The organism is Providencia sp. LY12 (assembly GCF_057621555.1).
This window is the reverse complement of sequence record NZ_CM172594.1, coordinates 230,686-288,356: the sequence shown is the minus strand read 5'-3', so window position 1 is coordinate 288,356 and position 57,671 is coordinate 230,686. Positions and strand designations below refer to the sequence as shown.

Sequence of the window (57,671 nt, the reverse complement as noted above, 5' to 3'; positions counted from 1 at the left end):
CACATAAGGTGATTAGGAGAACCCCTGCCCATGCTAATTGCTGCCATTCAGAGAACGGACTCATTGCAAATTTGAAGATAGTCACTGGTAAGTTAGCAATTGGCTCATTCATGTCGGTGCTCCAGAATTGGTTCGAGAGTGACGTAAACAGCAGCGGTGCGGTTTCCCCCGCAATACGCGCGATAGCCAGCAAAATACCGGTAATAATCCCAGATACAGATGCTTTTAATGTAATGGATAAAATCATTTTCCATTTTGGTGTACCCAGTGCATATGCCGCTTCACGCAGGCTATCAGGCACGAGCTTCAACATGTTCTCAGTGGTACGAATAACAATTGGGATTTGCAGTAATGCAAGTGCAATTACCCCCGCCCAACCCGAGAAATGCTGCATTTGAGCCACCACAATGGTGTAAACAAACAGACCAACCACAATTGAAGGCGCAGATAACAGAATGTCGTTAATAAAACGCGTCACCGAAGCTAACCACGATTTGCGACCATATTCCGCTAAGTAGATACCCGCTAAAATCCCTAATGGAGTCCCGATAACAGTCGCCCACAAGATAAGCAATCCACTTCCCACAATGGCGTTCGCCAAACCACCGCCTTCTGTATTTGGCGGCGGAGTCATTTCAGTAAACAGATTGAGGGACATGCCATCAATCCCTTTGGTTACCGTGGAGAATAAAATCCACACTAGCCAGAACAGACCAAACGCCATCGTCAGCATGGAGACTAATAATGCCATTCTGTTGACTTGACGACGCCATGCTTGGCGGCGTGCGCGTTCTTTTTGATTCACTACAACAGGTTCATAATTCGACATAATTAGCGTCCCTCATTCTTAGCAAGGCGCATTACCATCAGCTTGGAAATCGCCAGAACAATGAAGGTAATCACAAACAGAATTAAACCAAGTTCCATCAGCGCTGCGGTGTGTAAACCACTTTCCGCTTCAGCAAATTCGTTCGCCAGCGCAGAGGTAATACTGTTACCCGGCATAAACAGTGAAGGGCTATCGAGCTGGTAAGTGTTACCAATGACGAATGTCACCGCCATGGTTTCTCCCAATGCACGACCTAGCCCCAGCATCACCCCGCCAATCACCCCATTACGGGTATAAGGCAGAACGATGTTCCAAATCACTTCCCATGTGGTACAGCCAATTCCGTAGGCTGACTCTTTCATCATCACAGGAGTTTGTTCAAACACATCGCGCATTACCGAGGCGATGTAAGGAATGATCATAATGGCAAGGATAATACCTGCCGCAAGAATACCGATACCAAACGCAGGGCCTGAGAAAAGTTCGCCAACAATTGGAATGCTCGACATGACATTACCAACCGGTTCTTGGAAGTATTCTGCAAATAATGGAGCGAAGACAAACAGCCCCCACATACCGTAAACAATACTTGGGATAGCCGCGAGAAGCTCAATCGCAATACCTAATGGACGTTTTAACCAGTTAGGCGCTAGCTCTGTTAAGAATAGTGCGATACCAAAACTCACTGGCACGGCGATAATCAGAGCGATTAATGATGTAACGATGGTGCCGTAGATAGGCACTAATGCACCAAACTGTTCTGCTGGCGCATCCCACTCTTTGTTCCACAAAAACGAAAATCCGAATTTCTGCATACTTGGCCAAGATGCGAAAATCAGGGAAATAATAATGCCACCAAGCATGAGGAGAGTGATTAGCGCTGCTATTTTGACTAATGCACTAAAAATCACGTCGCCCGATTTACTAGGGGCTTTGAATGCCGTTATTTTTTCGGCCATGCGCTTTGTTCTCATTCCATGCCTACTTTTCAGTAGGACTTACGTTACTACGGTGAATAAGCGGGAGCTATTCCTCAGCCCCCGCTTACCCTTTTCCAACCCGAGGGGCACTTAGAACAGTGCTTTACCTTGGCTATCTTTTACTTCTGTTTTCCATGCTGCACGTACTGCGGTCACAACTTCTTGAGGTAACACAGCATAATCTAATGCTTCTGCTTGTTTACCACCTTTGTCGTAAGCCCAGTTGAAGAAATCAAGAACCGCTTTACCTTTCTCAGCATCCGCTTGTTGATTGTGAACTAAGATGAATGTGGTAGAGGTAATTGGCCATGCGTTAGCGCCTTCACGGTTAGTCAGGTCTTGTGCAAATGATTTAGACCAATCTACTTTTTTCGCTGCTGCGCTGAAGCTTTCACCTGTTGGTGAAACTGGCTGGCCATCTGCAGAAACCAGCTTAGTATACGCAAGATTATTCTGTTTTGCGTAAGCATATTCTACATAACCGATAGAGCCTGGCAGACGTTGAACAAAGGCTGCAACGCCGTCGTTACCTTTACCGCCTACGCTATTTTTCGGCCAGTTAACCGTTGAACCTGCACCCACTTCATCTTTCCAGTTTGAGCTAACTTTTGCTAAGTAGCTTGTGAAGACGAATGTGGTACCAGAACCATCAGAGCGGCGAACTACAGCGATGTTTTGGTCAGGTAATTTTACGTTTGGATTCAGTTTTGCGATGGCTGGGTCATTCCATTTTGCAATTTTGCCTAAGTAGATGTCGCCCAGAGTTTTACCATCAAGAACCAGTTGATTAGATTCGATGCCTTTAACGTTTACCGCTAAAACCACACCACCAATCACGGTTGGGAATTGGAATAAGCCGTCTTCTTTGAGTTTTTCATCAGTCAATGGCGCATCAGACGCACCGAAATCAACTGTTTTTGCATTAATCTGTTTTACACCACCAGAAGAACCGATCCCCTGATAGTTAATTTTATTACCTGTTTCTTTCTGATAAGTATCTGCCCACTTCGCATAAACAGGAGCAGGGAATGTCGCGCCAGCTCCGGTCAGGCTGGTAGCAGCAAAAGAAGACATTGCAGTCAGAGATAAGGTTGCTGCCATTACGCTTGCTAGTGTGGTACGCATCATTTTCATAATCCCTCCGGGGATGTAAGAAATAATCAAGTATTAAATTATTGGGTGTATGTCACGGTAGGGAAAATAGGACAATTGAGTTACGGCAATATGTCAGCTTTATGACAGTTTTATGACATTTGCAGATTTTATCGACATGATTAAGTGTAGCAGAATGGTACAAAAATGATTATTTACTTATTTTTCAACAAACTAAATAAGAACAGCGAATGTGACAGCTTAGCGTTTGGAATATGACATATTGTCATAAATGAAAAAATTTATTTCTCTTTCTATCTTTCTTTCTATCTTTCTATCTTTCTATCTTTCTATCTACACAGTATATCTCTAAGTATTTCAGCTTGTAGGTAGGCGACAAGCAAAGATATCTCAGGGAGCATACATTAGTATGTGACCTGAGTAGCTGAGCGTAGTCAACACCCCTACAAGTTGAAATACGACGAGATATTTAGTCTTCGCGTTCTTTGAGAGGGAGCAAGGCTCGAATAGCAAACCCGCCACGCTCACTTTTATGGATCTCAATATTCCCTTCGTGAGCATCTATAATCCTGCGAATTATCGCGAGCCCCAGCCCTGTACCTTTGTTGCTACGGGCTTTTTCACCCTGTACGAACGGCTGGAATAGGCGTTGAATGTCTTCTTCTTTGATCCCCGCGCCATCATCTTCAACTTGGAACCAAACATAATCTTCATTTTTACCACTGCTGACTTTGATCCAGCCATTTCCGTAGCGATAAGCGTTGACTATCATGTTGGTAATCGCGCGTTTGATAGCAAGATGGTTACCGTTGAACATCACTGGTCCTGAGACTAAATTGGTTTCAATTTCTCCCACGACGTTGGTTTCAGCAACAACAGCTTCGTTGAGGATAGCGTTGAGGTCGCAGAACTCCATATCCATCTCTTGCCCTGTTTTCAGGTAAGACATGAATTGGCCGATTATTGCGTCGCACTCTTCAATATCTTTGTTGATAGATTCAGCGAGATAGCCATCTTCTGGTCCCATCATTTCCGTTGCGAGACGAATTCGCGTCAGTGGCGTTCGAAGGTCATGGCTGACCCCTGCCATTAATACAGTGCGGTCATTTTCGAGGGATTTTATCCCTGCCGCCATATGGTTGAACGAGCGAATAGCCGCGCGAACCTCTGTGGCACCTTTCTCTTGCATCGGCGGCATAACATGCCCCTTACCGACCTCACCCGCGTGATATTCCAGCTCTAATAATGGCTTGTTTTGATAGCGAATATAGAGCCAAACCCCCGCAAAAATCGTGAGAAAGACCGTGAGTGTATAGCGGAAAACTTGAGAAAACTGATTTTGGCCGATTTCGGTGAGTGGAACGCGCACCCAAATATCTGGTGCTAGGTAGGATGTTAACCACAATATCGGATACTCACGCCCAAGCTCCAGATGCACGCTGGCCTTGCCACCCAAGTATTCCGACATGTTTTCACTTAGAAAATCATACTCTTTTGCCCAGTTTAATCCCTCTTCCATCGCCGCTGAATGGGCGTAAAAGGTAATACCGAGCTCATTGTAGATTTTTTTACGTAATGCGGGTGAAACTCGCACTGAGGTTCCATCTTGTAGAACCATTTTCTCTGTCATCAATGTACGTACTTCATAGGCAAGCACTTTATTGAACTGCTGTAAGCTTGGCATCACAACAAAATTCAATACAACCATGTAGCTGGTCACAAGGCTTGCGAACAGGAGTGCGACAAACAAAAATAACGAGCGAGAAAATGTACTACGTCGTGAGAACCTCAGTCGCTTCATGCTTTACTTCCATCTGGAACAAATACGTATCCTAAGCCCCAAACGGTTTGAATGTAACGTGGGTGCGCAGGATCTTCTTCAATCATACGGCGTAAACGTGAAATTTGAACGTCGATAGAACGTTCCATCGCACTGTATTCACGACCTCGAGCCAAACTCATCAGCTTGTCACGAGATAATGGTTCGCGTGGATAAGAAACTAATACTTTCAACACCGCAAACTCACCACTGGTTAATGGCATATTTTCTTCGCCTTGGAACATTTCACGGGTTCCGAGGTTCAATTTAAATTTACCAAAAGTGATGACGGCATCATCTTGCGATGGTGCACCCGGTAACTCGTTCGCTTGGCGACGCAGCACCGCACGAATACGCGCTAACAGTTCACGAGGGTTAAACGGTTTAGGGATATAGTCATCCGCACCAATTTCTAAGCCCACAATACGGTCAACTTCTTCGCCTTTCGCGGTAACCATAATGATTGGAATTGGGTTATTTTGACTACGTAAACGACGGCAAATAGATAAGCCATCTTCCCCAGGAAGCATTAAGTCCAATACGATTAAATGAATAGATTCCCGTGTTAGGATCCTGTCCATCTGTTCAGCATTCGCTGCACTTCTTACCTGAAAACCCTGCTCGGTGAGGTAACGTTCAAGCAGAGCACGTAAACGCATATCATCATCGACGACGAGAACTTTATAACTTTCCTGCATTTATAGCCCCCAAAGTGTGGAATTTTAGAATTATTCTGCTGATGAAAGTAACAAAAATAATATTCATGCCATTAATTTACCATTAACACTAACTTTAATGAATCATTTTACTCGTTAACTGATTAATGGTTTATAGCTAATCTCTAGCACAAAATACGTGACTTTTCCGCCCGGCGTTGTAACGACCACTTCATCATCAACCTGCTTGCCAATTAATGCGCGAGCTACTGGTGAATCGATAGAAATCCACTGCTTAGCAGGATCAAATTCATCAGCCCCCACTAACCGGAAAATTCTGATATTTTCATTATCATCTTCAAGCTTAACCCATGCGCCAAAAAACACACGCCCCTCTTGTCGAGGATCGGGTTCAACAATTCTAAGCTGATCCAATCTTTTGGATAGAAAACGAATACGGCGGTCTATTTCCCGCAGCCGTTTTTTACCGTAAATATATTCTGCGTTTTCGGAACGATCGCCCTGGGCTGCGGCTTCAGAGACGGACTGCGTCACTCGAGGGCGCTCTTCTTTCCAAAGATATTTAAGTTCTTTGTCTAAAGCATCCCATCCTTCACGGGTAATTAAAAGGCTCTTATTCATCTCATTAAAGGTATATAAATCGGATAATTATAATATTTTATAAAATATAATCTGCGACTTGCCTACCACTAGACAAAAATTCTGTCTGGCAATTCTGTCTACCAGCAAGTATAACTGTGCAGTCTATTTTCACTGTTCTTTGAGTAGGTATTTAAACACGACATGAATGAAACTCTAAGCCAAATTATTGCGGCCGAACTACAAGCCCAACCAAAACAGGTGTTTTCAGCCATTACATTATTGGATGAAGGCAATACCGTCCCATTTATCGCCCGCTACCGTAAAGAGGTTACGGGGGGATTGGATGACACTCAGCTACGTCAGCTAGAGAGCCGTTTAGGGTATTTGAGAGAGTTAAACGACCGTAAGCAAACCATTCTAAAATCCATTGATGAACAAGGTAAGCTTACTCCAGAACTCGCTTCTGCTATCAATACAACGCTGAATAAAACCGAACTCGAAGATCTTTACCTCCCTTACAAACCAAAGCGCCGTACTCGTGGGCAAATTGCTATCGAAGCGGGCTTAGAACCCTTAGCGGATACGCTGTGGAACGATCCAAGCCAGTCACCGGATACACTTGCACAAAGCTATGTTGACGCAGATAAAGGCGTTGCGGATACCAAAGCCGCTTTAGATGGTGCTCGCTACATTTTAATGGAGCGTTTCGCCGAAGATGCTACCTTATTAGCGAAAGTTCGCGACTATATTTGGAAGAATGCGCACATTGTTTCTGTTGTTGCTGATGGCAAACAGACTGAGGGTGTAAAATTTAGCGACTATTTTGATCACCATGAACCCGTTGCTCAAGTTCCTTCACACCGCGCTTTGGCCATGTTCCGTGGTCGCAATGAAGGTGTTTTGCAGTTATCCCTCAACTGCGACCCTCAGTTTGAAGAGCCGCCAAAAGAGAGTTATTGCGAAGAAATTATTACTCGCCATTTAGATGTTCGTTTGAACAATGCCCCCGCTGACCAATGGCGTAAAGCCGTCATTAGTTGGACTTGGCGAGTCAAAGTGTTACTGCACCTAGAAACCGAGATCATGAGCGCCCTGCGCGAGAAAGCGGAAGAAGAAGCAATTAACGTATTCGCCCGTAACCTCAGTGATTTATTGATGGCAGCTCCTGCGGGTATGCGTGCCACGATGGGTCTCGATCCGGGTTTACGTACAGGTGTCAAAGTCGCGGTCGTTGATGCGACGGGTAAAGTCATGGCGACAGATACCATTTACCCGCACACAGGCCAAGCTGCCAAAGCGGCTGCTATCGTTGCCGCATTATGCCAGAAATACCACGTTGAGCTGGTCGCGATTGGTAACGGAACTGCATCACGAGAAACCGAACGCTTCTTTGCTGAAGTACAAAAACAGTTCCCTGACGTCACAGCGCAAAAAGTCATTGTCAGTGAAGCTGGCGCCTCTGTTTATTCCGCTTCTGAGCTGGCAGCATTAGAATTCCCTGATTTAGACGTATCTCTGCGTGGCGCGGTTTCTATTGCTCGTCGCTTACAAGACCCGCTGGCTGAACTGGTAAAAATCGACCCGAAATCTATTGGTGTCGGCCAATATCAGCATGATGTCAGCCAAACTCAGTTAGCCCGTAAGTTAGATGCAGTCGTTGAAGACTGCGTAAACTCCGTCGGCGTCGATTTAAATACCGCTTCCGTGGCACTACTTACCCGTGTTGCTGGCTTGAGCAAAATGATCGCGCAAAATGTTGTTGATTGGCGTGATGCTAACGGTCAATTCAATGACAGAAAACAGTTACTCAAGGTCGCTCGCTTAGGTCCGAAAGCCTTTGAACAGTGTGCGGGTTTCTTGCGTATCACCAATGGGGATAACCCATTGGATGCCTCAACGGTTCACCCGGAAGCCTACCCAATCGTTGAAAAAATCCTTGAAGCTGTACGTCAGCCACTCAAAGAGATCATGGGCAATTCACAGGTATTAAATGGCTTAAGCCCACGTGAATTTACCACCGAACAGTTTGGGGTTCCTACCGTCACAGACATCATCAAAGAGCTGGAAAAACCGGGTCGTGACCCACGCCCTGAGTTTAAAACGGCAACCTTTGCTGACGGCGTCGAAACGATGAATGACTTAACACCGGGAATGATCTTAGAAGGTGCAGTGACTAACGTCACTAATTTCGGGGCATTTGTGGATATTGGTGTTCATCAAGATGGTCTAGTACATATTTCTTCCCTTTCAAACAGCTATGTTGAAGATCCTCACAAAGTCGTCAAAACGGGTGACATTGTGAAAGTCAAAGTGCTGGATGTGGATATTGCTCGTAAGCGTATTGCGCTCACTATGCGCTTAGATGAACAAGCGGGTGAAGGTAGCAGCGCACCTCGCAGTGCGGCTCCAGCGCAAGATAGAAATACCCGCAAAGCCCCTGCTTCACGAGGGAATGCGCGAGGAAATTCATCATCTAGCTCTGCGTCTAGCAACAGTGCGATGAGTGATGCACTGGCCGCTGCTTTTGGTAAAAAGCGCTAAGATATGATGCCCTTGCTGTTTTATCGGTAAGGGCATTTATTAAAATGTATTTAATCATTTCTCCGTACTTAATTTAAACATATTCCATTTTTCTTATAGAAATAAATTAAATAACTAATTCAATTTATTATCTGCATTTTGTCTTATTTAATTATATTAATTAACAATACTAACATCTGCCTTTTCGTTTTAAAAAACTCCGCCAACTAAATCCCTTTTTGATCCACATCATTTAATATTGCCCGAAAAAGAGGCTAAATATAATCATGGTAGATGATTATGATTCTCATTGTTAATTAGATTTAATTTTATCTTCCATTCTATTTCTTTTAAAGATAACCACTTTTATAATAATAATTATCAATATTATTCTTAATAACACTCTCTGTAATTTAACATCGCAGTTTTCATGTTAAATCAACAGAATAAACCGTAATTGGAAGGTACTATGTCCATACTTCCTCAATGCAGTTATAAAATACTTGGCTTTTCACCAGAGATAAGTCCGGCCTATCGCCAAAAATTACTTTCCCTCGGTCTGCTTCCAGGCTCAGTGTTCAAAGTTGTGCGCGTAGCGCCGTTTGGTGATCCCGTGCAAATTGAAACTCATCGCGTCAGCTTAGTATTACGCAAAAAAGATTTAGCTCTGATTAACTTAGATGAAGCTCAAGCGAACTAATTATTTTTGGATTAATTCCAATAAAGATTTTCATTTTCACGACTGGCATACACTATGAAACCATTAACTATCGGCCTTATTGGCAACCCTAACGCAGGTAAAACAACCTTGTTTAACCAGTTAACAGGGTCACGTCAGCGCGTCGGTAACTGGGCAGGAGTGACCGTCGAACGTAAAGTTGGACGCTTCCACACACCTGAACACAAGATTGAACTCGTTGATTTACCAGGTACTTATTCCCTTACAACTATCTCAGAGCAAACCTCCCTCGATGAGCAAATCGCCTGCTACTTTATTTTAAGTGGCGAAGCCGACATGTTGATCAACGTGGTGGATGCCTCAAACCTCGAGCGCAATTTATATCTGACATTACAGCTTGTTGAACTAGGTGTTCCCTGCATCGTCGCACTGAACATGCTGGATATTGCCAAAAGCCAACATATCGATATTGATGTTAAACAGCTCGAAAAACAGCTCGGTTGCCCTGTTATCCCAATGGTCTCTACCCGTGCAACTGGCCTTGAACAGCTCAAACAAGCGATTGATAGCCATCCTCAAAATAGCCAACAAGCCCTAGTGCAATATCCGCCACAACTGTTACAAACAGTGGATATGCTTTCAGAGCAAATTTCTGCTCAGCAATTTAGTCAGCAGCAGCGCCGTTGGTTAGCTCTCCAGATTTTAGAAGGCGATATTTATAGCCGCCAACGAGCTGATATCTCTGAGCAAGTATTTGCTGAAACTCGCCTTAGACTTAAAGATACCTTGCAAGAAGAACCCGAGTTGCTCATTGCGGACGCTCGCTATCAATCCATTGCCTCAATTTGTGACGCCGCGATTAATAACAGTGCCGCTGAGCCGAATAAACTCACTCAAGCGCTGGATAAATTTATCTTGAACCGCTGGCTTGGCGTGCCAATTTTCTTGTTCGTGATGTATCTAATGTTCGTCCTTGCGATCAATATCGGTGGTGCTTTACAACCGTTCTTTGAAGGTGCCTCTGAAGCTATCTTTATTCATGGTATTCAATGGATTGGAGCAACAGCAAACTTCCCTGATTGGTTGACCGTTTTCCTTGCTCAAGGTGTTGGCGGTGGTATCAATACCGTTCTGCCTCTGGTGCCACAAATCGGCATGATGTATCTGTTTTTATCTATCTTGGAAGACTCAGGCTATATGGCTCGAGCGGCTTTCGTTATGGACAGACTGATGCAAGCTCTTGGTTTACCGGGTAAATCTTTTGTTCCATTAATTGTTGGCTTCGGTTGTAACGTACCTTCTATCATGGGAGCAAGAACCTTAGATGCACCTCGTGAACGCTTGATCACTGTGCTTATGGCACCGTTTATGTCCTGCGGTGCTCGCTTAGCTATCTTCGCAGTATTTGCAGCGGCATTCTTTGGTAAAAACGGCGCAAGCGTCGTGTTCTCCCTCTACATTCTCGGTATTGTCGTGGCAATCCTAACAGGCCTGCTACTGAAACATACCCTGATGCGCGGTGAAGCGTCCCCGTTTGTGATGGAACTGCCGGTATACCATGTACCTCATGCAAAAACATTGCTTATCCAAACTTGGCAACGTTTAAAAGGCTTCGTGATCCGTGCGGGTAAAGTCATTGTGGTAGCAAGTATTTTTATCGGTGCACTAAACAGCTTTTCGTTATCCGGCAAGCCTGTGGACAACATCAATGACTCTGCGCTGGCCTCCGTCAGTAAAGTGATCACCCCAGTATTACAGCCTATCGGCGTGCACAATGATAACTGGCAAGCGACAGTTGGTTTGATCACTGGTGCAATGGCTAAAGAAGTGGTGGTTGGGACTTTAAATACCCTGTACACCGCCGAAGCAATTACCAGCGAACCTTTCGATGCCGAATCGTTTGACCTGCTCGATGAGTTAGGTGCAGCAGTCACGGATACATGGGATAGCTTAAAAGAGACATTCTCCATCAGTGCATTATCCAACCCAATCGAAGCAAGTATGGGTGATGCCGAAATGGCAACAGGCTCCATGGGTACCATGGCAGCGAAATTTGGTTCAGATATCGCCGCTTATAGCTACCTAATCTTTGTGCTGCTGTATGTGCCTTGTGTGTCAGTCATGGGAGCAATCGCCCGTGAAACCAACAAAAGCTGGATGACATTCTCTATTCTGTGGGGATTAAACGTGGCTTATAGCCTCGCCGCGCTGTTCTATCAAACAGCCACATTTAGCGAACATCCACAAAACAGCTTGATCACCATTGGCGCTGTGCTGCTGTTTAATATTGTCCTCATCACCGCTCTACGCCGCGTGCGCAGCCGCGTGACGTTTAATATTAAATCCAAAACAGCGCAACAGTGTTCAGGTTGTTCTAACAACAGTTGCCACTAAGGAAAATACGATGGCCAGCTTGCTACAAGTCCGAGATTTAATTGCATTATATGGGCAAGCTGACATTGCGCTTCTGAGTTCTCAACTAAACGCCCCTGCTGCACTGGTGAATGCCATGGCTGAAAAGCTGGTCAGTATGGGGAAAATTGAAAAAGTCGATGTGAGCGCGTGCCTTACGGGTACCAGTTGTAAAGGATGCCCCGAGAGTCACGATTGCTCACATTTTGTCTATAAGATTAAATAGTTATTTTCATTTCAGCGAATTAGCTTCTAATCCACTGATTTAGCTCAATGATTTCGCAAACTGAACCAATGTTTCACAAAACTCATCGGGATGAGAAATAAACGGCGCATGAGCGCTATTACGCATCACAACGGATAATGAATTGGGATACAACTCATCTAATTTCCCTGCGATTTTACGCGGGACCAAGCCATCTAAATAACCATAAACGCGTAAGAAAGGCACTTGTAAATGGGTGAGTTCCTCTCGTAAATCTTCAATACGTAAAGATTCCAGCCCCATATTCAAGGCTTCAACCGATGGCATTGGCAACGCCAATACCACAGATTTCAATGTACGCGCATCCTCACGGGCGCTTTCAGTTCCCAATGTTTGCAGTGCCAGAAAACGCTCAACGGTACGCTGGAAATTTTCAGCCAGCATCTGCTCAAAATTAAGTAAGACTTCGGGCTTGATACCTTGCCACTCATCATGAGCCCCAAAGCAAGGGGAAGATGCCACGGTGATTAAGGCTTTTACCTCATTAGGGTGATCAAGCGCGATACGGCTTGCTACTAACCCACCTAAAGACCACCCCAGCCAAATCGCATTTTTAGGTGCTTGTTCCCACACAACATTGGCCATTGATTGAATGGTCATCGGAGTGAAATCGTGACTACGCCCATAACCCGGTAAATCAACTAAATGGATGCGAAATTGCGAAGCCAGTCGAGGAATAATTGTTTGCCAGACTTCGGCATTCAGTCCCCATCCGTGCAGTAACACAATATCTTGTTTTCCTTCACCCACTGTCTGCCAATATAACGTCGCCATGGTTACACTCTCTTCAATGTTATTTTCATTCTGATTTTTCAATCTAGGACTCGCCTATGCTAGCAATGGAAGGGGTCTGTTGGCTATGCCGGCAGTTATTAAAAATTCCCCAGCAAGGAATATGCAGCTTTTGTATCAAAAACTTACCGCCAATGCCGAAGGTTTGTCCACAATGCGCTCTTCCTTGTGAATATCACCAATTTCCTTGCGGGCGCTGCCTTGTACAGCCACCGCCTTGGCAAAGGTTGATTACCGTAACGCCATATCAAGCGCCATTACGCCAGCTTATCCATCAATATAAATTTCGTTATCAACCCCAGTTAGCTATCCCCCTGACGCGGATATTTTTACTTTATTGGCTGAATGGATATCGCCAACAGCAATGGAAAAAACCCGACTTATTGATAACCATACCTCCCCACCCTCGACGATGTTGGCGTCGAGGATTTGATCACATGGCATTAATTGGTGGTAATTTAACCACATGGTTAAATATTGCCTATTCGCAAAATTCATTATTGCGCTCTCGTGATACACTGGCGCAAGTTTCATTAACACGTAAGCAGCGCCGCAATAACCTAAAAGAGGCATTTACCCTTGAAACTTCGGTTTCAGGTCTACACATAGCTATTATTGATGATGTGATTACAACTGGCTCAACCATGCATGCCGCCGCTCAATTGTTGATTTGTGCGGGAGCGCATACTGTTGACGCGTGGTCACTCTGTCGCACCTTGTAGGATGGGTGTAAATGGGCGTATTATAACCAACTAAAGCAGTCAACTATTATTGAGCAAGAGATTATGATTAATATTACAGAAGCAGCACAGACTCACTTCTCCAAGTTATTGGAAAGCCAAGAGTCAGGAACCCAAATTCGAGTATTTGTCATTAACCCAGGCACACCAACCGCTGAGTGTGGTGTTTCTTATTGCCCTCCTGGTGCCGTAGAAGCCACCGATAAAGAGCTGAAGTTTGAAAAACTCTCTGCTTATGTTGATGAAATTAGCGCTCCATTCTTAGAAGATGCTGAGATTGATTTCGTCACTGACCAATTAGGCTCTCAGTTAACCTTAAAAGCACCGAACGCGAAAATGCGTAAAGTGTCTGAAGATGCGCCATTAATTGAGCGTGTTGAATACGTTTTACAATCACAAATTAACCCACAGTTAGCGAGCCATGGCGGTCGTGTTTCCTTAATGGAAATCACCGAAGATGGTTTTGCTATTCTGCAATTCGGCGGCGGCTGTAACGGTTGTTCCATGGTCGATGTGACGCTGAAAGAAGGTATCGAAAAAGAATTACTGAAAATGTTCGAAGGTGAATTAAAAGGTGTTAAAGACCTGACTGAGCACCAACGCGGCGAGCACTCTTTCTACTAATAGATTCTGCTCACACGCATTTTCTACTGAGTATCGGAGCATCCTCAGCACGCCTGTGGATGCTCTTTCATGACATTTCCCCTAATTTTCCGGTATTTTATGGACCATTTTGAGACACTAACACCCGAACAAGCTTATCAGCACTGGCTAGATGGCACTGCTATCCTTGTCGATGTTCGCGATCCCCAAAGTTTTCGTGCTGGTCACGCGACAGGCGCTTACCACTTAACCAATGAATCACTTCACCCGTTTGTCGAAAAAACAGATTACGAACAAACGATTATGGTGATGTGCTACCACGGTCACAGCAGCCAAGGTGCGGCGCAATACTTAATTAATATTGGTTTTGAATCTGTATATAGCATTAATGGCGGATTTGAGGCATGGTCACGGGAATACCCACAAGCCATAACGGCGCTCTAAACGAGACAACGTATTTATGATCCACATTATCTCTTTTGAAAACCCACGGATGGCTCAAGCGTTTGTCGATTATATGGCTGGACAAAATATCCAACTACAACTCCATCCTTCCAACGACCAACAACATTATGAACTTTGGCTCGCCGATGAGCAGCATACTGAGCAAGTACGCCAAGAGTTAGAAACCTTTTTGCGTAACCCTAATGATCCTCGTTACCTCGAAGCCAGCTGGCAAACGGGTCGCACAGATGCCCAATTTCAGTATCGAAACTATCTGACATTCAGTTATTTAAAACAGCAATCAGGCCCATTAACTATCGCCGTTATTTTGCTGTCTATCGCGGTCTATCTTTGGGTCACCCTGACAGATCCCCGTGTCGTTCTATACTATCTAGGTTGGCCTATTGGTGATCAGCAAAGTGAATTGTGGCGTTGGATAAGCCCAGCGTTCGTTCACTTTTCTATTTCGCACATCGGTTTCAACCTTGCACTCTGGTGGTTCCTTGCCGGGCAAGTTGAGAAAAAAATGGGTACAGGAAAACTGTTCACCATTTTATTAGTTTCCGCATTATTCAGTAACTGGGGTCAATCCCTATTCAGTGAAAACAACTTCGGCGGCTTATCGGGTGTCGTTTATGCACTGGTTAGCTATGTTTGGATCACTGGCGAACGTCGCCCAGAAATCGGTATCGGCATCCCTCGCGGGCTCATGGTATTCTCGATTATCTGGTTATTTTTCGGTTACTTTGACCTGCTTGGTATGGACATTGCTAATGCCGCACATACTTCAGGGTTAATTATCGGATTATTGATGGGAATATGGGATAATAGGCTCAGTTTTAAACACCAAGGTTCCAAATAGAACATTTTATAATTAGAGGCTAATGCTGTGAAACAAACCCAGAGACATGATGCAATTGTTGAACTTGTGCGTCTTCAGGGATATGTCAGTACTGAAGAACTTGTCGAACAGTTTGAGGTTAGCCCTCAGACCATTCGCCGAGACCTCAATGATCTTGCTGAACAAAATAAAATCCTACGACACCATGGTGGCGCAGCCTTGCCTTCGAGTTCCGTCAATACCGCTTACAATGACCGCAAAACTATGTGGTCTGAAGAAAAAGCGCGTATTGCTCAACGTGTGGCAAGCCAAATTCCTGACGGCGCGACCCTATTTATTGATATTGGCACAACCCCTGAGGCTGTTGCTCACGCATTGGTTAATCATAAAAACCTGCGAGTAGTGACCAACAACTTGAACGTCGCAACATTGCTCATGGCAAAAGAGGATTTTCGTTTGATCCTTGCAGGCGGTGAAGTTCGTTCTCGCGATGGCGGAATTGTCGGTGAAGCTACCCTCGACTTTATCTCTCAGTTTAGGCTGGATTACGGCATCCTGGGGATCAGCGGGATTGATATGGACGGCTCATTGCTTGAGTTTGATTATCATGAAGTGCGCACCAAGCGCGCGATTATCGAAAATTCTCGTCATGTCATGTTGGTTACCGACCACTCCAAATTTGGTCGAAATGCGATGGTAAATTTAGGCAATATGAACCTAATCAATACCTTGTTTACCACCCAAGCGCCTCCAGCCAGTATCCTAAAGGTTATCGAACAGCATAACGTTCAATTAGAGCTCTGCTAGCCCCCTGGCTTTAACCTCCCAATGATGGTAGCTTGCCTACCATCAATTCTTATTTTTTCCTTTCTTTTCATTCTGTTGTCATCCCTTTGTCATATTGCCAACTTATTAAACAGATTAAATTTATACACAAAATGTTATTAGCATCACGCGCTTGTTATTTTTATGGATTACAGGTTGGCAGACGTACAAAATTTGATTACAATCAAATGAGCGAAAACGAACATTATAGAAAATGGTTCGAACATCTCAGGGGGATGCATGGAAACGAAAGACTTGATTGTAATTGGCGGCGGAATCAACGGCGCTGGTATTGCGGCTGATGCTGCTGGGCGTGGATTATCTGTACTGCTGCTTGAATCTCAAGACTTAGCGAGTGCAACTTCATCTGCAAGTTCGAAACTAATCCACGGTGGTTTACGCTACCTCGAACATTATGAATTTAGACTGGTGAGTGAAGCACTTGCAGAGCGTGAAGTCTTATTGCGACTGGCTCCGCATATCGCATTCCCAATGCGCTTCCGTCTACCTCATCAGCCTCACTTACGCCCAGCTTGGATGATCCGTATCGGTCTGTTCCTGTACGATCACTTAGGTAAACGCGTTAGTCTGCCAAGCAGCAAGAGCTTAAAATTCAACCAGAATTCTGTCTTAAAACCTGAACTAACCAAAGGTTTCGAATACTCAGATTGTTGGGTTGATGATGCGCGTTTAGTGGTATTGAACGCTCAAGAAGTAGTCCGTAAAAACGGTGAAGTTCGCACTCGCACTAAAGTGACTCGCGCATACCGTGAAAATGGCCTTTGGGTGGTTGAAGCTCAAGACTTACGTACTGGCGAAACTCATACTTGGAAAGCCAAAGGTCTGGTCAACGCTACAGGACCTTGGGTTAAAGAGTTCTTCGATGACGGCTTAAAACTGAAATCCCCTTATGGTATTCGTCTGATCAAAGGCAGCCATATCGTGGTTCCACGCGCTCACGATGAACCACAAGCATATATCCTGCAAAACGAAGATAACCGAATTGTCTTTGTGATCCCTTGGATGGATGAATTCTCAATTATTGGTACCACCGATGTTGAGTACAAAGGGGATCCAAAAGATGTGAAAATTGACGAAAACGAAGTTAATTATCTGCTGAAAGTGTATAACGACCACTTCAAAAAACAGCTGACTAAACAAGATATTGTGTGGGATTACTCTGGTGTTCGCCCTCTGTGTGATGACGAGTCAGACTCTCCACAAGCTATCACTCGTGACTACACTTTAGATATTCACGATGAAGAGGGTAAAGCGCCATTACTGTCAGTCTTCGGTGGTAAATTAACGACTTACCGTAAACTGGCTGAAGCAGCTGTGGGTAAATTAGCGGCGTACTACCCTAACGCTAGCGGTCCATGGACTAAAAATGGTCAGTTACCGGGTGGCGATATCGAAGGTTGTGACCGCGATGGTTACGCACGCGTATTAACCCAGCATTACCCATGGCTCCCAGAAGGCTTAGCACTGCGTTATGCAAGAACTTACGGCAGCAACAGTAAGTTGATTTTAGCAGGTGCAAACTCACTGTCTGATTTAGGTGAAGCATTTGCCGCAAACGTCTATGAAGCCGAATTACGCTACTTAGTCGAAAATGAGTGGGTTGTAGAATTAGACGATGCAATTTGGCGTCGTACCAAATTGGGCATGTGGCTGAACGACGCTGAGAAACAGCACATTGCACAATGGCTTGCAGAGCACACTAAAGTGGCTGTGACAGAATAATCTCGCAAGAGATACGCAGTAAGATAGAATCGTAAAAAACTCGTTGTTGTACCAAAAGCGCCTATCTGTGCCCACAGACTGGCGCTTTTACTTTATTATCTTTCTAAGAATTTGATGTTGTCATCAATTCTGGATTGGATCTGTTTCAATGTCGTGGACGTAATTCTATTAGGATAATGTTCATTTGCGATATCGCTAAATTTGCGAGCAACATGGCATAGGCGTGATATCGTCTCATTAGCTTCTTGCGCAGTGATATCCGCATCATCAGCCAATGCTAGCAAATGCCTCTTTCCAATTTTTAGCGCTTCACCCATCACATCCATTTGATGATACCCTCCAGGCCCTTCACAGAACGTCACATCATAGGCAGGCGCCAAAGCCCATTGACCCGACTGAGACAGGGTGTAAGCGAAATTCTTTGGGTGGTCATCACGATTATTAAAGATGACGTTAAAGGCCACACGTTCAAATGCAGATTTTTTCTCTCTAATATCATTCGTGCATTTATGTGTTGCACGAAGAAAACTAAGATAATCAATGCTGCCTGGAATTGCAAAATCTGCTCCAGTCAAAGCCGCTAAACTTTGAACAGGAATTTTGAAGCCGCCCTGCCTATCAAAACGTTCAGATGCAAATGCAGCTAGCCCATTTTTTAAATTAAACAGCAATGTGTTTGGGGTTGGGATACCGCAACGTCGTAAACATTCCGAATAGACCATTTCAATAGCGCAAACTTCAGGATGCTCATGTTTTGCAGGGAATTTAACTAGCCAAGCCTCAAGATTTGGCGCAGCAACGGTGGTAAAAATATTCGATTTTGGGTCTCGGTAAACAAGCGCTTTTGGTCTAGCACCTTGAGGTGAACCCCCAATTTGCAATAGTTGCTGTAAAAACTGCTCGCCTTCACCATTTAAAACATCTTGTACTTCTTCCGCTAATTGGTCGAGAGGAATATTAATTTGCTCATCAAGAAGCTCCGTGGCAACAGGCTCAAATGACATTGCCCCAATTGCATTATGCCCAACATACACTAAGCGTTCTAATGCACCGATACGAGCCACATTCAGGCCTCTTCGTCGAAATAATCTGTCCATCAACAACATTCCCCAGCCATCAGGTAATGAATCATAGACAGGTCCAGGTAAACCTAATTGATGAGCAGGAAAATCAGTGCGAAGTTGAGTCTCTTTCAGTGGCAGGAGCAGAGGTGAAAGTTCAAGTCCTCTGCGCTTAGCGGCATCGGAGTATTCAAATGCAATAAGTGGGCGACCTGTAATTGCGGTACTAGAAATCAAAGCCCCCCATAACCAATGCTCCCCCCAGCCATTATAATAAACATCAACTTGCTTCAGCATTTCACTTATCCTTTTTCACGCGCTGACGGTTTTTGCTTTCATCATAACGAACAATATCATCGATGCTGTTTAAATTTGGCATAAACAATCCTTCAAGCTCTTTACTGCGCCCAAGCACCATCGCAATACGGATCATGTTCTCAAAACTAACATTTCTCCCTGCCTCTAGGTTTGAAACTGTATTCGCACTCACACCCGCACGTTCCGCGACATCTGCCTGCGTCATTTTTAATGTCAGTCGCTCTAAACGTAATCTTTCACAGAGTTTTTTGACAATTTCACTCGGTTTACTCAAGCTTAAATCCAACATATTGCGCCTTAAGTTAAAATATTACCAATAACACACAATATTATGGATTTAGAAGTCGGTTACTGCAAGTTTACTTTTCATACAACCCATGCTTGCTTCCACCTCGCAATCCTGTTTATAATTCACTCGCAATTTTGCCCCTTCTAAAGTGAGCCTTTCCGACGATGAACTAAGTACTGCCAGAAAATATCCACAATGCCTTGTTTAAGGTCATTATTTTTCTGTTCTTGGCAGACACAGTTTTCATCGCTTCTTTTTCGAAATATGCTTTTTAAAAGAAAATGCTTCGAAAAATGATCGTGCGAAAGATAGCGTAACGTTGTCTGCCCCTCTATTTGGAGGTCTCTATGACAATAGCTAACCCAGCTCTCGCGTGCCATTTTTCACAATTAACCATCGAGTTCGACCAATCCGCGCTCTTTCCGCCATTGAGTGGTAGCTTATTTAGCCAAAAAAATGCGCTGATTGGTCACAATGGTCGTGGAAAATCCGTATTAATGCGATTACTTGCCCGACAACTCACTCCCACTCACGGCAAAGTTGATTGGCATTTACCAATAATTCATGTGGATCAACTCAATCGCTTAACGGGCGACACCCTTGCTCAAGCGCTAGGCATTGATACGCTTTGGCAAGCCTTTTCACGCATTGAACAAGGTCACGGCACCATGACCGATTTCGAGCTAACGGAAGATAATTGGCATCTGCCCGCAACATGGGAAATGTTGTTAGCATCTGCACAGCTAACGGCATCCATGGATGCCCCTATTGAACAACTGAGCGGCGGGGAACGCACTCGCTTAGCGCTATGTCGTGCATTTTTACATCCTGACCACTTTCTTTTGCTCGACGAACCCGACAACCATCTTGATCAGCAAGGGCGCCAATGGCTGAGTGAAAAACTCAGTCAGCACAAAGCCGGCTGTTTAGTCATCAGCCATAACCGACATCTTCTTGAAAAGATGGATGCTATTTTTGAATTAACCGATAAAGGCTTAGTGGAATACGGCGGAAATTACACCCTATATGATGAGCAGAAAACCTTTGCTATCAATGCTATCGAAGCAGAAGGTGAACTGCTCGAAAAACAGATTCGCCAAGAGAAAAAACAGCAGCAAGCCAACCTACAAAAAGCCGCTCAACGACGTAAGCAAGGCGAAAATATTCGCTATGGCGGTTCTCAATCCTTACTGTTGCTCGATATGCAGAAAAACAGAGCCGAAAAAAGACAATCCAATGTGGCAGAGCGTCACCAGCGAGTATTAGGCGAATTACAACATCAACATCAGCAAAATCAAGACAAAGTCAGCCATATTCAACCGCAAAAAATGGTACTCAATTACCAAAGCGAAGGTGGGAAAATGCGCATTTTTGTCTCCCAATTAAAGCTACCTTATGGGCAAATTGCTCCACTCTCGTTCACTGCCTATAGCGGTGAGCATTGGCATATTCAAGGACGCAATGGCTCGGGGAAATCCACCTTATTGAAAGTGTTGGCAAATAAGTTGCAGGCACTTTCTGGGGAATCCCGCATTAGCGGTGCTTTTTGCTATTTAGACCAACATCTGAATCTTTTGGATAAATCGTTACCAGTTGCCGAAGCTCTCTATCAATATCAACCAGCAATTTCCGTAGAGCACTGGAGAACTCAATTGGGTATGTTGCGTATTCGAGGAGATAAATCGTTACTACCATTGTGCCAGCTTAGTGGTGGTGAGCAGCTCAAAGCGACGCTCCTAGCTCTGACGCATAGCCCTTATCCTCCCGCTGTTTTACTGCTCGATGAGCCAGACAATCACTTAGATTTAGATTCAAAACAGCTATTGGAAGGGCTATTACGGGATTACCAAGGGACACTATTATTGGTTTCTCACGATGAAGCATTCGTGGAACAGTGCAATATTACCCATGATTTACAACTAGGTGGTTAATAAAGGTTAGATAGTTAACTGTGCGGGCTGTGCTTCGCAGCCCTTTCTTTAATTCACAAAGGTATTTTTAACGCGGGCGGAAACCAGAAAATAAGGAACCCAAATCAAGCAATAAAAACTGCCATTAAAAAAGCTAGTAATGTAGCTATAGTCGATTTCGAGGTGAAACGCGACGGGAAAAGCGATGCGCGAGGCGCCAATTACCGCAACATAAAGCATCATCGTAATGATAAACAGCCACTTAACCATAGACTTCTTTTTAAACACCGCAATTAACGATCCCACCATTAATGCGATAATTACCCCAAGGCTGAGCTGTACAGCATAAAAACCAGAGGCAAACCCTGACATATAAAAGTCCGATGCTGGATTCGTTGCCAATGACCAAGCACCTTGAACCTCGGCAATATCATTCACCATCATTTTGATCAAATTCCCCAGCATATACAGCTGACCTAACAGAGGTAGAATAAACCACCCACCAATCCCTTGGAGGGATTTTTGAGGTTTAGTATGACTCTGTGCAGGTATTTGAGCCGCGGGTAATGATTCGGGATTAGATGATAAATTCACATCCATAGTGATAACCTTTTTTATTCTTTACGTTCTTTGAGTTTTTCTTCGATAAATGCTTTCAGTACCAACGCCTGATTATGTTGCGTATCTTTGGCGCTATATAACAGCGTGATATCTCCTTGCTGCGCCTTCGCAAATACGGCATGCCATGCTTCATTTTGCTGAAGTTCTTGCTGATATTTCGTCACAAACTGCTCAAACTGGTCAGTATGTTGATGAAACCATTTGCGCAATTCATTGGAGGGCGCAACCGCTTTGTTCCATTCATCACACTGCAAATCCACCTTTTTGATCCCTCGAGGCCACAGCCTATCCACCAGGATGCGATAGCCATCCTGAGGACTACAAGGGTCATAGACTCGTTTACAGTAAATCATTAGCAGGCTCCACGGTCATTGGGGTTCACTAATTAATAAAAGTATTGCGAACACGCACAGAGACAAAAAAGTAAGGCACCCAAACGAAACAACCAAATAATCCTCGTATCAATTCACGAATATCATTGGAATCTATTTCGAGGTCTAACAATTGATTGGCAAGCACCAAATCAAAAACCATCACAGCCAATGAAAAAATTTGAAAAAAGGCATACACCTTAATAATTAATTTTTTCTTAGTGAAAAAGAGATAACAAAGATACAAGACTGTACCGTAAATAATCGCGTTACCAACCATTTCAAAATATATCACTTCTTTGAATAGCGGAATGAAATAGTCTGAACCCGGTGACGTCAATTCACTCCAATATTCAATCACTTCTTGATTATGATGCCAAAGTCTAAACGGCATAAATAGTGCCGAAAAAATCACCCCAAGTAATGGGAGAATCAACCATCCACCGATGCCATTTAATTCAGGCTTAGGTTTTGGTACAGGAGGCATTTCATTATTTACTGCGTTCACCTTCACATCCTTGATTTAATTTATGCAGTTAATCTGCTCATCGATTTGCGCAAGAATTTGCTGAATAGATATGAGCAAGCTAAATTAGCACATGATTATCTGAGTCACCTTTTTGCTAAGCTAACATACTCTAACGGCTAAAAATGTAGCGTTTGACGTTTTTTGTCAAAATTTAACCAAAAATGAGCATAAATCAGAAGAAGACGAACTATGGCATCAACACAATCTGTTTCTATATCACTGCCACCTTATTATCGTATTGATGATTTTTTTGCTTTTCACTTGCGAGATCCGCAAAATATCGCTGAGATTGTTGAAAAAAACACCTTGCGCAAAGGGATTATCTGGCAGGAACGTGCTGCGCAAATTCGCCTATCCATTAACGACCAAGCCACTGACAATAAACAAGCAATATTGCAGCTTGATGTTGATAATGCAGAAACTTCGCCTTCCTTAAATGAGCTACACACGCTTGCGATTCATTTACTCGGATTGAATCAACCCGTTGAGCAATTTGAAGAAAAATACCTTACTCACCCCATACTCGGTAAACTGATTGTGCCACAGCGAGGCGTGCGAGTGTATCAATCAGCCACGACTTTTGAAGCGCTCGTATGGGCCATTATCGGTCAACAAATTAGTGTTCTTGCTGCCATCGCCATCCGACGACGTTTTATTCAAGCTGTTGGGCAACTGCACTCATCAGGAATTTGGTGCTTTCCTACCGTCGCCTCAGTCATCAATGTGGACGATGAAATTTTACGGCAAACGGGTTTTTCTCTTGGAAAAATCATCGCCTTACGCGGGCTTTGTGACGCTATTCAAGCGGGTGAATTAGACTTAGACAACGCCGTTACCCCCGAAAATGTCCATGATGTCACCGAAAAATTGCTGGCCATCAAAGGCATTGGGCCTTGGACTGTCAGCTATGGTCTCCTGCGGGGATTTAATTACCTAGATGGCTCCCTACATGGGGATGTTGCCGTGCGGCGCAATCTACAAACTTTATTAGCTCAAGATGCGCAACCATCAGCGAAAGAAACCCAGCAATGGCTAGCCCAATTTGCACCGTGGCGAGCACTGGTTGCAGCTCACCTTTGGCGCAGCCAATCTGCTGCGGGTTATTAAACAAAAATCCCCAATCCAGTACACCGAATTGGGGATTTATTTATGATACTAATTTTAGGGTGCTACTCGATTAGATAACAATTAACGCAACCAGTTGGTTTTCACCAATTGCACCACTTCATCACCGCGACCGCTCATAATTGCCTTCAGCATATATAAGCTAAAGCCTTTGGCTTCTTGCGCTTCAATTTCCGGAGGCATTGAAAGCTCTTGCTTCGCCGTCAATACATCCACAACAACTGGACCATCATGGGCAAAAGCTTCTTTCAGCGCACCGTCCAAATCTTCACTTTTCTCAACACGAATGCCTTTGATACCTGCCGCATTGGCAATCGCGGCAAAGTTTGGATTCTGTAAATCGGTACCCGCAGTCATAAAGCCTGCAACCTTCATTTCCATCGCCACAAAGCCCAACACGCCGTTGTTATGAATGATGATTTTCACTGGTAATTTCATCTGCGACAACGAAATAAAGTCACCCATCAACATACTGAAACCGCCATCACCACACATCGCAACCACTTGGCGATTTTTATCAACAGCTTGCGCACCAATCGCTTGCGGCATTGCGTTGGCCATCGAGCCGTGGTTAAACGAACCGATCAGGCGACGTTTACCGTTCATTTTCAAGTAACGCGCAGCCCACACCGTTGGTGTTCCCACATCACAGGTAAAGATAGTGTCGTCGTTCGCCAGTTCGCTCAGCTTAGTGGCTAAATATTGTGGGTGGATCAGCCCTTCATGACCCGGCTTAGCCAAATCATCCAACCCTTTACGCGCCTCGGCATAGTGCTTCAGTGCGCCATCCAAATGTTTGCGATTCTGTTTCGCTGTTAAATGTGGCTGTAAGGCGGTCAATGTCGCCTTAATATCCCCGATTAGCCCCATATCAATATGACAATGGGAGCCTAAGCTTCCGGCATTCAGGTCAATCTGAATAATTTTCGCATCAGTTGGATAGAACGGGCGATACGGGAATTGGGTGCCTAGCAACACAACGGTATCCGCATTCATCATCGCGTGGTAGCCAGATGAGAAACCGATTAACCCCGTCATACCCACGCTATTTGGGTTATTCCACTCAATATGCTCTTTACCACGCAGTGCATGTACCACTGGTGCATTCAAGGTTTCTGCCAGTTTCACCACTTCATCATGAGCGCCAGCACAGCCATTACCGCAGAACAACGTGATGTTTTCTGACTGATTCAATGCTTCTGCTAGTTTTTCAATTTCAGGACGCTGAGGCATGATCAAAGGTGCTTGTGGCTGATACCACTCTTCTTTCGCCGATTCTGGTGCATCTTTCAGGGCGATATCACCCGGAATAACGACAACGGAAACACCTTTATTCAGGATCGCTTTACGCATCGCAATACCCAGAACTTGTTGAATTTGCTCAGGGTTAGTCACCATTTCACAATAGTGACTACATTCACGGAACAGTTCTGTTGGGTGGGTTTCTTGGAAGTAATTACTACCGATTTCACTCGATGGGATATGCGCAGCAATGGCTAATACAGGTACACGGTTACGATGGCAATCATACAACCCGTTGATTAAGTGCATGTTGCCAGGTCCACAAGAACCCGCGCACACCGCTAATTCACCCGTTAGTTGCGCTTCTGCGCCCGCGGCAAATGCAGCCACTTCTTCATGACGGGTGCCTAACCACTCAATAGCCCCTTGCTTACGTAAACTATCCGTTAAACCGTTTAATGAGTCCCCAGTGACTCCCCAGATGCGCTTAACACCTGCGTTATCCAGTACTTTCGCAATATAGGATGCAATACTCTGTTTTTTCATAATGGCACTCTTTTTAAGTCGGATTAAATTCAATGTATTCTTGTTAACAATGACATATTTAACAAGCAGTGCTGATTTTCAAATACGCTTAATAATATGTATTCGATTCTAACTAAATCGATTCCCTATTCCTACCAATGCAGTACATTCAAAAACAGAACAAGATATTCATCCGCGAATATCGAAAGAAGACAGCAATATCAGGACAAATATAAAGTCACAAAAAGACGGTGCCGTTTCAATACGAAATGACCCCTGAATGTGGGAATTATTTTTCGTTACAGATTCACTTTTCATACCCATCAACCGTTTTATAAACCATCTAAAAGCAGATCAGATAAATTCCAATAAAAACAAACAAATACCATTGAAAATTCACCAAAAAGTTTCAGCTAAAATAGTATTAATCTTTCCCTCGATTTTACAAATTACCATTTTTGCGATATTATTATTCAAGAAATGACAATTTAAAGGTGATATTTTTGATATATATTCAGAACTTGGCATTAAATATTAAAGCGCAGTATTCTCAATCTACCCCTGCATTATTGATATAGTTATTTTGCTGTAACATTAAATAGCTTATTCGTTACTCTCCATTCAATTAGTTTAGATACTGCATTTAATTATCCATACTAATTTTCATTATTTGCAGATTGTCCGAGCAAATCGGATCGGGAAACCCACATCTTAAAATTCAAATAAGAGGATGGTTCCATGAAGATCAGAAAGAAAAAAGAAAAACCATTAAATATCAACGACATTACAATTATTGATGATGGAAAATTGAAAAAAGCAATCACAGCGGCTTCGCTGGGTAATGCGATGGAATGGTTCGACTTCGGTGTTTACGGCTTCTTAGCCTATGTACTGGGTCAAGTCTTCTTTCCGGACGCATCACCGAGCGTTCAGATGATTGCGGCGTTAGCCACTTTCTCCGTGCCTTTCTTGGTTAGACCCCTTGGGGGCGTTGTCTTCGGTATTCTCGGAGATAAATACGGCCGACAAAAAGTGTTGTCCATGACCATTATTATTATGGCAATCAGTACCTTCTGTATCGGTCTGATCCCATCATACGAGAGAATTGGTATTTGGGCGCCTATCTTATTACTGCTCGCTAAACTGGCTCAAGGTTTCTCCGTGGGTGGTGAATACTCTGGTGCTGCTATCTTTGTTGCTGAGTATTCCCCAGACCGTAAACGTGGCTTTATGGGCAGCTGGTTAGACTTCGGTTCTATCGCAGGTTTTGTGATGGGTGCGGGTGTCGTCGTGCTGATTTCAAGCCTTGTCGGTGAAGCTAACTTCCACGATTGGGGATGGAGAATTCCGTTCTTCTTAGCCTTACCGCTAGGTATTATCGGTCTCTATTTACGTCATTCATTGGAAGAAACCCCTGCATTCCAGCAACATATTGAAAGTTTAGAGCAGCAAGACAAAGCCAATATCCAGAATCCACCGAAAGTCTCTTTCCGTGAAGTTGCATCTAAATATTGGAAAAGCTTGATGATTTGTGTCGGCTTAGTTATCGCCACTAACGTGACGTACTATATGCTGCTGACCTATATGCCGAGCTATTTGTCCCATAATTTGAACTACTCAACCGACCACGGCGTGTTGATTATTATCGCCATTATGATTGGTATGCTGTTTGTACAGCCAATCATTGGTTTAGCCAGTGACAAAATTGGTCGCCGACCTTTCGTTATCATGGGCAGCGTGGGGTTAATTGTGTTGGCTTACCCCGCATTTATGATGATTAATAGCGGCTCTGTTGGCTTAATTTTTGTCGGATTGTTGATTCTTGCGGTATTACTCAACTGCTTTACAGGGGTGATGGCATCGATTTTACCGGCTATTTTCCCTACCCATATTCGTTATAGCGCATTAGCCATCGCTTTTAATATCTCGGTATTAATTGCGGGTGCAACACCAACAGCGGCGGCATGGTTAGTTGAAGCGACTAATGACTTGTATATGCCTGCATATTATCTGATAGTCATTGCATTAATTGGTCTGTATACCGGTATTAGAATGCCAGAAACAGCTAATAAGCCACTACGTGGTGCAACGCCTGCAGCCTCAGATAAAGCGGAAGCAAAAGAAATTTTGAGTGAGCATTTTGACAATATCGAACAGAAAGTTGAAGATATCGAACAACAAATTGCTGAGCTGGAAAAACAGCGTCAATCGCTAATCAACCAGCACCCAAAATTAGATTAACCCTTAAAAAATAGCGAGGAAAGCGATGTCGGCTTGTCACTTAGTTTGGTTTCGCAACGATCTACGAGTCACCGATAATAAAGCGCTTACCTTTGCTTGTGAGGATCCTACTGCCACTGTGATTGGCGTCTATACTGCGACGCCAGAACAGTGGGCAACTCACAACGTATCACCAAGGCAAATTGCCTTCTTACATCAAAACCTTGTGGAACTACAACACGCTTTAGCGAAACGAGGTATTCCCCTGATTTGCCATACCACTGCGACCTTTGCGGATTCCGTGAAATGGTTGCTGGATTTTGCCCAACAGCAAAATGCCACAGGGTTATATTTCAATCACCAGTACGAGTTAAATGAACGCTTGCGAGATGAACAGTTACGCCAGCAAGCGCAACATCTGAATATTTTCACCTATGATGATGCGCTATTACTTCCGCCAGGTTCAGTGACGACGCAAAAAGGGGATATGTACCAAGTCTATACCCCGTTTCGCCGCGCCTTTTTGAGCCAATTGATGATGAGTGATTTTCGCTCGTTTCCCGTCCCCAAACCACGGGGAGCGGCATTAGCCGTTGAAAATACACTTCCACTTTTTGCTCACCAGCCTGTTGAAATTTCACCGCAATTTATTGCCGGAGAACAAGCTGCATTAGCAAAGTTACGGCAGTTTTGCAGCGAGCACGTACAAGATTACCAACGCGACCGAGATATTCCCGCCATTGATGGTACTAGCCAATTATCCCCCTATTTAGCCCTTGGAGTGCTTTCGCCTCGCCAATGTGTGAATCGCTTATTGGCAGAGAACCCGCAGGTTTTTGACTCCCAAGAAAGTGGCTGTTTTAGCTGGCTAAATGAATTAATTTGGCGAGAATTTTATAGTCATCTATTGGTCGCTTTTCCGCGCCTTTGTCGTCACCAACCGTTTATTGAATGGACGCAGCATATTCAATGGAACCCCGATGATGCTGTATTTTCGGCATGGAAAAACGGGCAAACAGGCTACCCGATAGTAGATGCCGCCATGCGCCAACTCAACCAAACAGGCTGGATGCATAATCGACTACGGATGATTGTAGCGAGTTTTTTAGTCAAGGATTTGCTGGTCGATTGGCGCAAAGGGGAACACTACTTTATGAGCCAGTTAATTGATGGCACTTTGGCGGCGAATAATGGCGGCTGGCAATGGTCAGCGTCAACGGGTGTTGATGCCTCACCGTGGTTCCGTATTTTTAACCCAACCACTCAGGGGAAAAAATTCGACCCACAAGGGACGTTTATCCGCGAGTGGCTCCCCGAACTTCGCGATGTTCCCGAGAAGTTTATTCACGAACCCCACACATGGGCTGAATCTCACCAAGTCTCTCTGAATTATCCAACGCCCATCGTTGACCATAAGCAAGCAAGGTTGATGACGTTAGAAGCGTTTGAGGCAGGGAAGCAGAATAAATAAAATTCATTCCCCCAATCCCCAATTTGATCAATCCTAAATAAAAATTACTGGTTATGATAACCAGACAACAACAATAGGAGGCAATAATGCAGGTGATTTTACAGGTTGATTTCCCATACCAAGGCCCATGGGGTGAAGAGATGGCGACGGCAATGGAAGGATTAGCGCAATCCATTAACCAAGAGCCGGGGTTTATTTGGAAGATTTGGACTGAAAACCAACAGACCCAAAGGGCAGGGGGCATTTACTTATTTGCTAACCAAGCCGATGCGCAAGCGTATCTCGAAATGCACAGTGCGCGGCTCAAATCCTTTGGCGTACCAGAAGTGAGCGGGCAAATTTTTAGTGTGAATACCGCACTCAGCCAACTGAACCAAGCGCAATTTATTCAAAAATAGTTTCAATGGAGAGGGCATTTTTGCCTTCTCTTATCCCGTTAAAATTTACTCAGCAAAATCCAATTCATCGACATCCACAGATTGATGAATAACGCGGGAGATAAAAATAAATGGGGTCTGGGGCATGTAATATATGGAATGTTTTTTAAACTCAAATCGCCTCATCCCTTTACATACCCAATGACACTCTTTACCTATCCATGGCGAACTAGCCAGTAACTCAAACGTTTTTTTTAATTCATTGTGATATTTTTTCGCCTGATTAACACCGAACTGCCGTATTGTGTAACGAGCAATTTGATAAATATCTTCTTCCGCAATTTGAGAAATTTTATACATTTAAATCCTTTTCCGCTCTGGCAAAAATGTCATCCATGCTGCTTTCACTTTCCGGTGAATTCAGTCCATCCAATACCATTTTTCTCACATATTCAAGCCGTTGCTCTCTCTCTTCCATCATACGCAATGCGTCCCTTATCACTTCTGATGTATTGCCATAGCGACCAGACTGGATCATATCGCCAATAAAACGGTTGAAGTGCTCCCCCAATGTCACACTTGTTACTCTCGCCATAAACTCACCTGTCATCGCATTGTATTACTCAGTCATACAACTATAGCAATGAATTTCTGTTGCTTCCAGCCAACGAAAACAGAAAGGGCATTTTGCCCTCTCTGATAACTTTGCCCTCTACCACAGCATCAAAAATCCCCGTGGCGACGCTCCACCAGCGTTAAAATACTGTATAGCGCCACGATATCGTTGTGCTGATTAAACACTTGGACATCCCACTCGATAACCCCATTTGGCTTATCTTCGGCTTTTTTCTGGGCTTTTTTGATCTTTTTCTTGCACGTTAAGCGCACTTGGATGGTATCGCCAATTTTGACTGGCTCGATAAAACGCAAGTTTTCCATCCCATAATTAGCGATAACAGGCCCAACTCCCGCATCCACAAACAGCCCCGCCGCTGCTGATACCACAAAATAACCGTGGGCGATGCGCTCGCCAAACATCGATTGCTCGGCGCCAAGTTTATCCACATGCACATAGAAATTATCCCCGCTGAGACAGGCAAAATTCACAATATCCGCTTCAGTTACTGTGCGTCTCGCGGTCAGTAACGTGTCGCCAATCACTAACTCTTCGAAATATTTACGGAACGGGTGCACCACATCAGCAATAGCCTCAGCGCCGCGCATCCACTGCTTACTAATCGCAGTCAACATGGATGGGCTGCCTTGCAGTGCCGTGCGCTGCATATAATGTTTTACTGCTCGCAAGCCGCCCTGCTCTTCACCGCCCCCGGCACGCCCCGGTCCACCATGTACCAACATTGGCAAAGGTGAGCCGTGCCCTGTGGATTCTTTTGATGCCGCTTCATCCAGAATAAACATCCGCCCATGCGCCCGTGCCGTTGCGCGGATCGCCGTCTGCGCTACTTGGCTATCGGCAGTCACCAGCGAACCGACTAAGCTTCCGCCTCCTAGCGCCGCCAATTGCACCGCTTGATCTAACCCGTCATAACTCATTAATGTCGCCACGGGACCAAACGCTTCGGTTTCGTGTACCGCTTGATGCACAAATGGCTCAGCACAGTACAGCAATGTCGGTGGGAAAAATGCCCCTTTCTCGCTATCGCCACCCACCACCTGCATATTGGCAAAGCTACCGCCACACAGGCGTTCGCAGCCATTGGCGAGCAGATAATTCACTTTGTCCTGCACATCTTGGCGCTGTTCAAGGTTAATCAATGCGCCCATTCGAACCCCTTCCGCGGCAGGGTCACCCACCGTGACATTCGAGATGCGTTTTAGTAGGGCATTTTTCACATTTTCCAACTGAGTTTTAGGAACGATAATGCGGCGAATTGCAGTACATTTTTGCCCTGCCTTCGTCGTCATTTCATTAACCACTTCTTTGATAAACAGTGCAAACTCTGGTTGTTCTGGCTGAACATCCAAACCTAAAATGGCGCAGTTTAATGAGTCCGCTTCCATGGTAAAAGGCACAGATTTTTGATTGATGCGCGGGTGAGATTTGAGTTTTTGTCCAGTGCCTGCTGAGCCTGTAAAGGTCACCACATCTTCAAAATCCAAGTGGTCGAACATATCCCCAACGCCGCCACAAATTAATTGAATCGCCCCTTCGGGAACTAACCCGCTCTCCATCATCAGTTTCACCATTGCGTGAGTCAGTTGGGCGGATGCGGTGGCAGGTTTGATAATAGCAGGCATCCCCGCTAACCACGTTGGCGCTAGTTTTTCTAGCATACCCCAGCACGGAAAGTTGAACGCATTGATGTGCAAAGCCACGCCACGGCGCGATGTTAAAATATGGCGGGCAACAAACTGCCCCTGTTTTGATAGCGGGATCATCTCGTCTTCTGACCACACGGTATCATCCGGCAGCTCACGGCTTGCCAGTCCCGCATAGGAAAATAGGGTACCTATTCCCCCTTCGATATCTACCCAACTGTCTGATTTAGTGGCGCCTGTCTGGGCTGAAATGGCATATAGCGCCTCTTTATGGGCAAGCAAATGTCGAGCAACGGCTTTAAGCATCTCTCCGCGCTGTTGAAACGTTAATTTCCCTAGCGCCTCACCACCGACATCACGCCCGTATTGTAGACTTTGCGCTAATGGCAGCCCTTCAGAGGTCACTGCATAGAGTGCTTCATTGGTTAGTGCATGAAAAATCGGACGACCTTCCCCTGTCCCCGTTGCCCACTTCCCCATAATGTAACTTGTTAAATGTTGCATGTTCCATCTCCAGAAAAACGACAATAAACCATTTTTAGATGTTAAATATGTATCACATAAACAATCATAGATGCCAATCCAAATTTAACAAATAAAACACAAACAGAGTCAATCTGAACATTCACAGCAAGAACCACACAAAAAATGATGATTTCATAATATTGATTTATATGAATATAATGAAATCACTTGTGATGTGAGTCGCAAAAACCCCACAAACAGCATTGATCTTATTGTTAACTATTCCTAGCATTAATGTTAAATAAATGTGTTTCATATTTTTATATTAATTTAATTTTTATGAATCACTTTAACGGAAGATAACAATGAACGAGCAAAATCAAATCCACTTCGATGCCAAAATCGAAGCCGACATCGCTATCGAGCCCAAAGATTGGATGCCCGATGCCTACCGACAAAACCTCATTCGCCAGATTGGGCAGCACGCCCATTCAGAAGTGATTGGCATGCTGCCGGAAGCCAACTGGCTCACTCGCGCCCCAACCCTACGCCGTAAAGCCGTTCTGCTAGCAAAAATTCAAGATGAAGCAGGACACGGTTTATACCTCTATAGCGCCGCAGAAACCTTGGGCTGCACTCGCCAAGACATCTACCAAAAGATGCTCGACGAAAAGATGAAATACTCCTCCATTTTCAACTATCCGACGCTCAATTGGGCGGATGTGGGCGTGATTGGCTGGCTGGTTGATGGTGCGGCGATTGTCAACCAAGTGGCGCTATGCCGCGCTTCTTACGGACCTTACGCCCGTGCGATGGTAAAAATCTGCAAAGAGGAGAGTTTTCATCAACGCCAAGGTTATGAAGCCGTCATGGCACTAGCTGAAGGGACTGATGAGCAAAAAGCCATGTTGCAAGACTCTATCAACCGCTTTTGGTGGCCAGTATTAATGATGTTTGGTCCGAATGATTCTGACTCCCCTCATAGCGCGCAAAGTATGGCGTGGAAAATCAAGCGCTTCAGTAATGACGAGCTGCGCCAGAAATTTGTGGATAACACAGTACCGCAGGTGGAAGCCCTCGGCATGACCATCCCCGACCCTGACCTGCACTGGGATGACGCGCTAGGTCACTACCGTTTTGGTGAGATTGATTGGGAAGAGTTCTACCAAGTGATTAAAGGGCAAGGGATCTGCAACCAAGAACGCCTTGATGCGAAGCGAAAAGGTTGGGAAGAAGGAGCTTGGGTGCGCGAAGGCGCAATGGCTCACAGTCAAAAACAAAAAGCCATTAAATCTGCGGCTTAGCCACCAATAAGGAAAAGACAATGAACAATCAAGATTGGCCACTGTATGAAGTGTTTGTTCGCAGTAAACAAGGTTTAGCCCATCGCCATGTGGGAAGTTTGCACGCCGCCGATGACCAAATGGCGCTGGAAAATGCTCGCGATGCTTACACTCGCCGTAGTGAAGGTTGCTCCATTTGGGTCGTCAAAGCTGCCCATTTGATCGCCTCTCAACCTGATGAAAAAGAGCAATTTTTTGACCCTGCGGACAGCAAGGTTTACCGCCACCCAACTTTTTACACCATCCCTGATGGCATCAAAAACATGTAAGGAGCTTGAAATGACCGAAAAACAGCAGCTCCAACATTATGTGTTACGTCTCGGAGACACCCCACTGATTCTGGCACAGCGCCTATGTGAGTGGTGTGGTCATGCTCCAGAAATCGAAATCGACCTTGCGCTGTCGAACATCGGCTTAGATTTACTGGGACAAGCGCGCAATTTCCTCAGCTATGCCGCTGAACTGAAAGGCGCGGGTTACAACGAAGATAAGCTGGCTTACCTGCGTGATGAGCGTGAATTCAGCAATTTGTTGCTTGTTGAGCAACCCAATGATGGCTTCAACGATACCCTCGTGCGCCAGTTTTTTATCGATGCCTACCATGTGCCGCTTTACAGCGCACTGACCCATAGCCGCGACCCGCAGCTCGCCGCCATTGCCGCAAAATCCCTTAAAGAAGCCCTATACCACCTGCGTTTTAGCCGTGGCTGGATGATTCGATTAGGGGATGGCACCGCACTGAGCCAGCAGAAATTGCAGCAATCTATCAACCGATTATGGCGCTTTACGGGCGAATTGTTCCATGCGGATGAAATTGAAATTACGTTAAGCGAGGCGGGTATTGCCGTTGATCCGCGCACACTGCGCAATGCTTGGCTACAAACTGTGAACGAAATCTTTGAAGAAGCCACTCTCAGCCTACCTGAGCAAGCTGCTTATCGATTAGGTGGCAAACAAGGCAGCCACACTGAGCACCTCGGTTTAATTCTCACGCAGCTGCAATTTGTGCAACGCGCTTACCCCAACAGCCAGTGGTGATAGTGATGGAACAGAGAATGCAACTTCAATCCCCCGATATTCATCAGATCTGGCAGCAGCTTCAGCAGATCCCTGACCCTGAATTGCCGGCTCTGTCTATTACTGATCTTGGTATGGTGCGCCATGTGAAGCCGACCGAACAAGGCTGGCAAATTGGGTTTACCCCAACCTATTCAGGCTGCCCTGCCACCGAATTTTTAATCAATGAAATCAAAATGGTTCTCGATAGCGCGGGTTTCTCACCTGTGGATGTAGAAGTGGTATTAACCCCCGCATGGACGACGGACTGGATGAACCAAGATGCCAAACGGCGCTTACGTGAATTTGGTATTGCCCCCCCACAAGGCACCGCCTGTGAGCATCCTGAACATACGGGGGCAATTTGTTGCCCTCGTTGTGACAGCGAAAAGACGGAAAAAATTAGCGAGTTTGGCTCTACCGCCTGCAAAGCGCTGTATCGCTGCAATGAATGCTTAGAACCGTTTGATTACTTTAAATGTATTTAAGGGCACACTCATGACTGTCTTTCACCGTTTAAGTATTGCCGCTATTGACCGTGACACGCCCGATGCCGTGGCGGTCACTTTTCATATTCCTGAATCTCTGCAAGCGCAGTATCGTTACCGCCCAGGTCAACATTTAACGCTAAAAGCCGCGATTAATGGCGAAAATCTTCGTCGCTGCTACTCCATCTGTAGCGCCCCCAATGAAAACGGGCTAAAAATTGGCGTTAAAGCTATCTACGAAGGGCGATTTTCTAACTTTATCAACCAACAACTGAATGTTGGGGATAGCTTAGAAGTGATGATCCCTCAAGGGCAATTTGGCTACCAACCCGATAGCCAGCAACAAGGACACTATTTAGCCGTGGCGGCAGGCTCCGGTATTACCCCGCTGTTATCCATCATCAAAGCTACGCTGCAAACCGAGCCAAATAGCCGCTTTGTGCTGATTTACGGTAATCGCAATAGCCGCTCAGTGATGTTCAAAGAAGCCATCGCTGACTTAAAAAACCGCTTTGCCACCCGTTTTCAAGTGCTGTATCTGTTTAGCCAAGAGCCACAAGAGAGCGCGTTACTCAGTGGGCGTATTGATGCCCAGCAGCTTAGTGCCTTAGGGAAATCCCTGCTCAATTTTAGCCAATTCGACCGCGCTTTCATTTGTGGTCCAGAGTCCATGATGGATGAGGTTCAAGAAACCTTAATTCATCACGGCATGGCACAAGAGCGCGTACACACTGAGCGCTTTAATACCTCTGGCGCGAAATTCAAACCGACCCTTGCCACCAGCGAAAACCGCCAAGTCACCCTTCAATTAGATGGGCGCACCTTAAATATCAATATGGATGGGCAAGATGACAGCATCCTCGATGCCGCACTGCGCCAAGGCGCTGACCTGCCTTATGCCTGTAAAGGCGGTGTTTGCGCCACTTGCAAATGTAAGTTGCGCTCAGGAGAAGTTGAAATGGGCGTGAACTACAGTCTCGAACCTGACCAAATTGCCGCCGGTTATATCCTCAGTTGCCAAGCATGGCCAAAAGGGGATGGCGTGGTATTGGACTTTGATGTGTAGGGATGAGCAATGGAAAATAATTGGATTTTATCTCAACAACATCACCGCGTTCTAACACTGACGCTTAATCGCCCCGATGTGCGCAACGCGCTGAGCACACCGTGCCTTGAATTACTGGTTAAGCATCTTGAACATGCGCAAACCGACGACAATATCGGCGCTATCGTCATCACCGGCAACCCGCGTTTCTTTGCCGCAGGGGCTGATCTTAAAGAGCTTCAGCAGCAAACCGTTGCCAGCGCCATCACGGATAAACGTCCACAAGTTTGGCGCCGTTTTGCGCAAATCAGCAAACCGATTATTTGTGCCGCCAATGGCTACGCGTTAGGGGCTGGGTTCGAGTTACTGCTCGCCAGCGACATCATTATTGCGGGGGAATCCGCCCGCTTTGGTCTACCGGAAATTACCCTTGGAATGATCCCCGGTGCGGGCGGTACTCAGCGCCTAATTCGCGCAGTGGGCAAATCCCTTGCCATGCAGATGGTACTCACCGGAGAAACCCTCAGTGCTGAGCAAGCCAAACAAGCCGGATTAGTCAGTGAAGTGTGCGTGGACGCACTCACCCTTGAACGCGCTCAAGCCATCGCCAAACGCATTGCAGGACATGCGCCTTTAGCCGTGAATGCCGCCAAAGCTGCGCTAGTAAGCGCCCAAGAAACTCACCTGACCGAAGGCTTAAAACTGGAGCGCCAGTATTTTGCCAGCCTTGCGGGTACGGACGATCGCCAAGAGGGGATCGCCGCCTTTTTCGAAAAACGATCCCCCCAATTTACAGGACGCTAATCATGATAAATGACACCGTGATCACCGAAGAGATGATCCTTACAACGCTGGAAGATGGGGTGCTCACGATTACCTTAAACCGCCCTGACCGTCTAAATAGCTTTAACGATGAGATGCATCGCCAGCTAAGCGCGGCCATTAAAATCGCCGAACGAGACGAAACCGTCCGTTGCTTAGTGATCACCGGCGCGGGTCGTGGATTCTGTGCGGGGCAAGATCTGAACGATCGTAATGTCGCTGTCGGATCCGAAGCCCCTGATCTGGGCTTTTCCGTCGAAACTTACTACAACCCGCTGATCCGCCGTTTAGTCGCATTACCAAAACCGATTATTTGTGCCGTGAACGGCGTTGCCGCAGGCGCGGGGGCGGCGATTGCCCTTGCGGGAGATATTGTCATCGCCGCGAAAAGTGCCAGTTTTATTCAATCATTTTGCCGCCTCGGGCTGGTGCCTGATTCCGGTGGAAGCTGGTTTTTACCGCAATTAGTCGGTCGTGCCCGTGCTATGGGCATGGCGATGCTAGGGGATAAAATTAGCGCAGAGCAAGCATTGCAGTGGGGCATGATTTGGCAAGTCACGGAAAATAACCAACTCGCCACCACCGTCAACAACCTCGCGAAGCACCTTGCAACTCAACCGACCTATGGGTTGGGGCTGATCAAAAAAGCGATTCACAGTGCCGCCACCAATACCCTTGATGAGCAGCTCAATTTAGAGCGAGATTTACAGCGCTTAGGCGGGCGCAGCCATGATTACCGTGAAGGCGTCGATGCGTTTTTAAATAAACGTGAACCGACGTTCCAAGGGAAATAACCATGAAGACTTCACTAAGCTCATCAATACAAAATGTCGCTGTGATTGGTGCAGGTACTATGGGCATTGGAATTGCGCAAGTCGCTGCGAGTGTAGGTCTACAAGTGCACATTTTTGACGTGAACGCCCAAGTGTTGCAGCAATCTTTAACAGCACTCACCACCCGTTTACGCAAACGCGTTGAGCAAGGAAAAGCCGACGCCAAATGCACGGAAGAAACCCTTGATCGCCTCCATGTTGTCGACAGTCTTGCCGCCCTTGCTGACGCCGATTTAGTGATTGAAGCAGTCGCAGAGAAACTTGCCATTAAGCAGGCTATTTTCAGTGAACTTGAAGACATTTGCCGCGAAAATACTATTTTTTCCAGCAACACCTCGTCATTATCTATCACGGCGATTGCCAGCGTACTCAAGCACCCTGAACGTCTGGCTGGATTGCACTTTTTTAACCCTGCCCCCGTGATGAAGTTGGTAGAAGTGATCCGCGGGCTCGAAACCGCGGAAAACGTGATTGAAACCCTAAAAGCCCTGACACTGGCATTCAATAAAATTCCGGTGATTTGCCGCTCCACACCAGGCTTTATTGTTAATCGCGTAGCAAGACCTTTTTATGCAGAAACCTTACGCGCATTGGAAGAGCAAGTGGGCAACCCCGCCACATTAGACAGTGTCGTGCGTGATGCAGGGGGCTTTTCCATGGGTCCTTTGCAGCTCACCGATTTAATCGGGCATGACGTTAATTACGCCGTGACAGAATCCATGTTTCAAGCATTTGGCTATGACCCGCGTTTCCAAACTGCATTTGCGCAATTGGCGCTAGTACAAGCAGGACACTTAGGACGTAAATCGGGTCGCGGGTTTTATGATTACACCGCCGATAATCATGATGATCATAATAAACCCGCATCTCAGGTTGATGTCGTGCCTGCCGTGACACAGCCTCGCCAGCTCGACATCACAGCCTATGGAAATTGGCAAATATTTCCTGAACTTAAGCAACTCTTACAGCAAAACGGGATCTGCCTCGAAGAAGTTGAACAAAAAACGCGCCCGTCACCCTCACTGGTTGTTAACGGAGTTATTATTATGTTAACAAATGGTGAAATGACATCCACCCTTGCGCAAAAACTTGATAAGCCCGTAGTGCAATTTGATTTATCCGCCAACTACGTTGCGGCAACCACTATCGCTATCAGTTGCGCAGTACAAAATAGCCACCAGCAAAACCAAGATGCGATTGCCTTTTTTCAGTCCCTCGGCAAGCAAGTGATTGTGCTGCCGGACTACCCTGCGCTGTTAACCCTACGCACCGTTGCCATGTTGTGTAATGAGGCTTTGGATGTTGTGAATAAGGGTGTCGCAAGCGCCCAAGATACTGATCTGGCGATGCGTTTCGGCGTGAATTACCCAAAAGGGCCATTAGCATGGGGCGCGCAAATCGGTTGGTCGCATATTTTGCATACCCTTGAACATTTAACTGATTTCTATGGGGACACGCGTTATCGCCCCAACCCATTACTCCGCCAGCTTGCCGCCGGTTTTCAGTCACTCTCATTGGAGGCATTGCCATGAATTCACTGCCCAACATTAATTCACTGCCCAACGTCACCCTCGCTCAGCAAGCGGCACATGCTATGTACCGCGATGACACTTGCGCCAAAGCCATGGGAATGGTGATTGAAGATGTGGCCGAAGGCTATGCGCAACTCACCATGGTGGTTACGCCCAACATGTTGAACGGGCACAAAACTTGCCACGGCGGGCAGTTGTTTAGTCTGGCAGATACCGCGTTTGCCTATGCCTGCAACAGCCAAGGTTATGCCGCCGTCGCCTCTATGTGTTCTATCGATTTTTTGCGCCCCGGTTTTGAAGGGGATGTACTGACTGCCACCGCAAAAATGCAGCACCAAGGTAAGCGCAGCGGGTTATATGAAGTCAAGATTATCAACCAAGATGGCAAACCACTGGCGCTGTTTCAAGGTCGTTCCCACCGTTTAGGTCACCGTTTAGTTGGAGAAGCCTCATGAATGACGCGTATATTTGCGATGGTATTCGCACCCCGATTGGTCGCTATGGCGGGGCATTATCCTCACTGCGTCCCGATGACCTTTCTGCCGTCACTCTTAAAGCATTGATGGCACGTAACCCACAACTGGACTGGACCCTGACCGATGACATTATCCTCGGTTGCGCCAACCAAGCGGGGGAAGATAACCGCAACGTCGCGCGAATGGCGGGGCTACTGTCTGGCTTGCCAATTTCAGTCTCCGGCACCACCATCAATCGCCTGTGTGGCTCTGGCTTAGATGCTATCGCTCTTGCCGCTCGCAGTATCAAAGCAGGAGAATCGGGATTGATGATTGCCGGTGGTGTGGAATCCATGAGCCGCGCGCCGTTCGTGATGGGAAAACAAGATTCTGCCTTTTCTCGCCAAGCGCAAATTTTTGATACCACGATTGGCTGGCGGTTTATCAACCCATTAATGGAGCAGCAATTCTCCACCGACTCCATGCCAGAAACCGCCGAAAACGTGGCGCACACCTACAATATCAGCCGCGAAGACCAAGATGCCTTTGCTCTACGCAGCCAACAGCGCACCGAAGCGGCTCGTCTTAAAGGTATCTTTGCCGAAGAGATTGTTCCCGTCACCGTGACATTGCGCAAAGCACAGCAGCAAGTGACGGAAGATGAACACCCGCGTCCTGAAACCACTCACGAACAACTGCAAAAACTGAAAACGCCGTTTCGTGAAAATGGCAGCGTCACTGCGGGCAATGCTTCGGGCGTTAATGATGGTGCCGCCGCCTTGATTATCGCCTCCGAAGCGGTTGCCAAGCAGCAAGGGTTAACCCCACGAGCGCGAGTGATTGCGACAGCCACCTGTGGTGTCGAGCCGCGTTTAATGGGTATCGGCCCTCTGCCTGCCACTCAAAAAGTGTTGAAAATGGCAGGGCTGACTATCGAACAGATGGATGTGATTGAACTTAACGAAGCCTTTGCCGCTCAAGCACTGGCTGTATTACGGGGCTTAGGTCTGCCAGATGACGCCCCACAGGTTAACCCCAATGGTGGGGCTATCTCCTTAGGGCATCCGCTGGGTATGAGCGGGTCTCGCTTGGTGATTTCCGCCATGAATGAACTGCACCGCAAGCAAGGTCGCTACGGGTTATGCACCATGTGCATCGGTGTGGGTCAAGGTATTGCAATGATTATTGAACGCGTCTGAATAACAAAACTGCCTGACTTCCCCTACACCTACTCAGGCAAGTATCAATAATAATAAGGATTGGCAATTATGAGCATGACACAACACGATAATATAGACCCGATCGAGTTTGCTTCCCGCGATGAGATCGAGGCGTTGCAGTTCTCACGAATGAAGTGGACACTCACTCACGCATACGAAAATGTGCCAATGTACCGCAAAAAATTCGATGCAGCGGGCGTACACCCTGACGATTTTAAACAGCTTAGCGACATCGAAAAATTTCCCTATACCACAAAGCAGGATTTACGTGAAAACTACCCATTCGACACTTTTGCCGTGCCAATGGATCAAATTATCCGTATTCACGCCTCTTCCGGTACCACAGGGCGCCCGACGGTTGTCGGTTATACCCAACAAGATATTGATAATTGGGCAGATTTAATCGCTCGTAGCCTGCGCTCTGCGGGTGCCACTCGCGGGGATAAAGTCCACGTTGCTTACGGTTACGGGCTATTTACTGGCGGACTCGGAGCACACTATGGTGCTGAGCGTCTTGGCGCGGCAGTTATTCCCATGTCCGGCGGCCAAACCGAGAAACAAGCGCAGCTGATTGTCGATTTTAAGCCCGATATCATCATGGTAACGCCATCTTACTGCCTTAGTATTATCGACGAACTTGAGAAAATCATGGGCGGAGACGCTAGTAAGTGCTCACTAAGAATTGGCGTCTTTGGAGCAGAACCGTGGACAGAATCCCTCAGAACTGAAATTGAAACTCGCTTGGGGATCAAAGCCTTAGATATTTATGGCTTATCTGAAGTGATGGGACCTGGCGTTGCCATGGAGTGTGCAGACTCCGACGAAAGCGGTCCAACTATCTGGGAAGACCACTTTTACCCTGAAATTATCTGCCCAAATAGCCTAAAAACCCTCGGTCATGGGGAGCATGGTGAGTTAGTGTTCACTACCCTTACAAAAGAAGCCATGCCAGTGATCCGCTATCGAACCCGCGACCTTACTCACCTAAAATCCGGTGGAAACCGCCAGATGCGCAGTATCGGAAAAATCACGGGGCGCTCCGATGACATGATGATTATCCGTGGCGTGAACGTTTTCCCGTCTCAAATTGAAGAGCAAATTATGCAATTCAAAGAGTTATCTCCACACTACCAGCTGGAAATCGGTCGCCAAGGCAACATGGATAACCTCTCTGTTCGTGTTGAGCTCAAACACCCTGAACAACTGACCTTTGATGAACGCTGTAATATCTGCCACAACCTCAAACACCGTATTAAATCCATGGTGGGGATCAGCACCCGCGTAAGCATAGTCAACTGTGGGGATATCCCCCGCTCACAAGGCAAAGCCCAACGAGTGATTGATACACGAATTGCCATTTAATCTCCGAGAATGAGGTGTATTCATAATGAATACGCCTCTCGGCAGGTTTCCTCACAATGCTCACACTCTTTGGTATGAAAACAAGACAACCTTCTGGTTTTTGTCTAAGATTTGCCAAGTACCTGATACATTAATTTTAGGGATAAAAGCATAATGGAAACCAAACTCAGCCAATTTATACACTACGCCATCGAGAGCCAACCTATCAGCGGAACATCGCTTATCAGCTCCCTATATGGGGATGCCCTGCACCACCGTGGGGGCGAGGTTTGGCTAGGTAGCCTGACCAAATTGCTTGAGCCTATGGGTTTTTCCGACCGCTTTGTGCGTACTTCCGTATTTCGTCTACAAAAAGAAAACTGGCTGGATGTCGAGAAAATAGGACGCCGTAGCTATTACCGTATTTCAGAGCGTGGGCAAAATCGCTTTCGTCGAGCGGAAAGCAAGATTTACCTCAGCGAACAACCTGAATGGGATGGAACATGGGATTTATTGCTGCTGGAAAGCGCAGATAAAGATGAAAAGATTCGCCTTAAAAAAGAGTTGGGTTGGCTCGGGTTTGGGCAATTTAATAGCGGCTTGATGGCAGCGCCAAGCCGGACACAAAGCGACATTCCCGCCTTACTGGGGGAGTTAAACGCGGCTGATCAAGTCATTTACTTCCGTGCCGATTATCCCTTCAACCGCTCCGAGAAAAAATTAAAAGAGTTGGTGTTTGATGCCTGGTCTCTCCCTGAAATTTCAGAGCATTATCATCAATTTATCAGCTTATTCCGCCCAGTCGCATTATTACTGAAAGAGCATGGAGAACAGGCGATTTCCCCTGAATTATGCTTCCAGCTACGCCTATTACTGATCCATTTTTATCGCCGCGTGATATTAAAAGACCCGTTGCTGCCCGATGAGCTGCTTCCAGCACAATGGGAAGGACATATTGCGCGCCATTTGTGCACCAATATTTACCAGCGTATCGACCAAGGCGCCACCCAGTACGTTACCGGCTTATGCGAAACCACCGTTGGGGAACTTCCACAACCCTCCAGCGCCTATTATCGACGTTTTGGCGGTATTCTTCGGGAGCTAGCAGCCGCATAATCATTTTGCTAAAGGAACCTTTATGCCATTTTATCAAATTGACGGTATTACCCCTGTAGTCAGCCCTGAAAGTTTTGTTCACCCTACCGCCGTGATCATTGGCGATGTGGTGATTGGAAAACGTGTTTATATTGGACCTAACGCCAGTTTACGTGGGGACTTTGGGCGACTGATTATTAAAGATGGGGCGAATGTGCAGGATAACTGCGTGATGCACGGTTTTCCGCAATTCGATACTATCATTGAAGAAGATGGACATATCGGTCATGGGGCTATTTTGCATGGCTGCCATATTAAACGTAATGCACTGATAGGCATGAACAGCGTGGTGATGGATGGCGCGGTAGTGGGCGAAAATTCTATTGTTGGCGCCTGTGCATTTATCAAAGCGGATGCACAATTCCCCGATAACAGTTTGATTGTTGGAACACCCGCTAAAGTACTGCGTAGCCTGTCAGAGCAAGAAATTGAATGGAAAAGCAAAGGGACACTGGATTACCAAACCTTAGTGACCCGCTACCTCAATACGTTCCAAGAAGTGACGCCGCTGACGGAGGAAGAGCCTAACCGCCCGAAACTGGTCTTTGACGATGTTGTTCCCAAGTCCAGACTGTAAAAAACCATTCTGTAAAAACTATTGTGTAAAAACTACTGTGTAAAAACCTGCCATAAAAAAGCGCGTGCCAATCACTCACGCGCCCTTATTTCCATCAATGACTCGCCGTATTTATGATTTATTAGCTTTGCTGCCAAACGGCGGCTTCGCAAACCACACCGTCACAATCAACGCGATAAACACCCAGCCACATAACCAGAAAATCTCATTCGCCGCGATAATCAGCCCTTGGCTAGTGATCTGCTGAGCAATAAAGCCGGAGGTTTGCTCCGTGGTCATGCCATGCGCCGCCATCCCTTGGTACATATCGAGGGATTCTGGGTTGTAATCCGTAATAAATTCAGTGAGCTGGCTATGATGCACTGCCTCCCTATCACTCCACAGTGTGGTGGTGATCGATGTCCCAATTGAGCCCGCCAACGTACGGAAAAAGTTCGCCAAGCTGGAAGCTGAGGCTAATTTTTCAGGAGGCAGCCCCGACAGCGTCAAGGTGGTCAACGGCATAAAGAAACAGGCTACCGCCATCCCCTGCACCAACTGCGGCCAGACAACCGCATCGAACCCCATGGATGGCTCAAACGTATAGGCTCGCCAGAAGAAGCAAATGGCATAAAACACGAAGCTAAAGGTGACTATCCAGCGAATGTCTAAAAAGTCAGAGAGTTTCGCGACAGGTGCAGAGAACAATACCGGTAAAAGGCCTATTGGTGCGAGCGCTAGCCCCGCCCATGTTGCGGTATAGCCGTACACTTCTTGCAGTAACTGCGGCAATAGTACGATCGCCCCAAAATACGCCATATACGCCAAACTGACCGAAATTGTCCCGATGGTAAAATTGCGGGATTTAAACAGTGATAATTCGACAATTGGGTTTTTGGAGGTCAGTTCCCAAATAACCATAAACACCAGCGCAATCGTGGAAATCACGGCAAGAATCACAATCTCATTGGACGCTAACCAACCGAGCTCTTTCCCTTTATCCAGCAATACCTGCAAGCAGCCAACACCGACAGATAACAACGCTAAACCGATCACATTGAATGGCACTTTAACCACTGTCGATTCCATTCCCTTGAGGATGATCGAGCCAACAATGATCACGAAGATCCCAAGAGGGATATTCATAAAGAAGATCCAGCTCCAATGGAAGTTATCGCTAATATAGCCGCCAAAAATAGGTCCAAAAACAGGGGCTAAAATAATGGTCATCGACCAAAATGCCAATGCCATATTCTGCATTTTAGGCGGATAACACCGCATGATGAGACTTTGCGAGAGCGGAATAACAGGCCCAGCAACCGCCCCTTGTAGCACACGGAATAAAATCAACATGCCAAGGCTATCGGAAAATCCACACAGTAATGAAAACAGCGTAAACAGTGCCGTTGCCCACAGGAAGACTCTTATTTCCCCAAACCGTTTGGCTAGAAAACCGGAAATCGCGATAGAGATGGCGTTCGATACCCCAAACGAGGTGATCACCCACGTCCCTTGAGAGACAGACACCCCAAGATTTCCCGCAATTGTCGGGATAGCCACGTTAGCAATCGTGGAGTCCAACACCTGCATAAATGTTGCCAGAGACAGGGCGATAGTCGCCCAGACGAGTTTAGCCCCTTTTAGCGGTTGAATATCAGCCATGGGACTAATCCGCGTTATCGCTGATAATGGTGTCGATCACCTGATCCACATCGTTTAACTTCAGCACCAAAACATCACTTTCAAACGCAGGGGTAGTGCGTTGAACTTCTGACAACACGGGGCCATTTTGGTCTTTAATATCGATGGTCACATTCATGGATAAACCGATGCGCAGCGGGTATTTCGCCACTTGCTCAGGGTCTAACTCCACACGAACGGGTAGGCGCTGCACCACTTTGATCCAGTTCCCCGTGGCATTTTGCGCAGGTAGCAATGAGAACGCACTTCCCGTCCCCATATCCAGCCCTACCACGGTGCCTTTGTAACTTACATTGCTACCATAAAAGTCACTGTTAATCGTGACTGGCTGACCGATACGCACATTTTCAAGTTGCGTCTCTTTAAAGTTAGCATCGACCCAAACAGGCTGAACCGGCACAATCGCCATTAACGAGCTTTGTGGGCTGACTTGGGAACCCACTTGCACATTACGGCGAGAAACATACCCCGTCATCGGGCTTTTGATTTCTGTCCGCTGTAGATTGATCCACGCACTGCGCACGCTATCGGCCGCTTGTTGCACCGCTGGCTGGTTTTTCAGTGCCGTATTACGCAACAATGCGCGGTTGGCGTTATATTGTTGAATCGAAATATCCAGCGCTGCTTGCGCCAGTTGCACCGCTTCTTGAGAGTGCTGTAAATCCTCTTTTGAAATCGTCCCACTGCGACCTAATGCGGCACGGCGCTGATAATCTTTTTGCGCTTGTGCAAGTGAAACGCGATTTTGTTGGATTTGGGCTTGGTACTGATCTCCATTGATATACAACTCTTTAGTTTTGCGCACCGTAGATGCTAAATCATGTTTGGCCTGTTCATAAGCCAGTTGCGCATTGGTTTTATCTAATACCACCAGCACATCACCTGCTTTCACCAAGTCGGTATTCTCAAAGTTCACTTGAGTGACATTTCCAGTGGTTTGCGCAACGATAGGGATCTGCAAACCCGACACATAGGCATCATCGGTATATTCTTGAAAACGCAGAACCAAAAACCAATACACGCCATAGGCGACAAACAACAAAACAAAAATAACCGTGGCGATGATCATCCACAGTGTTCTTTTATTTTCTTGTTTCGTTTTTTGATGCTCTTCAATTGAATTTGTCGGTTGTTCCATAATAACTCTCAAGGGAAATAGGCTTTATTTTAGCAATAAAGCTATCTTTACGAACTCATCGTGATAATGCAATAGCCAACTGTTTTATATTAACTAAATATCCATTTTAATTTTTATTTTCTGTTTTAAATCAATATTCAACCTTGTTTTTAAATTAGAAAATTTAAATACAATCAAAAAAAGATGAGATTATTTAAAAATAATAAAAAATATTCTAAATAAGATAACTGTGAATAGTTAAATAATAGTTGGCGTTTATTTCTTTCATTCCCAAATAGTCACTCTCTCGTTTTTCAGCCTATTTCCTACCTTTTGTACGGTTTTTTACTCGCTCTCGTTCCCTCGCACAAAATGTTAACCGTGATCAAACTTTGCCCAAAAAATAGCTCGCTAATTATTTATTTCCTATCGGTATCGGTGCTAATATTCGCAAACATTATGATTATCATTATCATTTCGTTTCGCTAGGGAAAAACATGAAAACGCACTATCACTACTCTTTAATCGCTGCAGGTGTTTGCGCAGCGTTGGCTTCATTTAGCGCCACAGCAGAAGAAAATTCAGACAAAATGATCGTTACGGCATCGGGTTATTCCCAGCAATTACGCGATGCTCCTGCCAGTGTTACCGTTATTACCGCCGAGCAGCTACAAAACAAACCTGTGCGCGACTTAGCCGATGCAGTCAAAGATGTTGAAGGTGTCAGCGTCGTCGGAAGCGCCAATAAACAAGATATTAATATTCGCGGGTTATCCGGCGAATACACCCTGATTTTGGTGGATGGTCGTCGTCAAAATAGCCGTGAATCTCGCCCAAATGGTAGCGGCGGCTTTGAAGCGGGCTTTATGCCGCCTGTTGAAGCTATCGAGCGTATCGAGGTGATCCGTGGTCCTATGTCCTCCCTGTATGGCTCTGATGCTATGGGCGGCGTCATTAACATTATCACCAAAAAAGTGACCAATGAATGGCATGGTAGTGTCACTACGGGCGCAATTATTCAAGAAAATAGCGAAAGCGGCGATTCCATGGACGGTAACTTCTACCTGTCTGGTCCGCTGATCAAAGATAAACTTGGTTTACAACTGTATGGCGGCGGGGATTACCGTAAAGAAGATGAAATTACAGATGGCCATCATAAAAAAGATAATAAAAGCTTAACCGCTAAATTAACTTTTACGCCGATGGAAAATCAAACTTTCTTACTTGAAGCAGGTAGAACAACACAAAAGAGAGAAGAAAACCCAGGTAAATCTCTCGCTGAATATGAAATGCGTGGGTCATCTAAACAATTCAATAAAAAAACTGAAATTTATAATAACCGAAACCATGCCGCACTGACTTATAAAGGTGAGTGGGACTTATTCCATACTGAATTAAGTGTGTATCAAGAAAGTACAAAAAGAAAAACTAAAACAGAAATCAAGAACCCAACAACAAAGCTTAATGAATATCATTACGAAGCTCGGACTCCAGAAATTACAAACACTGTCGTTGATGGAAAGGTAGTTGCGTTTCTACCTGATAATATCCTTACTGTTGGTGGACAATTCCAGCACTCAAAATTAAAGGATAGTTCTCTTGTAGCAAAAGATACGATGGTGAAAACACAGATGAGCGTTGATCAATCTGCGCTCTTTATTGAAGATGAATTCACAGCAACAGAGAATTTGATTCTAACTGGTGGGCTACGACTGGATCACCATGAAACTTATGGTAACCACTGGAACCCTCGGGGCTATGCGATTTACCATCTAACCGATGAAATCACTATTAAAGGCGGGGTATCACAAGCATTCCGCGCACCAACATTGCGTGAAGTTAGTAAAGGCTATGGTACATCGACTGAAGGAGGAAACGGTATTATCTATGGCAACCCTGACCTCAAACCAGAGAAAAGCCTTAGTGAAGAAATTGGGATAGCTTATGACCATGAATCAGGGTTCAACGCTAGCCTAACACTTTTCAATACCGACTTTAAAAACAAGCTTACTAGCTATTCACTTAATAAGTCCGATCCTGCTCATTCTAATCTCACGCTTTATACTTATGACAACGTCGGTGAAGCCAACATTAAAGGGGTAGAAGTGGCAACGGGTATCCCTATCGCTCAAGACTGGAAACTCAGCTTAAACTACACCTATACCGATTCAGAACGTAAAAGTAATGACGAAAAATTAGGGAACGGAACTTCCCTCAAAGGCTATCCACTGGATAAAACGCCGAAGCACTTAGCGAATGCGAAGTTAGATTGGCAATATAGCCCAGATCTCAGCTTATACACCCGAGCGCATTATGAAGGCGAGCAAGTGTGGGCAGCCCAACGTAATGGGTCAAAATATCCTCGTTACCGTAGCGCCTATACCACCATGGACGTAGGAGCAACCTATCAACTATTCAAGAACACCAAATTAAACCTTGCGGTATTGAATATTGGTAATGAGAAAGCGTCTAGCATTGAAAAAAAATACGGTAACTGGGATGTTGAAGATGGTCGCCGTTACTGGGCGAATGTCAACGTGACATTCTAATCCCTGATTGCGGGTATGATGCTTATCGCTGATTACCCGCTGATCCTTTTTAGTTCGATGGCAATCCCAATGATAAAAAAACGGTTTATAGCGAGTCTCTTGATGTGTATCGCAAGTATGTGTATCGCAAGCAATACTTGGGCGCGTCCCAACCCGAATATTCCTGAATTCGATGCGCGTGTGGCGGACGTATATACGGTGCAGCATCATGACATGCGCAATGGTCAGCGCGAGCTGCGTATCTACAGCGCCGTTCCACAGCATATTTCAGGAAAACGTCCCGTGCTGTTTATGTTAGACGGGAACGGCCTGTACCCGCTCGCGGTCAATCAGGCTGCGCAGCAATTTTCCCCTGAAAAATTACCGATTATTATTGGTATCGGCTATCCCAGCCCTGAGGCATTCCCCAAGAAAGAACGCACATACGACTACACACCGAAAGTTGCTGGCGACGCATTCCAACACGGTGGTGGTTCGGAATCTCTGTACCAGTTTCTCACCTTCACCATTCGCCCATGGGCTGAGCAGCAGTTCCCGATAGATATCCAGCGTGAAACCTTATTTGGGCACTCATTTGGTGGCTTATTCACCCTGATGGCGTACCAAGACCACCCTGCGGATTTCCAGCATTTTGTCGCGGCAAGCCCGTCATTATGGTGGGGGGAAGGAAAAATGGTGAATTTAGATAAGTTAACGCGCCCATCGAAGGCATCGCCACTAGATATCACCCTCGGAGAGTTAGAAGAGACACCGGATTTAAGCCGTTTAACCGATGAGCAAAAGCTAAATTATCAAACGCGCAAAAGTTGGATTTCCCCGCGTGAAGTGTGTGAAGCCATAAACAGCCCTCAACGGGTTTGTGATTTCACCTTATTTGCGGGCAAAACTCATGGTAGCGTCATTCCTGATGCCATCAAGAAAGCGTTGGAAATTGCCACATCCGAGCCATAAAAAACTCAGTCTCCTGCCCAAAGCACGAAACCGAGTTGTTATTGATGAAAACTGACAAGACGACTTAGCTGCCTGTGGTGGCGCTAACGAGGTAATCCACAATATCTTGTAAGCGTCGCCACTTCATCCACACCTCATCCTTTAATGGCTGTTCGGTATATTCCTCTATCGCCGCAATCAATTCCAACAGCTCTAAAGAATCGATATGCACATCGGCAATCAGCTCTGCATCCATGGAATAGGTTTTGTTGATACCTGAATACTCACGAATTTGCTGAAGATGGCGTTCTAGCCATTGCTGCGCAATATCTTGTTGTGTGGTCATGTCATTACCTTATGGAAAACGTTTGGCGTTATCGTTATACCGCTCGACTTCCGCTTGGTTTGCTCTTAACGCACCACGCTCCGTACCCGTGAAAAGCTCATCGGCTTTCGCGATAGAATCTGCAAACATTTGCTCCGCAGGTACCACTTGTGGCGCCGTTCGCAACCCTTGATAAATTTCTTTATCTGCTTGGCTACGGTTTAGTCCTCCTACTGTCGTTACGACGGGTTTAACTTCACTTTCTGATGCATTACTCGATTTCCAGCCAGATTCAGTTCGAATATAGCGATTCTGGAAACCTGTATTTTTTGGCAATAGCCATTGAATATCCGCAATATGTTTTCGAGGTTGCTCAACTTGCTTGGTGGTTTCTAACTCAATGACTGACTGAGTTTCTTGTTCAATTACTGGAGTAGCTTCTTTCTTAACTGTTTTCTCACTCACTGGCGGCTTACTTTCTAAAAATGGTTTTTCGGCAACTTGCGGTTGATATTGGTTAATGTTCGGGATTTCAAGTGTGGTTTTCACACGTCCCGATGTTTGAACAACAGGTGCAGCTAATTCTATATTCAAGACAGATTTAAATGATGTCGGTAATAATGGCTTTTCATTTTCTTCATCATTGGACTGAATAGAATTGATGCTCGTCGTTTCATAAGGAGAGGTATAATAATTATTTGTTGTATTATACGTAGTATAAGTATTATACATATTTTCATTATGGCTAGTGCTGCTAGGCAATAATGGTGTTGACGGTGTTAAAGGCGTTGATGGAGAGGCTCTGAAATGAGGTCTTCCAGCGTCAACATCATCCCCCACAAAATTTTGTGGATTTGATGCAGATCCTTGATGTGCCGATTCACTTGTATTATTCATATCTTTAGCTGAACGAATGTGCTCAATTTTGCTTTCTAATTCTAAAAATACGTTATGTAACTGAAGCGCTTTATCCGCAAAAGATGTTTCTCCATGCTGCTGATACTCTTGAATATAGCCTTCTATTTTCAGCTGGCTTTGATGTTCTAGCGTGCTCACGAGGCTATCATTCACATTACAGCTATCAACATCGGCTCTATCAAAAACTTCCGCTAACTTATCTTTAATTGCAGGGTTCACATACTTCTCAACAAAACGGTCAGAAATAGTTTTCCATTTGTTATCACCAAGGCTTTTAAATACAGATTCCATCTTTTTATCAAAAGCACGTTCTTCATTATTTAAAGTACGCTTAAGTTTCGAATGTTTATTCCCTTGCGTATTGAGTGATTTAATTAAATCTGCCGCAGACTTCAACAACTCGGGCTCACGATTAATTTCATCCTGCGTTAATAAACTTAAAAGAATTAAACTATTCTCTGGGCGATAATTAATCTCTTGTTGAATCAAATTACCACTTGCACCCGCACAGAGTGCCGATGAAATCATGTCCTCTGATATTTTTGGAAATGTTTTGCTTAGCATTTGATGAATAACCGCAGCTTGTTTACTATGATTAGCTCGGTGTAATTCATTACGATCTCCGACAGCCGAAACCTGATTATTCGTTTCCGAATGCACAGGAAAATTAATTTGACTCCCTGTTGAGTTAACAGCCGTAATTTGTGTGCTAATAGCATTATTGCCTGCTAAAAATGTTGCAGGTAACACTGTTTGCGCTGGGCGTCCAACGCCAGTAGTTAAGTTTATATTAGGCATAAAAACTCCTCATAATTGCTTATGATTAAAATTAAAAATATAGATAACTTAAATTACATATTGATCAGGCTATTATTATTTTGATTTAAGTCTTTAATTAATTGAATTAATAACTGAACTAGTGTTTCAAAATGACTATTATCTTGACGAAAAGTCTCTAATAAACGAGAAACACTGCTGTTAACCGAATTCTTTTGTGCATCAAGAGCAGTTTGTAAGCTTTGAAATGACTGAGACATCATATCACCACCATCCCAATCAACTGGAGATCCTTTAATACTTGAGTAAATTTCTCTGATTGGTTTGAAATCGGGATAAATAAGTATTTCATTTCCGCTTTTTTTAACAACAAACCCTTGCCCTGATAATTTTTTTTCCCAAAAACTAAACTCTACATCCACATTTGATCTAGCTTGAATTGTATATAAAGGAGGGGTTTTAATACCATATTCACTGGAATCTAAAGTTCTAAGGTACTCCCTCATTATATTTTTATCGTTGGTATTTGCATCCGTTTCATTTTTCTTACCCAGGTCTTGACCCCACATTTCACAATATTCAGTTAATAATTCTGCTTCCGTATATGAAGAGGAAGAGTAAAAACTTTCATAATCAGAATATGAAATCCCTGAATATTTTGACATTGCTGAATCAAAAGCTATCAGAAAATCTTTGGGTTTAAATTTTATTTTCCCATCTTTCCCTGCACTGACATGCTCACTCATTTTACCTAACTGCGTATTCACTTCTTGCATATATTCTGTCGAAGCTTTAACGATTTCACCGTAGGTTTTTTGATAATCCCCGTGGATTTCTCCAATTAAGTCTTGTGTTGCCGCAATATGACTACGACCATCTGCAACAGGTTGGGAAATCCGCTGGTACTTATCAGATGAATGTTTCATCGCCATCATCATGGAGCGATATTGATCTTTGACTTTATCAAGGTTGCCCGAAACCGCACTCTCACGAAATTGAGTTTCAATCACTTCAGAACCCAATTGTGCGGCAAGTTGAAGACCTTGTTGGTAGGCATCTAAAGAAGGGTCTAGTGCTAACCCTTCCCCCATAACAAGGGAAGAGTCCTGAACATCTAGATGCTTGGCCGCTGATCCATTGACTGGTGTCTGCGGGTTTAAATGTCTTTGTGTGATGATTTCCATCGTACTTAACCTCTCACCACGCTTTGGAAGGTACGTAATTGACCTTCACGGATCTCGCGCAGGTGCTCATTCATCTGTTTAACCAAATCCATGCTTTTATCAATTTGCTTATCTTTATCCGCAGAGACGCTACGTGCTACATCCGCAACAGATTGCTGCATCATTTTATTCGCTTCTTCCCCTTTGACATTAACCTGATTCGCTGATGTTGCCATTTGCCCTGCGTTGTCAGATAAGCGCCCACCTTGCTCAGCAATCCCCATCTTCGTGCGAGTTTTGTTCATGATACGCTCATGTTCATCGCGCTCAGACAGACCCAGCTTATTGGTACGTTGCGCGGCTTCTGCGCCACGCTGGTTAGCCAGTGCTTGCTGTGCTGGTGTTGCTTGGTCAACTAATTCCACACTCACACCCTCTTTATTTTTCAGTGTCAGTGAACTGTTTTTTGAAGATGAAGACAGTGAATTTGCATTCAGTTCATTTAAACGATCCGCTGCTGAACCATTTTGGTTAGCTTTAACCAAATTGTTTTTAATCGATTGATTCTGTTGATGGAGAGATTTCGCTTGGAAAGCTGCGCCAGCTGTACTAATTGCCAAGGCAGTAAAGAACCCCGTCAATGCACCTGTGAACATCTCTTTACCTTCTTTGATGGTCGATTCCGCTGCCGCTTCCACCATTTTCGCGTTGAGCATTAAAAATTCGGCACTAATTCTACGATCCGAAATGTTCAGCTCTTTAACCACTTTACGAACCAGCTTAATCAGCTCCATCATGATATCGCTGCTAATAATGCCAACAAATTGCTGAGCTTTTGCACCTTCTAATGATTTGGTGGATTTTTTATCCGACTCAATCACGTCCAAATTTTTCGGTGCCCCATCGAAGAAACTACTGCCAATCATCACTTGAATGGCAAGCGCAATTTGCTTGTAATCGGTTTCATCTAGCTGCTGGTTATTGGCCAATACCTGATTAAGCACTTTGCTTTCCGCTGCAAAAACTTTTTCTACTGCTTGTTGCGTTTGCTCTGGCGTGACGCGAATAAAGCCGTATACATCATTCAATAACGCATTCTTCTCTACTCCACTTAGCTCAGATAATGCCTCTTGTATTTGTGTTGCTGTCATCATTGATGCAGGTACAGATAATGTAGGTCTATCGATGGCACTATCAGAGAAATCACCAGAAATATCATTCAACTGAATATTTTGGCGCGCATTATTTATTGTAGAAGACTGTGTTTTAGGCATAAGTGAAAACCCAATGCCATTTTGTTGGATCTGTGCAGGTAAATTTAATGATTGAGCGATAGTTGTCATATAAAAATTCTCCAAAGTTTAAGCGAAGCGAGCCGTTTTCAGCATATCGACTTTATTGTTATTTGATTGGTGAAGAGTGGTCATCATGCCGCTGAACATTTCCTCAAATTGCTCATGGCTTTTAGACATAGATTTGATTAATGAATTAATGAGCTCAGTCAGCATTTGGATGCTTTCATTATTGAGCATCATGCCTGCGAGCATCTCTTTCATATCACGCATCTGAGCTGCGGCTTCTAGACGTAACCCGCCTGAAGTTGCCGCATTAGCAACAGAAAGACCTGCGCCGGTTCCTTTCATACCCACTTCCAAACGCGCCATATTGACGCTTTGCGTTTTTCCTGAAGAAGAGACTTTTTCTACTGTTTTACCAATATCTTTTACGTCATCGAGCTTATCAGCGGCTTTCGCAAGTTTTGTTGTATCACTCACTTTCACCATTTGCCCACCAAGGGAAACATAGTCCGAAGATTGATCCGTCGCCTTGGCAAAGTTTTGAACATCATCGAATTTATCGGCTAGCTTGGTGAATTTTGTCAGTTTCACCATTTCATCCGTATTATCTGCAACGGCCTGCCCCATTTTGGTACTTTTCGTTGCCATATTGCCCAGTGCATTCGTAAAACTTTTCGGCATCGCTTTCACAGCACTTTTCAATAAAGTCCCCACATTCTTCGCCAACATCTTGGTGACGTTGGTTACTGTATTGGCAATGTTTTTAACGAATGAAGACATAGAAAGTAGTGAGATTGCCAAGAATGCTACTGCGGCCAGAACCATTCCCACGATGCTGCCAATTTTTTTGGCTTCCTCTTCTGGCACACCAAAAGTGATCAGCATATCCGTGACGACACTGGAAATTTCCGTCGCCAACATTTGCATCAAGCTCCCTTGTCCGGTCTCTTCCAAGACAATATCCGCGACAGACATCGCAATACCAATCGCAGCAACTGCCAACGTTAAAGGCGCGGCTGCACCAAACGTAGCAACCGTGGCAATCACAGAAACTGCGAGCATCACATAACTGAAAATCTTACTGGCGCAAGATGCCGCTTTATTGGCGTCTGCCGCTTTACGTTCTGCTTCGGCAGCTTCTTTGGCTTTTTTATCAGAGTCTTTACGAGAGGCTTCATTGATTTTCATCATCACCTCTTCTTGCTCTTTCATGTTGCGAATTGAATCTTCATTCATCGCTTTTTTCAATTGAGCCGTCAGCATGGTTAACAGCGCAATGGTGTTTTCCCATTTTTCACCATCAACATTCGTTTGCAGTGGTGCAGTCTCTATAAATCGATTTAATTTTTGACGATCTTTATCCGCAATTGCCGCTAGCTTTGTGGAATCGCTCAGCAATGAATCTAATGATGAATTTAGCTGGTCAATCTCATTTTTGAGTACGCTGAGCTCGCTATCGAAGGCTGTAATGTTTGAATTTAACGTTTTTTGCTGTTGGGTAACTTGCTCAATTTCACTCGAAAGTTGCGCAATGTTCGCTTCCAACATCACCTCTCGCTGATACACTTCTTCGGTATAAGGTTTCGGGAGTGAATCTAATTGGGCTAATGCTGTTTGGTTTTCGGCTAACTTGGTGCTTAGCTTGGTCAGCTTTTGCTCATTACTTGTGAATAAAGACTCATTTTTCGAGCGCTGGTTAATGAGATCGTTAGATTTAAGATTCAGCGGCTTTAACTGAGCCTTTTTTTCAGCAATTTTGTCATGAGTATCTTTCAGCTGGTCAGTGGAACCAGCAAATGAGTCCAATAACTCCGCACCTTTTTGGCGTAGTGCAGCCGACTCAATATTTAATAACTGCAATCGGTTATTTAACTCACCAATATTGCCTTCATGCAATAACTGGCGGATGGTTGAGAATGTTTCAATCAGTACCGCATTGGCATTGAATCCTTTAGCTTGCTGAGCTTCTGGTGACATTTTCATTGCCGACATTTTAGGCTTTACTAGCTTTGGAAGATGCTCTGAACGCTGACGTTTCATTTGCTCTGAAGACATCAGTTCACCACATGCCTCTTCTAAGGCTAATACCGCTTTTGCGCTCGCCTCACCTAGCCCCAAAGGGTTATTCCCTTGCAAGAAAGTGTGAATATTATTAATTCGATCATTACCTGAAGCGTGACTTACGCCTGGCATGGTGACTTGACTCATGGTGTTTCCTTCTCTAGGTATTAGAGTTCGATGATTCTGATGACTCTGCCTTTTCGATGTTTGCCTTCAAAGCACTCAAATAAGCTTCTGATTTTTTCTGTAAATCTGCATCAAGACTGTTTTCAATTACGCTTTCAAAACAATGAATTGCCGCACTGCTTTTCTTCAGCA

The 57,671-nt window shown here is 45.2% G+C and carries 54 protein-coding genes (2 of these 54 only partly in view); 30 read left to right on the top strand and 24 right to left on the bottom strand.

The features are described from left to right. The 6 genes from pstA to greB all read right to left on the bottom strand — a co-directional run. Positions 1-829 carry the 5' portion of a phosphate ABC transporter permease PstA gene (pstA, locus tag ACY3ZI_RS01255; protein ID WP_211887127.1) on the bottom strand. It extends 53 nt beyond the left edge of the window, so the window shows 829 of its 882 coding nt (coding positions 1-829); it begins with the start codon at positions 827-829; the stop codon falls past the left edge of the window. A gap of 2 nt (positions 830-831) precedes the next feature. After that, a complete protein-coding gene (gene pstC, locus ACY3ZI_RS01250) occupies positions 832-1,788 on the bottom strand; it encodes a phosphate ABC transporter permease PstC (RefSeq protein WP_154626385.1) in 957 nt (318 codons plus the stop codon). Positions 1,789-1,899: 111 nt separating this feature from the next. Continuing rightward, a complete protein-coding gene (pstS, locus tag ACY3ZI_RS01245) occupies positions 1,900-2,943 on the bottom strand; it encodes a phosphate ABC transporter substrate-binding protein PstS (protein WP_487375849.1) in 1,044 nt (347 codons plus the stop codon). A gap of 448 nt (positions 2,944-3,391) precedes the next feature. Next, positions 3,392-4,723: a two-component system sensor histidine kinase EnvZ gene (gene envZ, locus ACY3ZI_RS01240; protein WP_211887125.1), complete on the bottom strand. Its 1,332-nt coding sequence runs from the start codon at positions 4,721-4,723 to the stop codon at positions 3,392-3,394. Next, complete coding sequence (gene ompR, locus ACY3ZI_RS01235) at positions 4,720-5,439, bottom strand: osmolarity response regulator transcription factor OmpR (protein ID WP_036948456.1); 720 nt, start codon at positions 5,437-5,439, stop codon at positions 4,720-4,722. The genes envZ and ompR overlap by 4 nt, the downstream gene beginning before the upstream one ends. 114 nt (positions 5,440-5,553) lie before the next feature. Next, positions 5,554-6,039, bottom strand: a complete 486-nt coding sequence (gene greB, locus ACY3ZI_RS01230; RefSeq protein WP_036948453.1) for a transcription elongation factor GreB — start codon at positions 6,037-6,039, stop codon at positions 5,554-5,556. A gap of 162 nt (positions 6,040-6,201) precedes the next feature. Here greB and ACY3ZI_RS01225 point away from each other — a divergent pair, with 162 nt between their 5' ends. From ACY3ZI_RS01225 to ACY3ZI_RS01210, 4 genes are all read left to right on the top strand, one after another. Next, the gene (locus tag ACY3ZI_RS01225) at positions 6,202-8,541 is read left to right on the top strand and encodes a Tex family protein (RefSeq protein ID WP_487375848.1); all 2,340 of its coding nucleotides are present in this window, start codon (positions 6,202-6,204) and stop codon (positions 8,539-8,541) included. 448 nt (positions 8,542-8,989) lie between these two features. Next, positions 8,990-9,220, top strand: a complete 231-nt coding sequence (gene feoA, locus ACY3ZI_RS01220) for a ferrous iron transporter A (RefSeq protein ID WP_036948447.1) — start codon at positions 8,990-8,992, stop codon at positions 9,218-9,220. A 54-nt stretch (positions 9,221-9,274) separates the two neighbouring features. Next, positions 9,275-11,593: a Fe(2+) transporter permease subunit FeoB gene (gene feoB, locus ACY3ZI_RS01215; RefSeq protein WP_211887122.1), complete on the top strand. Its 2,319-nt coding sequence runs from the start codon at positions 9,275-9,277 to the stop codon at positions 11,591-11,593. Positions 11,594-11,603: 10 nt separating this feature from the next. Further along, complete coding sequence (locus tag ACY3ZI_RS01210; RefSeq protein WP_154602247.1) at positions 11,604-11,837, top strand: FeoC-like transcriptional regulator; 234 nt, start codon at positions 11,604-11,606, stop codon at positions 11,835-11,837. A gap of 39 nt (positions 11,838-11,876) precedes the next feature. Here ACY3ZI_RS01210 and bioH read toward each other — a convergent pair whose 3' ends face one another. After that, positions 11,877-12,650, bottom strand: coding sequence for a pimeloyl-ACP methyl ester esterase BioH (gene bioH, locus ACY3ZI_RS01205; RefSeq protein ID WP_487377421.1), 774 nt, complete (start codon positions 12,648-12,650; stop codon positions 11,877-11,879). Between the two features lie 56 nt (positions 12,651-12,706). On the opposite strand from bioH, the gene ACY3ZI_RS01200 reads away from it, so the two are divergent. The 6 genes from ACY3ZI_RS01200 (at position 12,707) to glpD (ending at position 17,864) form a co-directional block, all read left to right on the top strand. After that, positions 12,707-13,390: a phosphoribosyltransferase family protein gene (locus tag ACY3ZI_RS01200; RefSeq protein WP_108478700.1), complete on the top strand. Its 684-nt coding sequence runs from the start codon at positions 12,707-12,709 to the stop codon at positions 13,388-13,390. Between the two features lie 63 nt (positions 13,391-13,453). Further along, positions 13,454-14,032: a Fe-S biogenesis protein NfuA gene (gene nfuA / locus ACY3ZI_RS01195; protein ID WP_036948432.1), complete on the top strand. Its 579-nt coding sequence runs from the start codon at positions 13,454-13,456 to the stop codon at positions 14,030-14,032. Between the two features lie 99 nt (positions 14,033-14,131). Then, a complete protein-coding gene (glpE, locus tag ACY3ZI_RS01190) occupies positions 14,132-14,455 on the top strand; it encodes a thiosulfate sulfurtransferase GlpE (RefSeq protein WP_036948430.1) in 324 nt (107 codons plus the stop codon). A 16-nt stretch (positions 14,456-14,471) separates the two neighbouring features. Continuing rightward, positions 14,472-15,317, top strand: coding sequence for a rhomboid family intramembrane serine protease GlpG (gene glpG / locus ACY3ZI_RS01185; protein ID WP_154609437.1), 846 nt, complete (start codon positions 14,472-14,474; stop codon positions 15,315-15,317). A gap of 27 nt (positions 15,318-15,344) precedes the next feature. Continuing rightward, entirely contained in the window at positions 15,345-16,103 is a 759-nt protein-coding gene (locus tag ACY3ZI_RS01180; protein WP_036948423.1) for a DeoR/GlpR family transcriptional regulator, read from the top strand. A gap of 258 nt (positions 16,104-16,361) precedes the next feature. Beyond that, complete coding sequence (gene glpD, locus ACY3ZI_RS01175; RefSeq protein ID WP_211887121.1) at positions 16,362-17,864, top strand: glycerol-3-phosphate dehydrogenase; 1,503 nt, start codon at positions 16,362-16,364, stop codon at positions 17,862-17,864. A 95-nt stretch (positions 17,865-17,959) separates the two neighbouring features. Here glpD and ACY3ZI_RS01170 read toward each other — a convergent pair whose 3' ends face one another. Both ACY3ZI_RS01170 and ACY3ZI_RS01165 read right to left on the bottom strand, forming a co-directional pair. Further along, complete coding sequence (locus ACY3ZI_RS01170; RefSeq protein WP_487375847.1) at positions 17,960-19,222, bottom strand: type II toxin-antitoxin system HipA family toxin; 1,263 nt, start codon at positions 19,220-19,222, stop codon at positions 17,960-17,962. A 1-nt stretch (position 19,223) separates the two neighbouring features. Continuing rightward, positions 19,224-19,532 (bottom strand): helix-turn-helix transcriptional regulator, encoded by a 309-nt coding sequence (locus ACY3ZI_RS01165; RefSeq protein WP_036948418.1) that lies wholly within the window; start codon positions 19,530-19,532, stop codon positions 19,224-19,226. Positions 19,533-19,879: 347 nt separating this feature from the next. Here ACY3ZI_RS01165 and ACY3ZI_RS01160 point away from each other — a divergent pair, with 347 nt between their 5' ends. Further along, entirely contained in the window at positions 19,880-21,463 is a 1,584-nt protein-coding gene (locus ACY3ZI_RS01160; protein WP_487375846.1) for an ATP-binding cassette domain-containing protein, read from the top strand. 48 nt (positions 21,464-21,511) lie between these two features. On the opposite strand, the gene ACY3ZI_RS01155 is transcribed toward ACY3ZI_RS01160, so the two are convergent. Genes ACY3ZI_RS01155 through ACY3ZI_RS01145 form a run of 3 tightly spaced genes read right to left on the bottom strand, consistent with a single transcriptional unit; the run spans position 21,512 to position 22,942 of the window. Further along, positions 21,512-22,042, bottom strand: coding sequence for a DUF2569 family protein (locus tag ACY3ZI_RS01155; protein ID WP_487375845.1), 531 nt, complete (start codon positions 22,040-22,042; stop codon positions 21,512-21,514). A 14-nt stretch (positions 22,043-22,056) separates the two neighbouring features. Beyond that, positions 22,057-22,416, bottom strand: coding sequence for a DUF488 domain-containing protein (locus ACY3ZI_RS01150; protein WP_211887118.1), 360 nt, complete (start codon positions 22,414-22,416; stop codon positions 22,057-22,059). A 28-nt stretch (positions 22,417-22,444) separates the two neighbouring features. Further along, entirely contained in the window at positions 22,445-22,942 is a 498-nt protein-coding gene (locus tag ACY3ZI_RS01145; protein ID WP_230085102.1) for a DUF2569 domain-containing protein, read from the bottom strand. 210 nt (positions 22,943-23,152) lie between these two features. Between ACY3ZI_RS01145 and ACY3ZI_RS01140 the strand changes: the two genes are divergently transcribed. Further along, a complete protein-coding gene (locus ACY3ZI_RS01140) occupies positions 23,153-24,070 on the top strand; it encodes a DNA-3-methyladenine glycosylase family protein (protein WP_211887117.1) in 918 nt (305 codons plus the stop codon). 81 nt (positions 24,071-24,151) lie between these two features. Here ACY3ZI_RS01140 and poxB read toward each other — a convergent pair whose 3' ends face one another. Further along, positions 24,152-25,876: a ubiquinone-dependent pyruvate dehydrogenase gene (gene poxB, locus ACY3ZI_RS01135; RefSeq protein ID WP_487375844.1), complete on the bottom strand. Its 1,725-nt coding sequence runs from the start codon at positions 25,874-25,876 to the stop codon at positions 24,152-24,154. Positions 25,877-26,593: 717 nt separating this feature from the next. Here poxB and proP point away from each other — a divergent pair. The 3 genes from proP (at position 26,594) to ACY3ZI_RS01120 (ending at position 29,944) form a co-directional block, all read left to right on the top strand. After that, positions 26,594-28,096 carry a glycine betaine/L-proline transporter ProP gene (gene proP / locus ACY3ZI_RS01130; RefSeq protein ID WP_108478692.1) on the top strand — a complete coding sequence of 501 codons (1,503 nt, stop codon included), beginning with the start codon at positions 26,594-26,596 and terminating at the stop codon, positions 28,094-28,096. Between the two features lie 25 nt (positions 28,097-28,121). Next, positions 28,122-29,546 (top strand): deoxyribodipyrimidine photo-lyase, encoded by a 1,425-nt coding sequence (gene phrB, locus ACY3ZI_RS01125; RefSeq protein WP_487375843.1) that lies wholly within the window; start codon positions 28,122-28,124, stop codon positions 29,544-29,546. Between the two features lie 86 nt (positions 29,547-29,632). Next, positions 29,633-29,944, top strand: coding sequence for a monooxygenase (locus ACY3ZI_RS01120; RefSeq protein ID WP_108478687.1), 312 nt, complete (start codon positions 29,633-29,635; stop codon positions 29,942-29,944). Between the two features lie 45 nt (positions 29,945-29,989). Here ACY3ZI_RS01120 and ACY3ZI_RS01115 read toward each other — a convergent pair whose 3' ends face one another. The 3 genes from ACY3ZI_RS01115 to paaZ form a co-directional block, all read right to left on the bottom strand. Further along, on the bottom strand, positions 29,990-30,283 hold the full coding sequence (locus tag ACY3ZI_RS01115) for a type II toxin-antitoxin system RelE/ParE family toxin (protein ID WP_154638556.1): 294 nt from the start codon (positions 30,281-30,283) through the stop codon (positions 29,990-29,992). Continuing rightward, the gene (locus ACY3ZI_RS01110; protein ID WP_006663118.1) at positions 30,276-30,518 is read right to left on the bottom strand and encodes a type II toxin-antitoxin system ParD family antitoxin; all 243 of its coding nucleotides are present in this window, start codon (positions 30,516-30,518) and stop codon (positions 30,276-30,278) included. The genes ACY3ZI_RS01115 and ACY3ZI_RS01110 overlap by 8 nt, the downstream gene beginning before the upstream one ends. A gap of 128 nt (positions 30,519-30,646) precedes the next feature. Beyond that, complete coding sequence (paaZ, locus tag ACY3ZI_RS01105) at positions 30,647-32,707, bottom strand: phenylacetic acid degradation bifunctional protein PaaZ (protein ID WP_487375842.1); 2,061 nt, start codon at positions 32,705-32,707, stop codon at positions 30,647-30,649. Positions 32,708-33,033: 326 nt separating this feature from the next. Here paaZ and paaA point away from each other — a divergent pair, with 326 nt between their 5' ends. From paaA to paaY, 13 genes are all read left to right on the top strand, one after another. Continuing rightward, a complete protein-coding gene (paaA, locus tag ACY3ZI_RS01100) occupies positions 33,034-33,972 on the top strand; it encodes a 1,2-phenylacetyl-CoA epoxidase subunit PaaA (RefSeq protein WP_487375841.1) in 939 nt (312 codons plus the stop codon). A gap of 20 nt (positions 33,973-33,992) precedes the next feature. After that, positions 33,993-34,280: a 1,2-phenylacetyl-CoA epoxidase subunit PaaB gene (gene paaB, locus ACY3ZI_RS01095; protein WP_211887113.1), complete on the top strand. Its 288-nt coding sequence runs from the start codon at positions 33,993-33,995 to the stop codon at positions 34,278-34,280. A gap of 10 nt (positions 34,281-34,290) precedes the next feature. Further along, positions 34,291-35,049: a 1,2-phenylacetyl-CoA epoxidase subunit PaaC gene (gene paaC / locus ACY3ZI_RS01090; protein WP_211887112.1), complete on the top strand. Its 759-nt coding sequence runs from the start codon at positions 34,291-34,293 to the stop codon at positions 35,047-35,049. Between the two features lie 5 nt (positions 35,050-35,054). After that, positions 35,055-35,555, top strand: a complete 501-nt coding sequence (gene paaD / locus ACY3ZI_RS01085; protein ID WP_211887110.1) for a 1,2-phenylacetyl-CoA epoxidase subunit PaaD — start codon at positions 35,055-35,057, stop codon at positions 35,553-35,555. 10 nt (positions 35,556-35,565) lie between these two features. Next, entirely contained in the window at positions 35,566-36,621 is a 1,056-nt protein-coding gene (paaE, locus tag ACY3ZI_RS01080) for a 1,2-phenylacetyl-CoA epoxidase subunit PaaE (protein WP_487375840.1), read from the top strand. Positions 36,622-36,630: 9 nt separating this feature from the next. Then, positions 36,631-37,404, top strand: coding sequence for a 2,3-dehydroadipyl-CoA hydratase PaaF (gene paaF, locus ACY3ZI_RS01075; protein WP_154638552.1), 774 nt, complete (start codon positions 36,631-36,633; stop codon positions 37,402-37,404). A 2-nt stretch (positions 37,405-37,406) separates the two neighbouring features. Continuing rightward, the gene (gene paaG, locus ACY3ZI_RS01070; RefSeq protein ID WP_211887104.1) at positions 37,407-38,216 is read left to right on the top strand and encodes a 2-(1,2-epoxy-1,2-dihydrophenyl)acetyl-CoA isomerase PaaG; all 810 of its coding nucleotides are present in this window, start codon (positions 37,407-37,409) and stop codon (positions 38,214-38,216) included. Positions 38,217-38,218: 2 nt separating this feature from the next. Further along, complete coding sequence (locus tag ACY3ZI_RS01065) at positions 38,219-39,787, top strand: 3-hydroxyacyl-CoA dehydrogenase (protein ID WP_487375839.1); 1,569 nt, start codon at positions 38,219-38,221, stop codon at positions 39,785-39,787. After that, the gene (gene paaI / locus ACY3ZI_RS01060) at positions 39,784-40,242 is read left to right on the top strand and encodes a hydroxyphenylacetyl-CoA thioesterase PaaI (protein WP_487375838.1); all 459 of its coding nucleotides are present in this window, start codon (positions 39,784-39,786) and stop codon (positions 40,240-40,242) included. Before ACY3ZI_RS01065 ends, paaI begins: the two co-directional genes overlap by 4 nt. After that, positions 40,239-41,441 carry a 3-oxoadipyl-CoA thiolase gene (pcaF, locus tag ACY3ZI_RS01055; protein ID WP_323084740.1) on the top strand — a complete coding sequence of 401 codons (1,203 nt, stop codon included), beginning with the start codon at positions 40,239-40,241 and terminating at the stop codon, positions 41,439-41,441. Before paaI ends, pcaF begins: the two co-directional genes overlap by 4 nt. Positions 41,442-41,510: 69 nt before the next feature. Continuing rightward, positions 41,511-42,824, top strand: coding sequence for a phenylacetate--CoA ligase PaaK (paaK, locus tag ACY3ZI_RS01050; protein WP_132496859.1), 1,314 nt, complete (start codon positions 41,511-41,513; stop codon positions 42,822-42,824). Positions 42,825-42,977: 153 nt separating this feature from the next. Further along, positions 42,978-43,919 (top strand): phenylacetic acid degradation operon negative regulatory protein PaaX, encoded by a 942-nt coding sequence (gene paaX, locus ACY3ZI_RS01045; RefSeq protein WP_487375837.1) that lies wholly within the window; start codon positions 42,978-42,980, stop codon positions 43,917-43,919. 22 nt (positions 43,920-43,941) lie between these two features. Further along, the gene (gene paaY / locus ACY3ZI_RS01040; RefSeq protein ID WP_487375836.1) at positions 43,942-44,535 is read left to right on the top strand and encodes a phenylacetic acid degradation protein PaaY; all 594 of its coding nucleotides are present in this window, start codon (positions 43,942-43,944) and stop codon (positions 44,533-44,535) included. Between the two features lie 111 nt (positions 44,536-44,646). On the opposite strand, the gene ACY3ZI_RS01035 is transcribed toward paaY, so the two are convergent. Next, positions 44,647-46,176 carry a DHA2 family efflux MFS transporter permease subunit gene (locus ACY3ZI_RS01035; RefSeq protein WP_036949968.1) on the bottom strand — a complete coding sequence of 510 codons (1,530 nt, stop codon included), beginning with the start codon at positions 46,174-46,176 and terminating at the stop codon, positions 44,647-44,649. Positions 46,177-46,180: 4 nt separating this feature from the next. Then, the gene (emrA, locus tag ACY3ZI_RS01030; protein ID WP_132496857.1) at positions 46,181-47,353 is read right to left on the bottom strand and encodes a multidrug efflux MFS transporter periplasmic adaptor subunit EmrA; all 1,173 of its coding nucleotides are present in this window, start codon (positions 47,351-47,353) and stop codon (positions 46,181-46,183) included. Positions 47,354-47,829: 476 nt separating this feature from the next. On the opposite strand from emrA, the gene ACY3ZI_RS01025 reads away from it, so the two are divergent. After that, positions 47,830-49,881 (top strand): TonB-dependent receptor domain-containing protein, encoded by a 2,052-nt coding sequence (locus ACY3ZI_RS01025; protein WP_349488122.1) that lies wholly within the window; start codon positions 47,830-47,832, stop codon positions 49,879-49,881. 15 nt (positions 49,882-49,896) lie between these two features. Beyond that, complete coding sequence (locus ACY3ZI_RS01020; protein WP_487375835.1) at positions 49,897-50,832, top strand: alpha/beta hydrolase; 936 nt, start codon at positions 49,897-49,899, stop codon at positions 50,830-50,832. 64 nt (positions 50,833-50,896) lie between these two features. Here ACY3ZI_RS01020 and ACY3ZI_RS01015 read toward each other — a convergent pair whose 3' ends face one another. The 6 genes in view from ACY3ZI_RS01015 to sicA are tightly spaced (at most 53 nt apart) and all read right to left on the bottom strand, a layout consistent with a single transcriptional unit that may run on beyond the window. Then, positions 50,897-51,157, bottom strand: coding sequence for an acyl carrier protein (locus ACY3ZI_RS01015; RefSeq protein WP_487375834.1), 261 nt, complete (start codon positions 51,155-51,157; stop codon positions 50,897-50,899). A 9-nt stretch (positions 51,158-51,166) separates the two neighbouring features. Next, the gene (locus ACY3ZI_RS01010) at positions 51,167-52,852 is read right to left on the bottom strand and encodes a hypothetical protein (protein WP_487375833.1); all 1,686 of its coding nucleotides are present in this window, start codon (positions 52,850-52,852) and stop codon (positions 51,167-51,169) included. Between the two features lie 53 nt (positions 52,853-52,905). After that, a complete protein-coding gene (locus ACY3ZI_RS01005; RefSeq protein ID WP_487375832.1) occupies positions 52,906-54,015 on the bottom strand; it encodes a hypothetical protein in 1,110 nt (369 codons plus the stop codon). 5 nt (positions 54,016-54,020) lie between these two features. Continuing rightward, positions 54,021-55,337, bottom strand: coding sequence for an IpaC/SipC family type III secretion system effector (locus ACY3ZI_RS01000; RefSeq protein WP_487375831.1), 1,317 nt, complete (start codon positions 55,335-55,337; stop codon positions 54,021-54,023). Positions 55,338-55,355: 18 nt separating this feature from the next. After that, positions 55,356-57,500 carry a type III secretion system translocon subunit SseC family protein gene (sctE, locus tag ACY3ZI_RS00995; protein ID WP_211887086.1) on the bottom strand — a complete coding sequence of 715 codons (2,145 nt, stop codon included), beginning with the start codon at positions 57,498-57,500 and terminating at the stop codon, positions 55,356-55,358. 13 nt (positions 57,501-57,513) lie between these two features. Beyond that, a protein-coding gene (gene sicA, locus ACY3ZI_RS00990) for a type III secretion system translocator chaperone SicA (RefSeq protein ID WP_442959110.1) crosses the window boundary here: on the bottom strand, positions 57,514-57,671 show its final stretch. Its footprint extends 376 nt past the window's final position; the window shows 158 of its 534 coding nt (coding positions 377-534); the start codon falls outside the window, past its right edge — the gene reads right to left on this strand; it ends in the stop codon at positions 57,514-57,516.

What these genes read in the sequence shown, in the direction of transcription:
- ACY3ZI_RS01225 (WP_487375848.1), top strand. Translation starts at nt 6,202, where the DNA reads ATGAATGAAACTCTAAGCCAAATTATTGCGGCCGAACTACAAGCCCAA.
- ACY3ZI_RS01200 (WP_108478700.1), top strand. Translation starts at nt 12,707, where the DNA reads ATGCTAGCAATGGAAGGGGTCTGTTGGCTATGCCGGCAGTTATTAAAA.
- ACY3ZI_RS01170 (WP_487375847.1), bottom strand. Translation starts at nt 19,222, where the DNA reads ATGCTGAAGCAAGTTGATGTTTATTATAATGGCTGGGGGGAGCATTGG.
- nfuA (WP_036948432.1), top strand. Translation starts at nt 13,454, where the DNA reads ATGATTAATATTACAGAAGCAGCACAGACTCACTTCTCCAAGTTATTG.
- envZ (WP_211887125.1), bottom strand. Translation starts at nt 4,723, where the DNA reads ATGAAGCGACTGAGGTTCTCACGACGTAGTACATTTTCTCGCTCGTTA.
- pstC (WP_154626385.1), bottom strand. Translation starts at nt 1,788, where the DNA reads ATGGCCGAAAAAATAACGGCATTCAAAGCCCCTAGTAAATCGGGCGAC.
- ACY3ZI_RS01210 (WP_154602247.1), top strand. Translation starts at nt 11,604, where the DNA reads ATGGCCAGCTTGCTACAAGTCCGAGATTTAATTGCATTATATGGGCAA.
- paaC (WP_211887112.1), top strand. Translation starts at nt 34,291, where the DNA reads ATGACCGAAAAACAGCAGCTCCAACATTATGTGTTACGTCTCGGAGAC.
- paaI (WP_487375838.1), top strand. Translation starts at nt 39,784, where the DNA reads ATGAATTCACTGCCCAACATTAATTCACTGCCCAACGTCACCCTCGCT.
- greB (WP_036948453.1), bottom strand. Translation starts at nt 6,039, where the DNA reads ATGAATAAGAGCCTTTTAATTACCCGTGAAGGATGGGATGCTTTAGAC.
- ACY3ZI_RS01005 (WP_487375832.1), bottom strand. Translation starts at nt 54,015, where the DNA reads ATGGAAATCATCACACAAAGACATTTAAACCCGCAGACACCAGTCAAT.
- phrB (WP_487375843.1), top strand. Translation starts at nt 28,122, where the DNA reads ATGTCGGCTTGTCACTTAGTTTGGTTTCGCAACGATCTACGAGTCACC.
- ACY3ZI_RS01035 (WP_036949968.1), bottom strand. Translation starts at nt 46,176, where the DNA reads ATGGCTGATATTCAACCGCTAAAAGGGGCTAAACTCGTCTGGGCGACT.
- ACY3ZI_RS01150 (WP_211887118.1), bottom strand. Translation starts at nt 22,416, where the DNA reads ATGATTTACTGTAAACGAGTCTATGACCCTTGTAGTCCTCAGGATGGC.
- ACY3ZI_RS01140 (WP_211887117.1), top strand. Translation starts at nt 23,153, where the DNA reads ATGGCATCAACACAATCTGTTTCTATATCACTGCCACCTTATTATCGT.
- paaE (WP_487375840.1), top strand. Translation starts at nt 35,566, where the DNA reads ATGACTGTCTTTCACCGTTTAAGTATTGCCGCTATTGACCGTGACACG.
- paaA (WP_487375841.1), top strand. Translation starts at nt 33,034, where the DNA reads ATGAACGAGCAAAATCAAATCCACTTCGATGCCAAAATCGAAGCCGAC.
- paaY (WP_487375836.1), top strand. Translation starts at nt 43,942, where the DNA reads ATGCCATTTTATCAAATTGACGGTATTACCCCTGTAGTCAGCCCTGAA.
- ACY3ZI_RS01160 (WP_487375846.1), top strand. Translation starts at nt 19,880, where the DNA reads ATGACAATAGCTAACCCAGCTCTCGCGTGCCATTTTTCACAATTAACC.
- ACY3ZI_RS01015 (WP_487375834.1), bottom strand. Translation starts at nt 51,157, where the DNA reads ATGACCACACAACAAGATATTGCGCAGCAATGGCTAGAACGCCATCTT.
- paaK (WP_132496859.1), top strand. Translation starts at nt 41,511, where the DNA reads ATGAGCATGACACAACACGATAATATAGACCCGATCGAGTTTGCTTCC.
- pcaF (WP_323084740.1), top strand. Translation starts at nt 40,239, where the DNA reads ATGAATGACGCGTATATTTGCGATGGTATTCGCACCCCGATTGGTCGC.
- ACY3ZI_RS01020 (WP_487375835.1), top strand. Translation starts at nt 49,897, where the DNA reads ATGATGCTTATCGCTGATTACCCGCTGATCCTTTTTAGTTCGATGGCA.
- paaF (WP_154638552.1), top strand. Translation starts at nt 36,631, where the DNA reads ATGGAAAATAATTGGATTTTATCTCAACAACATCACCGCGTTCTAACA.
- ACY3ZI_RS01000 (WP_487375831.1), bottom strand. Translation starts at nt 55,337, where the DNA reads ATGACAACTATCGCTCAATCATTAAATTTACCTGCACAGATCCAACAA.
- glpD (WP_211887121.1), top strand. Translation starts at nt 16,362, where the DNA reads ATGGAAACGAAAGACTTGATTGTAATTGGCGGCGGAATCAACGGCGCT.
- feoA (WP_036948447.1), top strand. Translation starts at nt 8,990, where the DNA reads ATGTCCATACTTCCTCAATGCAGTTATAAAATACTTGGCTTTTCACCA.
- ACY3ZI_RS01115 (WP_154638556.1), bottom strand. Translation starts at nt 30,283, where the DNA reads ATGTATAAAATTTCTCAAATTGCGGAAGAAGATATTTATCAAATTGCT.
- paaB (WP_211887113.1), top strand. Translation starts at nt 33,993, where the DNA reads ATGAACAATCAAGATTGGCCACTGTATGAAGTGTTTGTTCGCAGTAAA.
- ACY3ZI_RS01025 (WP_349488122.1), top strand. Translation starts at nt 47,830, where the DNA reads ATGAAAACGCACTATCACTACTCTTTAATCGCTGCAGGTGTTTGCGCA.
- ACY3ZI_RS01010 (WP_487375833.1), bottom strand. Translation starts at nt 52,852, where the DNA reads ATGCCTAATATAAACTTAACTACTGGCGTTGGACGCCCAGCGCAAACA.
- pstS (WP_487375849.1), bottom strand. Translation starts at nt 2,943, where the DNA reads ATGAAAATGATGCGTACCACACTAGCAAGCGTAATGGCAGCAACCTTA.
- ACY3ZI_RS01120 (WP_108478687.1), top strand. Translation starts at nt 29,633, where the DNA reads ATGCAGGTGATTTTACAGGTTGATTTCCCATACCAAGGCCCATGGGGT.
- proP (WP_108478692.1), top strand. Translation starts at nt 26,594, where the DNA reads ATGAAGATCAGAAAGAAAAAAGAAAAACCATTAAATATCAACGACATT.
- ACY3ZI_RS01155 (WP_487375845.1), bottom strand. Translation starts at nt 22,042, where the DNA reads ATGGATGTGAATTTATCATCTAATCCCGAATCATTACCCGCGGCTCAA.
- paaZ (WP_487375842.1), bottom strand. Translation starts at nt 32,707, where the DNA reads ATGCAACATTTAACAAGTTACATTATGGGGAAGTGGGCAACGGGGACA.
- ACY3ZI_RS01165 (WP_036948418.1), bottom strand. Translation starts at nt 19,532, where the DNA reads ATGTTGGATTTAAGCTTGAGTAAACCGAGTGAAATTGTCAAAAAACTC.
- ompR (WP_036948456.1), bottom strand. Translation starts at nt 5,439, where the DNA reads ATGCAGGAAAGTTATAAAGTTCTCGTCGTCGATGATGATATGCGTTTA.
- paaD (WP_211887110.1), top strand. Translation starts at nt 35,055, where the DNA reads ATGGAACAGAGAATGCAACTTCAATCCCCCGATATTCATCAGATCTGG.
- emrA (WP_132496857.1), bottom strand. Translation starts at nt 47,353, where the DNA reads ATGGAACAACCGACAAATTCAATTGAAGAGCATCAAAAAACGAAACAA.
- glpG (WP_154609437.1), top strand. Translation starts at nt 14,472, where the DNA reads ATGATCCACATTATCTCTTTTGAAAACCCACGGATGGCTCAAGCGTTT.
- paaG (WP_211887104.1), top strand. Translation starts at nt 37,407, where the DNA reads ATGATAAATGACACCGTGATCACCGAAGAGATGATCCTTACAACGCTG.
- sctE (WP_211887086.1), bottom strand. Translation starts at nt 57,500, where the DNA reads ATGAGTCAAGTCACCATGCCAGGCGTAAGTCACGCTTCAGGTAATGAT.
- poxB (WP_487375844.1), bottom strand. Translation starts at nt 25,876, where the DNA reads ATGAAAAAACAGAGTATTGCATCCTATATTGCGAAAGTACTGGATAAC.
- ACY3ZI_RS01110 (WP_006663118.1), bottom strand. Translation starts at nt 30,518, where the DNA reads ATGGCGAGAGTAACAAGTGTGACATTGGGGGAGCACTTCAACCGTTTT.
- paaX (WP_487375837.1), top strand. Translation starts at nt 42,978, where the DNA reads ATGGAAACCAAACTCAGCCAATTTATACACTACGCCATCGAGAGCCAA.
- glpE (WP_036948430.1), top strand. Translation starts at nt 14,132, where the DNA reads ATGGACCATTTTGAGACACTAACACCCGAACAAGCTTATCAGCACTGG.
- feoB (WP_211887122.1), top strand. Translation starts at nt 9,275, where the DNA reads ATGAAACCATTAACTATCGGCCTTATTGGCAACCCTAACGCAGGTAAA.
- ACY3ZI_RS01065 (WP_487375839.1), top strand. Translation starts at nt 38,219, where the DNA reads ATGAAGACTTCACTAAGCTCATCAATACAAAATGTCGCTGTGATTGGT.
- bioH (WP_487377421.1), bottom strand. Translation starts at nt 12,650, where the DNA reads ATGGCGACGTTATATTGGCAGACAGTGGGTGAAGGAAAACAAGATATT.